The organism is Streptomyces sp. NPDC086077 (assembly GCF_040686175.1).
GTDB lineage: Bacteria > Actinomycetota > Actinomycetes > Streptomycetales > Streptomycetaceae > Streptomyces.
Genome location: NZ_JBFBJT010000018.1, coordinates 1 through 57,344, shown reverse-complemented (window position 1 = coordinate 57,344; position 57,344 = coordinate 1). Strand labels below are relative to the sequence as shown.

General features: G+C 71.3%; 49 protein-coding genes and 1 pseudogene (1 of these 50 running past the window's edge). 23 read left to right on the top strand and 27 right to left on the bottom strand.

What is annotated here, in order from left to right; translation table 11 throughout:
- From AB0O67_RS08255 to AB0O67_RS08245, 3 genes are all read right to left on the bottom strand, one after another.
- Positions 1-252, bottom strand: partial view of an amidase domain-containing protein gene (locus AB0O67_RS08255; RefSeq protein WP_365447458.1) — the start only. 915 nt of this gene lie to the left of the window's left edge; only the first 252 of its 1,167 coding nucleotides appear in the window; its start codon is at positions 250-252; the stop codon falls past the left edge of the window.
- Between the two features lie 162 nt (positions 253-414).
- Positions 415-1,698, bottom strand: a complete 1,284-nt coding sequence (locus AB0O67_RS08250) for a hypothetical protein (protein WP_365447456.1) — start codon at positions 1,696-1,698, stop codon at positions 415-417.
- A gap of 55 nt (positions 1,699-1,753) precedes the next feature.
- Complete coding sequence (locus AB0O67_RS08245) at positions 1,754-4,009, bottom strand: transglycosylase domain-containing protein (RefSeq protein ID WP_365447502.1); 2,256 nt, start codon at positions 4,007-4,009, stop codon at positions 1,754-1,756.
- A 649-nt stretch (positions 4,010-4,658) separates the two neighbouring features.
- Between AB0O67_RS08245 and AB0O67_RS08240 the strand changes: the two genes are divergently transcribed.
- Positions 4,659-7,427, top strand: coding sequence for a PQQ-dependent sugar dehydrogenase (locus AB0O67_RS08240; protein ID WP_365447500.1), 2,769 nt, complete (start codon positions 4,659-4,661; stop codon positions 7,425-7,427).
- 19 nt (positions 7,428-7,446) lie between these two features.
- The gene (locus tag AB0O67_RS08235; RefSeq protein WP_365447454.1) at positions 7,447-9,207 is read left to right on the top strand and encodes a ThuA domain-containing protein; all 1,761 of its coding nucleotides are present in this window, start codon (positions 7,447-7,449) and stop codon (positions 9,205-9,207) included.
- A gap of 144 nt (positions 9,208-9,351) precedes the next feature.
- Here the strand turns inward: AB0O67_RS08235 and AB0O67_RS08230 are convergent, their stop codons facing one another.
- Complete coding sequence (locus AB0O67_RS08230; RefSeq protein ID WP_365447452.1) at positions 9,352-9,903, bottom strand: hypothetical protein; 552 nt, start codon at positions 9,901-9,903, stop codon at positions 9,352-9,354.
- A 162-nt stretch (positions 9,904-10,065) separates the two neighbouring features.
- Between AB0O67_RS08230 and AB0O67_RS08225 the strand changes: the two genes are divergently transcribed.
- Positions 10,066-10,395: a TetR-like C-terminal domain-containing protein gene (locus AB0O67_RS08225; protein ID WP_365447450.1), complete on the top strand. Its 330-nt coding sequence runs from the start codon at positions 10,066-10,068 to the stop codon at positions 10,393-10,395.
- Between the two features lie 41 nt (positions 10,396-10,436).
- Complete coding sequence (locus tag AB0O67_RS08220) at positions 10,437-10,742, top strand: hypothetical protein (protein ID WP_365447448.1); 306 nt, start codon at positions 10,437-10,439, stop codon at positions 10,740-10,742.
- Between the two features lie 77 nt (positions 10,743-10,819).
- Here AB0O67_RS08220 and AB0O67_RS08215 read toward each other — a convergent pair whose 3' ends face one another.
- Positions 10,820-11,878, bottom strand: coding sequence for an AI-2E family transporter (locus AB0O67_RS08215; protein ID WP_365447498.1), 1,059 nt, complete (start codon positions 11,876-11,878; stop codon positions 10,820-10,822).
- A 118-nt stretch (positions 11,879-11,996) separates the two neighbouring features.
- Positions 11,997-13,199 carry an Ig-like domain-containing protein gene (locus AB0O67_RS08210; RefSeq protein WP_365447446.1) on the bottom strand — a complete coding sequence of 401 codons (1,203 nt, stop codon included), beginning with the start codon at positions 13,197-13,199 and terminating at the stop codon, positions 11,997-11,999.
- Positions 13,200-13,416: 217 nt separating this feature from the next.
- Between AB0O67_RS08210 and AB0O67_RS08205 the strand changes: the two genes are divergently transcribed.
- The 6 genes from AB0O67_RS08205 to AB0O67_RS08180 all read left to right on the top strand — a co-directional run bounded on the left by AB0O67_RS08205 (position 13,417) and on the right by AB0O67_RS08180 (position 20,879).
- A complete protein-coding gene (locus AB0O67_RS08205; protein WP_365447444.1) occupies positions 13,417-14,613 on the top strand; it encodes a peptidoglycan bridge formation glycyltransferase FemA/FemB family protein in 1,197 nt (398 codons plus the stop codon).
- On the top strand, positions 14,610-16,403 hold the full coding sequence (gene murJ / locus AB0O67_RS08200) for a murein biosynthesis integral membrane protein MurJ (RefSeq protein WP_365447442.1): 1,794 nt from the start codon (positions 14,610-14,612) through the stop codon (positions 16,401-16,403). Before AB0O67_RS08205 ends, murJ begins: the two co-directional genes overlap by 4 nt.
- Before the next feature lie 22 nt (positions 16,404-16,425).
- Positions 16,426-17,109 (top strand): response regulator transcription factor, encoded by a 684-nt coding sequence (locus AB0O67_RS08195; RefSeq protein ID WP_365447440.1) that lies wholly within the window; start codon positions 16,426-16,428, stop codon positions 17,107-17,109.
- Positions 17,110-17,204: 95 nt separating this feature from the next.
- Entirely contained in the window at positions 17,205-18,656 is a 1,452-nt protein-coding gene (locus tag AB0O67_RS08190) for a HAMP domain-containing sensor histidine kinase (protein ID WP_365447496.1), read from the top strand.
- Positions 18,653-19,321, top strand: coding sequence for a hypothetical protein (locus tag AB0O67_RS08185; protein ID WP_365447438.1), 669 nt, complete (start codon positions 18,653-18,655; stop codon positions 19,319-19,321). Before AB0O67_RS08190 ends, AB0O67_RS08185 begins: the two co-directional genes overlap by 4 nt.
- A 229-nt stretch (positions 19,322-19,550) precedes the next feature.
- Positions 19,551-20,879, top strand: coding sequence for a hypothetical protein (locus tag AB0O67_RS08180; RefSeq protein ID WP_365447494.1), 1,329 nt, complete (start codon positions 19,551-19,553; stop codon positions 20,877-20,879).
- A gap of 59 nt (positions 20,880-20,938) precedes the next feature.
- On the opposite strand, the gene AB0O67_RS08175 is transcribed toward AB0O67_RS08180, so the two are convergent.
- The gene (locus AB0O67_RS08175; RefSeq protein ID WP_365447436.1) at positions 20,939-22,294 is read right to left on the bottom strand and encodes a M28 family metallopeptidase; all 1,356 of its coding nucleotides are present in this window, start codon (positions 22,292-22,294) and stop codon (positions 20,939-20,941) included.
- Between the two features lie 267 nt (positions 22,295-22,561).
- Between AB0O67_RS08175 and AB0O67_RS08170 the strand changes: the two genes are divergently transcribed.
- Together AB0O67_RS08170 and AB0O67_RS08165 are read left to right on the top strand one after the other, a co-directional pair.
- Positions 22,562-23,830 (top strand): GAF domain-containing protein, encoded by a 1,269-nt coding sequence (locus tag AB0O67_RS08170; protein WP_365447434.1) that lies wholly within the window; start codon positions 22,562-22,564, stop codon positions 23,828-23,830.
- A gap of 122 nt (positions 23,831-23,952) precedes the next feature.
- Positions 23,953-25,476 carry an aldehyde dehydrogenase family protein gene (locus AB0O67_RS08165; protein WP_365447432.1) on the top strand — a complete coding sequence of 508 codons (1,524 nt, stop codon included), beginning with the start codon at positions 23,953-23,955 and terminating at the stop codon, positions 25,474-25,476.
- A gap of 256 nt (positions 25,477-25,732) precedes the next feature.
- Here the strand turns inward: AB0O67_RS08165 and AB0O67_RS08160 are convergent, their stop codons facing one another.
- Positions 25,733-26,956, bottom strand: coding sequence for a cytochrome P450 (locus AB0O67_RS08160; RefSeq protein WP_365447430.1), 1,224 nt, complete (start codon positions 26,954-26,956; stop codon positions 25,733-25,735).
- Positions 26,957-27,100: 144 nt separating this feature from the next.
- Here AB0O67_RS08160 and AB0O67_RS08155 point away from each other — a divergent pair, with 144 nt between their 5' ends.
- Entirely contained in the window at positions 27,101-28,378 is a 1,278-nt protein-coding gene (locus tag AB0O67_RS08155) for an FAD-dependent oxidoreductase (RefSeq protein ID WP_365447428.1), read from the top strand.
- A 168-nt stretch (positions 28,379-28,546) separates the two neighbouring features.
- Positions 28,547-29,962 carry an FAD-binding oxidoreductase gene (locus AB0O67_RS08150; protein WP_365447426.1) on the top strand — a complete coding sequence of 472 codons (1,416 nt, stop codon included), beginning with the start codon at positions 28,547-28,549 and terminating at the stop codon, positions 29,960-29,962.
- Between the two features lie 3 nt (positions 29,963-29,965).
- On the opposite strand, the gene AB0O67_RS08145 is transcribed toward AB0O67_RS08150, so the two are convergent.
- The 7 genes from AB0O67_RS08145 to AB0O67_RS08115 all read right to left on the bottom strand — a co-directional run bounded on the left by AB0O67_RS08145 (position 29,966) and on the right by AB0O67_RS08115 (position 39,547).
- Complete coding sequence (locus AB0O67_RS08145; protein ID WP_365447424.1) at positions 29,966-30,841, bottom strand: PhzF family phenazine biosynthesis isomerase; 876 nt, start codon at positions 30,839-30,841, stop codon at positions 29,966-29,968.
- Positions 30,842-30,963: 122 nt separating this feature from the next.
- Complete coding sequence (locus tag AB0O67_RS08140) at positions 30,964-32,250, bottom strand: ThuA domain-containing protein (protein ID WP_365447422.1); 1,287 nt, start codon at positions 32,248-32,250, stop codon at positions 30,964-30,966.
- The gene (locus AB0O67_RS08135; protein ID WP_365447420.1) at positions 32,247-34,517 is read right to left on the bottom strand and encodes an RICIN domain-containing protein; all 2,271 of its coding nucleotides are present in this window, start codon (positions 34,515-34,517) and stop codon (positions 32,247-32,249) included. Before AB0O67_RS08135 ends, AB0O67_RS08140 begins: the two co-directional genes overlap by 4 nt.
- A 132-nt stretch (positions 34,518-34,649) precedes the next feature.
- Positions 34,650-36,035 carry a lectin gene (locus tag AB0O67_RS08130; protein ID WP_365447418.1) on the bottom strand — a complete coding sequence of 462 codons (1,386 nt, stop codon included), beginning with the start codon at positions 36,033-36,035 and terminating at the stop codon, positions 34,650-34,652.
- A gap of 319 nt (positions 36,036-36,354) precedes the next feature.
- On the bottom strand, positions 36,355-37,332 hold the full coding sequence (locus AB0O67_RS08125; RefSeq protein WP_365447416.1) for a right-handed parallel beta-helix repeat-containing protein: 978 nt from the start codon (positions 37,330-37,332) through the stop codon (positions 36,355-36,357).
- Between the two features lie 98 nt (positions 37,333-37,430).
- Positions 37,431-38,660: an alginate lyase family protein gene (locus AB0O67_RS08120; RefSeq protein WP_365447492.1), complete on the bottom strand. Its 1,230-nt coding sequence runs from the start codon at positions 38,658-38,660 to the stop codon at positions 37,431-37,433.
- Positions 38,661-38,971: 311 nt separating this feature from the next.
- Positions 38,972-39,547, bottom strand: coding sequence for a hypothetical protein (locus tag AB0O67_RS08115; RefSeq protein WP_365447414.1), 576 nt, complete (start codon positions 39,545-39,547; stop codon positions 38,972-38,974).
- 379 nt (positions 39,548-39,926) lie between these two features.
- Here AB0O67_RS08115 and AB0O67_RS08110 point away from each other — a divergent pair, with 379 nt between their 5' ends.
- The 4 genes from AB0O67_RS08110 (at position 39,927) to AB0O67_RS08095 (ending at position 42,179) form a co-directional block, all read left to right on the top strand.
- Entirely contained in the window at positions 39,927-40,439 is a 513-nt protein-coding gene (locus AB0O67_RS08110) for an N-acetyltransferase (protein WP_365447412.1), read from the top strand.
- A gap of 285 nt (positions 40,440-40,724) precedes the next feature.
- On the top strand, positions 40,725-41,114 hold the full coding sequence (locus AB0O67_RS08105) for a hypothetical protein (protein WP_365447410.1): 390 nt from the start codon (positions 40,725-40,727) through the stop codon (positions 41,112-41,114).
- A gap of 106 nt (positions 41,115-41,220) precedes the next feature.
- Positions 41,221-41,781 (top strand): hypothetical protein, encoded by a 561-nt coding sequence (locus tag AB0O67_RS08100; RefSeq protein WP_365447408.1) that lies wholly within the window; start codon positions 41,221-41,223, stop codon positions 41,779-41,781.
- 266 nt (positions 41,782-42,047) lie between these two features.
- Positions 42,048-42,179, top strand: coding sequence for a hypothetical protein (locus tag AB0O67_RS08095; protein ID WP_365447407.1), 132 nt, complete (start codon positions 42,048-42,050; stop codon positions 42,177-42,179).
- A 60-nt stretch (positions 42,180-42,239) separates the two neighbouring features.
- Here the strand turns inward: AB0O67_RS08095 and AB0O67_RS08090 are convergent, their stop codons facing one another.
- On the bottom strand, positions 42,240-42,896 hold the full coding sequence (locus tag AB0O67_RS08090; protein ID WP_365447490.1) for a TOPRIM nucleotidyl transferase/hydrolase domain-containing protein: 657 nt from the start codon (positions 42,894-42,896) through the stop codon (positions 42,240-42,242).
- A gap of 146 nt (positions 42,897-43,042) precedes the next feature.
- Between AB0O67_RS08090 and AB0O67_RS08085 the strand changes: the two genes are divergently transcribed.
- Positions 43,043-43,258: a hypothetical protein gene (locus AB0O67_RS08085; protein WP_365447405.1), complete on the top strand. Its 216-nt coding sequence runs from the start codon at positions 43,043-43,045 to the stop codon at positions 43,256-43,258.
- A gap of 45 nt (positions 43,259-43,303) precedes the next feature.
- On the opposite strand, the gene AB0O67_RS08080 is transcribed toward AB0O67_RS08085, so the two are convergent.
- The 3 genes from AB0O67_RS08080 to AB0O67_RS08070 all read right to left on the bottom strand — a co-directional run bounded on the left by AB0O67_RS08080 (position 43,304) and on the right by AB0O67_RS08070 (position 45,445).
- The gene (locus AB0O67_RS08080; protein WP_365447403.1) at positions 43,304-44,455 is read right to left on the bottom strand and encodes a glutathione-independent formaldehyde dehydrogenase; all 1,152 of its coding nucleotides are present in this window, start codon (positions 44,453-44,455) and stop codon (positions 43,304-43,306) included.
- Between the two features lie 210 nt (positions 44,456-44,665).
- A complete protein-coding gene (locus AB0O67_RS08075; protein ID WP_365447401.1) occupies positions 44,666-44,884 on the bottom strand; it encodes a hypothetical protein in 219 nt (72 codons plus the stop codon).
- A gap of 63 nt (positions 44,885-44,947) precedes the next feature.
- Positions 44,948-45,445, bottom strand: coding sequence for a helix-turn-helix domain-containing protein (locus AB0O67_RS08070; protein WP_365447399.1), 498 nt, complete (start codon positions 45,443-45,445; stop codon positions 44,948-44,950).
- A gap of 339 nt (positions 45,446-45,784) precedes the next feature.
- Here AB0O67_RS08070 and AB0O67_RS08065 point away from each other — a divergent pair, with 339 nt between their 5' ends.
- From AB0O67_RS08065 to AB0O67_RS08055, 3 genes are all read left to right on the top strand, one after another.
- The gene (locus AB0O67_RS08065; protein WP_365447397.1) at positions 45,785-48,883 is read left to right on the top strand and encodes a CHAT domain-containing protein; all 3,099 of its coding nucleotides are present in this window, start codon (positions 45,785-45,787) and stop codon (positions 48,881-48,883) included.
- Between the two features lie 72 nt (positions 48,884-48,955).
- On the top strand, positions 48,956-49,324 hold the full coding sequence (locus AB0O67_RS08060) for a hypothetical protein (protein ID WP_365447395.1): 369 nt from the start codon (positions 48,956-48,958) through the stop codon (positions 49,322-49,324).
- Between the two features lie 4 nt (positions 49,325-49,328).
- Positions 49,329-50,234 carry a hypothetical protein gene (locus tag AB0O67_RS08055; RefSeq protein ID WP_365447393.1) on the top strand — a complete coding sequence of 302 codons (906 nt, stop codon included), beginning with the start codon at positions 49,329-49,331 and terminating at the stop codon, positions 50,232-50,234.
- A gap of 276 nt (positions 50,235-50,510) precedes the next feature.
- Here the strand turns inward: AB0O67_RS08055 and AB0O67_RS08050 are convergent.
- From AB0O67_RS08050 to AB0O67_RS08040, 3 genes and pseudogenes are all read right to left on the bottom strand, one after another.
- A pseudogene (locus AB0O67_RS08050) lies at positions 50,511-50,700 on the bottom strand (MFS transporter); the annotation flags it as partial.
- 72 nt (positions 50,701-50,772) lie between these two features.
- Entirely contained in the window at positions 50,773-51,231 is a 459-nt protein-coding gene (locus AB0O67_RS08045; RefSeq protein ID WP_365447391.1) for an SRPBCC family protein, read from the bottom strand.
- A gap of 492 nt (positions 51,232-51,723) precedes the next feature.
- Positions 51,724-52,599, bottom strand: a complete 876-nt coding sequence (locus AB0O67_RS08040; protein ID WP_365447389.1) for an SDR family NAD(P)-dependent oxidoreductase — start codon at positions 52,597-52,599, stop codon at positions 51,724-51,726.
- A 69-nt stretch (positions 52,600-52,668) separates the two neighbouring features.
- On the opposite strand from AB0O67_RS08040, the gene AB0O67_RS08035 reads away from it, so the two are divergent.
- Positions 52,669-53,355, top strand: coding sequence for a TetR family transcriptional regulator (locus tag AB0O67_RS08035; protein ID WP_365447387.1), 687 nt, complete (start codon positions 52,669-52,671; stop codon positions 53,353-53,355).
- Between the two features lie 59 nt (positions 53,356-53,414).
- On the opposite strand, the gene AB0O67_RS08030 is transcribed toward AB0O67_RS08035, so the two are convergent.
- The 5 genes from AB0O67_RS08030 to AB0O67_RS08010 form a co-directional block, all read right to left on the bottom strand.
- Complete coding sequence (locus tag AB0O67_RS08030; protein WP_365447385.1) at positions 53,415-54,404, bottom strand: sugar kinase; 990 nt, start codon at positions 54,402-54,404, stop codon at positions 53,415-53,417.
- The gene (locus AB0O67_RS08025) at positions 54,401-55,285 is read right to left on the bottom strand and encodes an SMP-30/gluconolactonase/LRE family protein (protein ID WP_365447383.1); all 885 of its coding nucleotides are present in this window, start codon (positions 55,283-55,285) and stop codon (positions 54,401-54,403) included. Before AB0O67_RS08025 ends, AB0O67_RS08030 begins: the two co-directional genes overlap by 4 nt.
- A complete protein-coding gene (locus AB0O67_RS08020; RefSeq protein ID WP_365447381.1) occupies positions 55,282-55,914 on the bottom strand; it encodes a bifunctional 4-hydroxy-2-oxoglutarate aldolase/2-dehydro-3-deoxy-phosphogluconate aldolase in 633 nt (210 codons plus the stop codon). Before AB0O67_RS08020 ends, AB0O67_RS08025 begins: the two co-directional genes overlap by 4 nt.
- A 55-nt stretch (positions 55,915-55,969) precedes the next feature.
- Positions 55,970-56,788 carry a hypothetical protein gene (locus tag AB0O67_RS08015; protein ID WP_365447379.1) on the bottom strand — a complete coding sequence of 273 codons (819 nt, stop codon included), beginning with the start codon at positions 56,786-56,788 and terminating at the stop codon, positions 55,970-55,972.
- Positions 56,785-57,344, bottom strand: a 560-nt coding sequence (locus AB0O67_RS08010) for an enolase C-terminal domain-like protein (protein ID WP_365447377.1), incomplete at its 5' end; no start/stop codon positions are given. The genes AB0O67_RS08010 and AB0O67_RS08015, both read right to left, overlap by 4 nt.

The window sequence follows — 57,344 nt, the reverse complement described above, 5'->3', positions numbered from 1 at the left end:
GACCGCGACCTCACCGGAGAAACGGTCGATCAGCGGCTTCTCGCCCTTGCCGGGCTCTTCGACCAGGGCGTTGGTGCGGTCGGTGAAGACCGCGTCGGCCAGACGCTGGAACGTGGCCTTCGTCCTGGCGTCCACCTCGGGCTCGGCCGGGGCGGACGCGCCCGCGCTCCAGTTGGGCAGCAGCGCCGCGCCCGCGGCGACCGAGGCGGCGGCCGCCGTGAGTATCGACGCGCGACGCCGCGTACGGCTCAATTTCCTTGACTTCACTGAAGTTCCCCTCTTCCCCCGGCGAGGTATGCCGAGGTAAGCGGCATCCTTGCATGGCGTGTGTGGCCGGTGTGAAGGGGGTTGCACCCCTGACGGGGCGGGAGTTACCGGACTGTCATCCCCGCCCGCCCCGCCGGGCGGCGGCGGTCACTGCACGACCGTGGACCAGTCCGGGGACTGCGCCGGGTCGAGGCTGCGCAGCCGCTCCAGCGTGGCCGGCTTCTGCGCGTCCATCCAGGCGGCGAGCTCCTGGAAGGAGACGCACTTGACGTCCTTCTTGGTGCAGACGGTCTTGATGACCTCGTCGACGGCGTTCATGTAGATGCGGCCGTTCCACTCCTCGAAGTGGTTGCCGATGAACAGCGGTGCCCGGCTGCCGAAGTAGACGCGGTTGAAGCCGGCCATGTACGCGTCGACGGTCTCCTGCTGCCACTGCGGGTACATGGCCGGGTCGCCGTCGGTCTCACCGTCGGACTGGTTGTAGAGGAAGTTGAAGTCCATGGACAGGCCCTGGTACTTGCCGCCCTCGTACGGGAGCATCTGGAGCGGAAAGTCCCAGATGCCGTTCTTCTTCGTCGGCCAGATCTGGAAGTCGCCCGCGGAGCTGGCGTCGTAGCGCCAGCCGTAGTCCTTGGCCGCCTTCAGCAGGTTCTCCTGGCCCTCCAGACAGGGCGCGCGGCCGCCGGTGACCGCCTTCTTGATGTCGAAGGGCAGCGGGTCGAGGTCCGTGTACCCCGTGTTGGTCTTCCACTTCTCCACGAAGCCGAAGAACTGGTCGATCTCGCTCTTCCACTCCGCGACACTCCAGTCGCCGCCGCCCCGCGCGCCGCAGAAGTGGCCGTTGAAGTGGGTGCCGATCTCGTTGCCGTCCTCCCAGGCGCCGCCGAGCTGCTCCAGCGTGGTGCGTATGTGCTCGTCGGTGGGGAAGCTGATCGCCGCGGTCCCCTTGTCGTGCTGCGGCGGGGAGTAGAGGTCCTTCTTGCTCTTGGGCACCAGGTAGATGCCCGTGAGGAAGAAGGTCATGTGGGCGTTGTACTCCTTGGCCATCTTCCGGTAGTGCGAGAACAGCTCGTCGTCACCCTGGAGGGCGCCGTCCCAGGAGAAGACCACGAACTGGGGCGGCTTCTCGCCGGGCTTGAGCGGTACCGGCTTCAACTGGTCCTTCTGCGGGCCGGTGTAGGACGTGGAGCCGTCGCCGATCACCTTGGTCTTGCCGTCCCACGGCTCCTCGGTCGCCCGTGCGCCCGCGTTCTGCCGGTTCTGGTCGTTGGCCGAGGCGGTCGCGGCGGTGTTGCCGGTGCGGGAGAGCACCAGGTATCCCGCGACCAGGGAGGTCACGACGAGGAACGCCGCCAGGGTGATGAAACCCGGACGGGCGGCGGGACGGCGGGAAGCTCGGGCCTTGCGGCGGCGGCCCGACGGCTGTTTCATCTTGCGGCTCAATCTCTCGGGGACAGGGGCTGGGCGGTGCCGGTCGCTCCGGTGGTCAGTCGAGCGGACTCATGGCACGTGACCAGATGCCGTACGGGACACTCTCGGTTGCGGATTCCGTCCCGTCCAGGCCCTGGAGCGGCAGGGGTTCGAGGCTCTTCTTCAGATCGATGCGGTAGACGACGACCGCCGTGGCCACCTTCTTGGCGCTGCCGACGTACCAGGCGGCGGTGTCGTCCTCGGTCGTGCCCACCTTTCCGGCGACCTCGGCGTCGGCGGGAGCGGCCTCAGGGTGGGCGGTGCGGAAGGCGTCGGTGAGGGCGGACTGGACCTCGCGGGCGGTTTCGGCGCTCATGGCGCGGCGGTCGGGCGCCGCGGTGAGGGCGACCTTGTCGCCGTTGTGGGTGATCCTGCGCACCGAGTAGGGCTCGGTGTGCATGCCGTCGGCGACGAAGGTGGCGTAGCCACTGGCCATGCGGATGGCGCTGGGCGTGGAGCTGCCGGTGGACAGGGCGGGCACCTGGGCGCCGATGCTGGAGGACAGCAGCCCGGCGGCCTCGGCGGTGGAGCGCACCTTCTCCAGACCGGTGTCCATGCCCAGCTGCATGAACGGAGTGTTGACGGACTGCGCGAGCGCCTGGTGCAGGGAGATCTGCCCGTAGGACTTGCCGTCGTCGTTGCGCGCGGCGACCTTGCGGCCGCTGCGGTCCCAGTACGGGCCCTCGGGCGTAGTGACGGGCACGCCGTCGTCGCCGTTGTAGAGGGACTCCCCGGTCACCTTCGTGACCTCGCCGTCGCGGGACTTGCGCACCCCGTGCTCCAGACCGGCGGCGTAGACGAACGGCAGGAACGCCGAACCGGCGGGCACGGTGGTGGCGTTGGACTCGTTGTATCCCTGCGTACGGTGGTCGGGGCCGCCGTAGACGGCGAGGATCCGGCCGTCCGAGGCGATGGAGGCGGCGCCGTAGTGGGCGGTCCCGGCAAGCTTCGGGTGATCCTTCTTGGCCTGCTCGCGGGCCTTGGTGACGGCTTCGGTGAGCTGCGCCTCGCGGTGCTTCTCGAAGGTCGTGTAGATCTGGTAGCCGCCGAGGTCGAAGTCCTTGTCCGAGATGCGCGCGGTCTTCTTGGCGTACTGCGAGGCGAGTTCGACCAGGTAGTCGCTCTGCTCGCCGGTGTCGTACAACGGGTTGCTCTTCAGCGGCTCGGGGAACGTCTTGTACTTGGCGCGCTCCTGCGGCGACAGCTTGCCGATCGCCACCATGCGGTCGAGGATCCACGACCAGCGTTCCACGGCCCGGTCGTGGTTGGCCCGGCTGAGCGTGGGGTCGTACAGGCCGGCGCCCTTGAGCAGGGACGAGAGGAAGGCTGCCTCGCTGGCGTCGAGTTCGCTGACGTCCTTGCCGTAGTAGGCCTGGGAGGCGCGCTGGATGCCGTAGGTGCCGCGGCCGAACCAGCTGGTGTTGAGATAGCTCTCCAGGATCTCGTCCTTGCTCATCCTGTTGTCCAGCTTGAGGGCGATCATCGCCTCGGTGACCTTGCGGGTGAGCGTCTGGTCCTGGTTGAGGTAGACGTTCTTGACGTACTGCTGGGTGATGGTCGAGCCGCCCTGGGTGTCGCCCCGGCCGAGGGTGCGGAACAGGGCGCGGGTGATGCCCTTGAAGGAGATGCCGGGGTCGCTGTAGAAGCTCTCGTTCTCGGCGGCGAGCACCGCCCAGCGGACGTCCTCGGGGACGTCCTTCAGCGGCATCGCCTGCCGCTGCACCCAGCCGGTGCGGGCCATCGGGGTGCCGTCGGCCCAGAAGTACACGTTGTCCTGCTGGGTGGCGTAGGTGTTGAGGTTGTCCGGGATGTCGGTGGCGGCATAGGCGACGACCAGGAACAGCGTGCTCAGCCCTAGGGAGGCGAGGACGCCGCCGACGGACTGGCGCCAGGAGGGGATCCAGCGGCGCCACCCGGTGCGGCCCGGCCGGGGGTACAACGGGCGCAGTCGGCGGGCGTAGGGGCTGAGGCGGGTGGCGAGGGGGCCGAGGCGGGCGGCCAGGAAGCCGAGCGCGACGGCGAAGCGGGGGCCGAGGACCGTGGTGAGGCGGGCTGCGGGGGAGGGGCGGGGGGCTTTGCGGCGGCGACGGGTGGACTTGCCGGACATGCCGGACGCGGCGGAGTCCGTGCCGGGATCATCGGATATCTCGTCGGGTACACCGGAAGTCGCGGATATGTCGGACCCGTCGGGTATTCCGCCTTCGGGTACGCGCAGTTGCATGGTCTCGTCCGCGGCGGGCCGCGGTGGTGGTGGCGGGACCTTCAACTGCATGGTGACGTCAGGCTCCAGAGGCTCCTCGTCGCCGGCCTGATCGCGTCCCCCCTGCCCTCCCTGGGCCACGAATGTGCCTCCCTCCGCACTTCATCTTGCTCGCGCAGGCAGACCGTACGGACGTACGAGGTGGGATGTTGTTGCCGCAGCAGCGGCCGCAAATCCTGACTCCCCCTCCCCGACCTCGCGGGGTATCGCGGCGCTCTCAAATTACCAGCGTCCTTCGCAAAGTCTCCACACGGAACCGGGCGGAACTGGTCACATCTGATGTGACGGAAACCTCAGTCCAGCGAGGCAACCTTCTGGCGGTCGGTCGGTCGAGCGGCCCGGAGGCGCGCGCCAGGGCGGCAGGACTTTCCGGTGGTGAACGGTGGGGGCACTTTGTCCGCGCCCGGGAAGAAGTAACGAGATCTTGGACAAAAGGACTTACGTCCCGGAACGAACGCCGCTAACTTCCTTGTGACACGCCCGTCACACAGCGCGGCCGGTGTGTCATGGCGCGACGGCGCGCGCCCCGTACTCCCACGGCAGGTCCGCTCGGCCCTGTCGCTACCCCCACCTCCGGGAGGCACCTGTGCGCACAAGCCCGTTAAGACGCAGACTCCTTCGCTGGCTCGTACCGACGGTGGCAGGCACCGTCGGTCTCGTTCTGCCCGCCGTCCCCGCGGGCGCCGCCGGGGAGGACGCGGGCCGGCCCGCGAAGGCGGCGGCACCGGAATTCCAGCAGGTCACCCTCGCCAAGGGCGTGGCCGAGATGGGCGAGCCGATGACGCTGGCGGTCCTGCCCGACCGCTCCGTCCTGCACACCTCCCGCGACGGCACCGTCCGCCTCACCGACGCGGTCGGCAACACGAAGGTGGCGGGCAAGCTCGACGTCTACGCCCACGACGAAGAGGGCCTCCAGGGCATAGCGGCGGACCCGGCCTTCGCCACGAACCGATACGTGTACCTGTACTACGCCCCGAAGTTGAGCACACCGGGCGGGGACGCCCCCGCGGAGGGCACCGCGGCCGACTTCGCCCCGTTCGACGGCGTCAACCGGCTCTCCCGCTTCGTCCTGAGGACCGACGGCACGCTGGACGTCGCCAGTGAGAAGAAGATCCTCGACGTCCCCGCCTCCCGCGGCCTGTGCTGCCACGTCGGCGGCGACATCGACTTCGACGGTGCGGGCAACCTGTACCTGTCGACGGGCGACGACACCAACCCGTTCCAGTCCGACGGCTACACCCCGATCGACGAGCGCGCGAACCGCAACCCGGCCTTCGACGCCCAGCGCTCCTCCGGCAACACCGACGACCTGCGCGGCAAGGTGCTGCGCATCAAGGTCAACGCCGACGGCTCCTACACGGTCCCGAGCGGCAACCTCTTCGCGCCCGGCACCGCCAGGACGCGACCCGAGATCTACGCGATGGGCTTCCGCAACCCGTTCCGGATGAGCGTCGACAAGGCCACGGGCATCGTGTACCTGGGTGACTACGGACCCGACGCGGGCTCGGCCAACCCGGCACGGGGCCCCGAGGGGCAGGTCGAGTTCAACCGGATCACCAAGGCCGGCAACTACGGCTGGCCGTACTGCACCGGCAAGAACGACGCCTACGTGGACCACGACTTCGCCGGCGGCACCTCGGGCTCCGCGTTCAACTGCGCGGCACCGAGGAACACCTCGCCCCGCAACACCGGTCTCACCGACCTGCCGCCCGCCCAGCCCGCCTGGATCCCGTACAACGGCGGCTCGGTACCGGAGTTCGGAGGCGGCTCCGAGTCACCCATGGGCGGGCCCGTCTACCGCTACGACGCGTCCTCCACCTCGGAGGTCAAGTTCCCCCAGGAGTTCGACGGCGACTACTTCGCCGGCGAGTTCGGCCGACGCTGGATCAAGCGGATCGAGAGCGGCGGCGACGGCACGGTCCAGTCCATCAACGCCTTCCCCTGGACCGGCACCCAGGTGATGGACATGGCCTTCGGTCCTGACGGCGCGCTGTACGTCCTGGACTACGGCACCGGTTACTTCAACGGCGACGAGAACTCCGCCCTCTACCGGATCGAGCACATCACCGGGGGCCGCGCGCCCCTTGCCCAGGCCAAGGCGAACGTGACCTCGGGCAAGGCGCCGCTGAGCGTGACGTTCTCCTCCGCGGGCACCTCCGACCCGGACGGCGACGCCCTCAGCTACTCCTGGAGGTTCGGCGACGGCGGCACCTCGACGGCGGCCGACCCGGCTCACACGTACAACGCCAACGGGCAGTACACGGCGACCCTCACGGTGACCGACTCCACCGGCAGGTCCGGCACCGCCTCCGTGCCGATCACCGTGGGCAACACCGCGCCCACGGTCCGACTGGACCTGCCGGCCGACGGCAGCATCTACGACTTCGGCGCTGCGATCCCCTTCAGGGTCACGGTCACCGACCCCGAGGACGGCACCGTCGACTGCTCCAAGGTCAAGGTCAGTTTCATCATCGGGCACGACAGCCACGGCCACCCGCAGACCTCGGCGACCGGCTGCTCCGGCACACTGCAGACGTCGGCCGACGGGGAGCACGACCCGGACGCCAACCTCTTCGGAGTGCTCGACGCCGAGTACACCGACAAGGGAGCGGGCGGTCAGCCGGCGCTCACCACGCACGACCAGCACGTCATCCAGCCCTCCCACCGCCAGGCGGAGCACTACGGCGACTCGGCCGGCGTCCAGGTCGTCTCCCACGCCCCCGCGCACGGCGGCAGGACGGTCGGCCACATCGAGAACGGTGACTGGATCTCGTTCAAGCCGTACGCGCTGGGCAACGCGAACCAGTTCACCGCGCGGGTCTCGTCCGCCGGGACCGGAGGGACGATCGAGGTCCGGGCCGGATCGACGACCGGTACCCTGCTCGGCACCGCCACCGTGCCGGTGACCGGCGGCTGGGAGACCTTCCAGGACGTGACCACGCCCCTCGTCGACAGGCCCAGCGGCTCGACCACGTTGTACCTGGTGTTCAAGGGCGGCGCCGGCTCCCTCTTCGACGTCGACGAGTTCTCCCTCACCCCCGCCACGACCACGCGCTCCGGCCCCGTACGCGGGGTCAACAGCAAGTGCCTGGACGTCGACGGGGCGCAGACCGCGGACGGCACCAAGATCCAGGTGTGGACCTGCAACGGCAGCACCGCCCAGACCTGGACCGTCTCGGACGGCACGCTGAGGGCCCTGGGCAAGTGCCTGGACGTCTCCGGGGGCGGCAGCGCCGGCGGCACGAGGATCCAGCTGTGGACGTGCAACGGCACCGCGGCGCAGGTGTGGACCCCGCAGGCGGACGGCACCGTCCGCAATCCGCAGTCCGCCAAGTGCCTCGACGCGTCCGGCGGCACCTGGAACGACGGCACGGCGGTACACCTGTGGACCTGCCACGCCGGGGCCAACCAGAAGTGGACCCTCCCCTGACAGAAAGGCGGTGACACACATGCGCATCACACTGAGAGCGGCCACGGCACTCCTCGGGGCAGCCCTGCTGGCCGGGACACCGCACGCGATGGCCCGGACCGGCTCCGCGGACCAGGCCGACAGCACCGGCATCTCGGTCCCGGCGGCGGCACCCGCGGCGGACCCCGCCTACGAGGTGCTCGTCTTCTCCAAGACGGCCGGCTTCCGGCACTCCTCCATCGACGAGGGCATCGCGACCCTGCAGGACCTGGGTGCCACGAACAACTTCACGGTGGACGCCACCGAGGACGCCGGCGCCTTCACCGGAAGCAACCTCGCCCGGTACGAGGCCGTCGTCTTCCTGTCCACCACGGGGGACGTCCTCAACGCCACCCAGCAGACCGCCTTCGAGCAGTACATCCAGGGCGGCGGCGGATACGTCGGTATCCACGCCGCCGCCGACACCGAGTACGACTGGCCCTTCTACGAGGGCCTGGCCGGTGCTCTGTTCCAGTCGCACCCCGCGGTCCAGTCCGCCACCGTGAAGGTCGAGGACCGGGCGCACGACGCCACGGCGCACCTGGGCGCGACCTGGCAGCGCACGGACGAGTGGTACAACTACCGCTCGAACCCGCGCACCACCGCACACGTCCTGGCTTCCCTGGACGAGTCCAGCTACAGCGGTGGCTCGATGTCGGGCGACCACCCGATCAGCTGGTGCAAGGACTACCAGGGCGGCCGTGCCTTCTACACGGGCGGCGGGCACACCGACGAGTCGTACGGCGAGCCCGCCTTCCGCCGCCATCTCCTCGGCGGCATTCGCTGGGTGGCGGACCGTACACAGGCCGACTGCCGGCCGGAGACGGGCTATCAGACGCTCTTCAGCGGCTCGAACACCAACGGCTGGAAGCAGGCGGGACCGGGTGGCTTCACCCTCGCCGACGGCACGCTGACCTCGCACGGCGGGCTGGGGATGCTGTGGTACTCGGCGCGCGAGCTCCAGGGCGACTACTCCCTGAAGCTCGACTGGAAGGCGGCCGGTGACGACAACTCCGGCGTGTTCGTGGGCTTCCCGGCCTCCGACGACCCCTGGTCCGCGGTGAACAACGGCTACGAGATCCAGATCGACGCCACCGACGCGCCCGACCGCACCACCGGCTCGGTCTACGGCTTCAAGTCGGCGGACCTCGCCGCCCGCGACGCCGCGCTGAATCCCCCGGGTGAGTGGAACACGTACGAGATCCGTGTCACGGGGGAGCGGCTGGAGCTCTTCCTCAACGGCCGCAAGATCAACGACTTCACCAACGCGGACCCGGCGCGGAGCCTCGCCCAGGGGTACATCGGGCTCCAGAACCACGGCGACGGCGACGACGTGGCCTTCCGCAACGTCCGTGTCAAGCAGTCCGGTCCCACTCCTGGGCCGCGTGCGGGTGAGGTGAAGGGAGTCAACGGCAAGTGCCTGGACGTCGACGGGGCGCAGACCGCGGACGGCACGAAGATCCAGGTGTGGACGTGCAACGGCAGCACCGCGCAGCGGTGGACCGTCGCGGACGGCACGCTGAGGGCGCTGGGCAAGTGTCTGGACGTCTCCGGGGGCGGCAGCGCCGACGGCACGAGGATCCAGCTGTGGACGTGCAACGGCACCGGCGCCCAGGGATGGACACCTCAGGCCGACGGCACCGTCCGTAACCCGCAGTCCGGCAAGTGCCTCGACGCGTCCGGCGGCACCTGGAACGACGGGACGCCGGTGCACCTGTGGTCCTGCCACGCCGGGGCCAACCAGAAGTGGACCCTGCCCTGACGGGGGGTTCCCCGGCCCACGGGGAACCCTGACCAGCTCACGGCCGCGTCGGTGAGCCGGCCTCGACGCCGGCGGCGTGACACCGGCGCGGCTGTGGGCGGCGGGGGCCGGCTCGCGGAAATGTCTCCGACCACGACGGTCCGCTCAATGGCCGGCGAGGAGCTTCACGGCGACGACGCCCACACCGATCAAGGTGTCGACGAGGCCCGAGAACAGGGCGTTCAGCCGGCCGTTGCCCATGCGCAGACCGCTTCGCCAGCCCCACAGGAACAGGGTGCCCACCTCCACGCCGGCGCTGATCAGAAGGGCGGTGCCCAACTCCAGGGCGCCGAGCGCCGAGACCCCGATCAGTACCAGTGGCCCCGCGGCGGTCAGCAGCAGCGGACTGGAGACGTACACGGCCGTGCGAAGTTCCTGCGGGGAGGTGCTGCGCCCCGTGAGCGCACGGTGGGACTGCTCGTCGGCGACCAGGGTGGCCAGCCACACGCCGAGCGCCGTCACGGCCACCGTGAGGGCGGATTCGAGGTGCTCGGGGTGCTCTGTCTCGACGAGGGCGACCACGACAGCGGTCAGGGTGAGGGTCGCGTAGATCCGTTCCTTGAGCCGCGCGGCGGCGATGTCGCCCGCTCGGGCCGCGGTGACGGCAATGTCGGGCGTCCTGCCCGCCTCACCCTGCTGACCTGCTGTCACCTGCACCACCCGCGCCTTCCGATGGCACACCGTAGAGGCCGGTGAGGGGTTTCGCCCGCACGCATCGCGGGCGTTCGGCCGCTCAGGCGAACAGCCGGGCAGCCACCGAGCAGGCGCTCGTTCGGGCTGGTACGGATGCGGCGAGGCCGGCCCTACGGGGGGTGCGAGGTGCTCGTAGACCTCGCAGGTCAGTGCGTGGTGGCGGACCAGGCGGTGTTCAGCCGTCGTGAGCAGGCGCGCGCGGATCGGTGCAACCCGTACGCCTACGAGCAGGGCGACCTGGTCCTCAGCCGCGCGAGCCAACGGGGCGAGCCGGTGCCCGCCGTCGACGTCGTCATCGACCACGTGGTGGCGCCGATGATGTACCGCATCCTCTTCCGCCCGGGCATGCTGGACCCCGACCACGCCCGCACGCTGGTGGACACGACCCTCACCGAGCTGACGCCGCAGTCCTCGCAGGCCGTGCGGGCCGCGGCGAAAGGCCGGTTGAGATCGTGAAGCCGGGTGCGTTGACGCCGATGCAAGGGAGAGGGACGGCCATGAGGACACTGGTGCTGGGAAGGACGCCCGCCAGGGTGACGGCGGTGCTGGCCACCCTGCGCGCGGACGGCTTCGACGCGGAGGGGGTGAGCACCGACGAGGAGGCCCGGAAACTGCTGGAGACCCGGGAATTCGGGGTGCTGATCATCGGCGGGGGCGTGGGGCCCGAATCCCGCGCGGCGATCAAGGAGTTCGCCGCGGGGCACCAGGTGCGGCGGGTGATCGACGGCGCGCTGTCGGAGCCGTTCGACGCCTACGTACGGCGGGAGTTCGAGCCGCGGATCCGGGAGGCCGCGGAAGGGTGACAGCAACGGCGGTCCGTCCGGCCGTCGGTCCGTCCGGTCGCTGGGCCGGGCGGACGGTGCGAGGACCGGCGGTACGCCTAGACTTCCGCGCTCGTGGCCTCACGCAGCGTCGTGTACACCGACCAGATCACCGACACGAACGGCACCGCCACCACGGCCCCCACCACGCCCGCCGCGATCGCCCCCGCCACGACCGAGACGGCCACCACCAGCGGGTGCAGCCGGACGGCCCAGCTCATGACGAGGGGGTGCAGCAGATGGCCCTCGATCTGGCCGATGACCACGATGAGTCCGAGGACCACCGCTGCCACCAGCGGGCCCTGGGACGCGAGCGCGACCACCGTGGCGACGGCGAGGGCGATCGGTGAACCGATCAGGGGCACGAAGGCGGCGGTGAATTCGAGCAGGGCCAGGGGAACGGCCAGCGGTACGCCGAGCAGGGCCAGGGCCACACCGACGAGAATCGCGTTCGTCGCCGCCACCAGCACGATCCCCCGTGTGTAACCGGTGAAGCTGCGCCAGGCCGCCCGTCCGCCGAGTGTCACATGGGCCCGTACGGACGTCGGCAGCTGTTCGATCACCCAGGTCCATTGCCGGTGGCCCGACTGCAGGAAGAACACCGAGCAGAACAGCCCGAGGGCCACCGTGGTCAGGATCGACACCAGCCGTCTCGCGTTGCTCAGCGCCGTGCTCACGAGGTCCGAACGGTGGGTCGCGATGAACTCCGCGACCTTGTCCTGGATGTTCAGCGCGGCCACGTCCACGCGGAACGGCGGACGGTTGAGCCAGTCCTCGATCCGTCCGACGCCGTCCCGGAACTCGCGTACCAGGGTCGTGCTCTCTCCGGCCACCGCCTCGCCCACCAGCGCCAGCACTCCCAGCGCCAGGACCGCGCTCCCGACGAGGGACGACGCGACGGCGAGCGGGCGCGGCATCACCCGCTCCAGCAGGTCGACGAGGGGACGCAGCAGCGCGGTGACGACCAGACCGAGGAAGACGGCGACGCCGATCTCGTGGAACTGCCCCAGTACGGCGAAGACCGCGTACACGACGGCGCCGACGGCGAGCAGGCGCCACGCGTATGCGGCGGTCCTGCGCAGGAGCGGGTACACCGAGGGCGAAGTGCCTGGCTGCATGAGCATGCGCTTCCCGCTCCCGCCTCCAGGCACCACGCCCTCGCCCCACGTTCGCCCGACGGGTCCAAGGAGAGGGGTGACGGCGCGAACAACGCCCCACCCCTGCGCCCCCCACTCCTCAGCTCAGCGCGCTCATCCCCTGCCACCGCGCCCACGACACGTTCCACGCACCGAAGCCGTTCCCCGGCGCGACCACACCCTTCGTTTCCTTGCCCGTGATCTCGAACGGGTCGCCCGGCCGTACCTGTCCGTAGAACCAGGCCGCGTCCGCGTCGCTCATCCCTATGCAGCCCGAACTGCGGTTGTCGTTGCCGAAATAGCGGGCGTTCCACGGGGCGGCGTGGGCGTACATGCCCGACCAGGTCAGCCGCATCGAGTAGTCGACCATCTTGTCGTAGGCGTCGGCGAGGCCGACCGTCTCGGAGTTCATGTTGATCGTGCCCTCCTTGGCCATGAGGACGGCGGTTCCGCGCCAGGAGCGCTTGTCGCCGCCGGGCGTGCCACCGGAGACCGGGATGCGCCGCACGGTCCTGCCGTCGCGTACGAGGGTGAGCCGATGGTTGTCGAGGTCGACCTCGACGATCTGCCGGGCGCCGACGGTGAAGGTGGTCGTGTAGTCGCGCACGAACCAGCCGCCGTCCGTGCCCGAGTCCGTGCCGTTCAGTTCGGCGTCCAGAGTCACCTTGGTACCGGGTTTCCAGTACTCCCTCGGCCGCCAGTCCACCCGGTCCCTGCCCGACCAGTCGCGCATCCAGCCCCAGGAGCCCTCGGTGTCGTTCGAGGTGCTGATCCTGAGCTGCTTCTCGACCTCCGCCCGATTCTTGACGGGGTTGTCGAAGACGAGCGAGATGGGCTGGGCGATACCGACGGTGGCGCCGGCGCCCGGCCGCCAGTCGACCTTGTTGACCTTGTCCGCCGGGGCCGTGGTGAACGAGGCCTTGGTCCTGCCCGCGGTACCGCCCGCCGTCCGGGTCGCCGCCGTGACCGCGTACGCCGTGCCGGGCGCCGCCTTGCGGTCCGAGATCCATGACGTGCCGTCGCGGGCGACCTTGCCGGCGAGTCTGCGGCCCTCGCCGTCGGTGACGGTCACCGAGGTGAGACGGGCGTGCCGTGCGGTGACCGTCACGGGCTCGCCCGCCTCCGCCCCTTCTCCCGTGGGGGTGACGGTGACGGTGACCGGACGGTCGTCGGCGATCCTGCTCGCCCCGGTGGCCGAGGCGGTGGGAGAGCCGCTCGACGAGCAGGCGGCGAGCGGCGCCAGCAGCGCGGCCGCGACGGCAGCTTGTACCCGGGCGTGGGCGCGTACCCGTGTGCGGTGCAACGGAACCTCCGTGTCGGAACTGAACGAGCCTGGATCGGCGGACATTCGTGACTGTAGAGCCGGAAAACTCCAGGTCAGCGGCTACAAAGCTGTGTGACGGCGACTGGTGACGAATGGTCATGGTCCGGTCACATTCGCCGCTCGGGGCGGTCATCGGCCGCTGTGAGCATCTTGTGTGTCCCCGCGACAGGCCCGGGGAGAAGGAGAGGCTCAGACTGTGTCAGCGCTGCTTGTGCCGCCCGGCCGCCGTGACCGAGAACGGAACCCGGACCTCGCCCTGGGACCCGTCACCGCCGAGGCCTACCGTGCCTTCCTCGCGTCCCCCGCAGGCGCGGCACTCGGCGCCGGCTTTCTGCAATGCCCGTCCTGGGCCGGCGTCAAGGACGGCTGGCGCGCCCAGCTGATCGGCTGGGGACCGGACCCCGACGCCGGTGAGCTGACCGGTGTCGCGCTCGTGCTGCTGCGGCAGTTCCCCGGCACCCGCAAGTACTTCGCCTACCTTCCCGAAGGCCCCGTCGTCGACTGGCGCGCCCCGGACATCGACGGCTGGCTCACCCCGCTGCTGGAGCATCTGCGCCGGGCGGGCGCCTTCGCCGTACGCATCGGCCCCTCGCCCGCGTACCGGCGCTGGGACGCCGCGCTGCTCAAGTCGCTCACCGGTTCGGGCCGGCGCCTGGCCGACGTCCTCGCCAGCGAGGTCGACCCGCTCGGCACCGCCGTCGCCGAGCGGCTGCGCGCCCGGGGCTGGCGCCGCTGCGGTGGTGACGGGACCGGGGACGACGGTGACGCCCAGCCCCGCCATGTCTTCCGGGTGCCGCTCGCCGGACGCACCACCGAGGACCTGTGGTCCGGGCTCAACCAGGAGTGGCGCCGCAATGTCCGGCGCGCCCGGAAGGAGGGCGTGGAGGTGATGGTGGGCAGCGCGGCCGAGCTTCCCGAGTTCTACCGGCTGCTGCGCGTCACCGAGGAGCGTGACGGTTTCCGGCTCGGCCGCTCGCTCGCGTACTACGAGCGTCAGTACCGGGCGCTCAACGCGGAGCAACCGGGCCGGATGAAGCTGTACCTCGCCCGGCACCGTGGGGAGATACTCGCCGCCCACACGATGATCACGGTGGGCGGCAGAGTCTGGTACCAGACCGGTGCCTCGGCCGACCACCGCCGCGAGGTCCGGCCCTCCAACGCCCTGCAGTGGCGGATGCTGCTGGACGCCCACGCCGTCGGCGCTGACGTCTACGACATGCGCGGGGTACCCTCCACTCTCGACCCTGACGAACGTGCGTACGGACTGCTGCGGTGGAAGCTCGGCACCGGCGGACAGGTCGTCGAGACGTTGGGGGAATGGGAGAGACCCTTGGGCGGCACCGCCAACCAGACGCTTCACCGCGCCTTCCAGGCGTACCTGAACCGCCGATGAAGCGGACGACACGGGCGGGCGAGGGAACGGAAAGCGGCGGTTCCGGTGCGGACGACACCGAGAGAGTCGCGCACACCGGCGCGGACGCCACCGTGCCCCGCGCCCGGCACGGCGGCGAGCAGTCCACCGCAGGTGCAGGCGCACGTGCAGTCGTCGTCGCCGATCCTGACAAGCCCGCCCCTCACACCCCCGGCGACGCGCCCAAGGCGCCCTCCGCGGCCCGCAGCAGCGCCGTCATGGCCGCCGGATCCATCGTGTCCCGGGCCACCGGATTCGCCCGGTCCGCCGTGGTCGCCGCGGCGCTCGGCACCATCGGGCCGACCGCCGACGGTTACGCGGTCGGCAACTCCGTGCCCACCATCGTCTACATGCTGCTCCTCGGCGGCGCCCTGAACGCCGTCTTCGTGCCGGAGCTGGTCAAGGCCGCCAAGGAGCACGCCGACGGCGGCGCCGCGTACACCGACCGGCTCGTCACCGTCTGCGTCGCCGTCCTGCTGGCGATCACCGCCGCCGCGGTGTGGGCGGCCCCCGCGATCGTCGACCTGTACACCGACTACGTCGGCGAACAGGCGGCCATGACGATCGCGTTCGCCCGCTACTGCCTGCCCCAGATCTTCTTCCTCGGACTGTTCACGCTGCTCGGCCAGGTGCTCAACGCACGCGGCCGGTTCGGCGCGATGATGTGGGCGCCGGTCCTCAACAACCTCGTCGTCATGACCGTCTTCGGTCTGTATCTCGCGCTGGCCATGGGCGGCGGGGACAGGCTCACCGCGACCGAGACCGCGGTGCTCGGCTGGGGTACGACCGCGGGTATCGCCGTCCAGGCGCTCGCCCTCGTGCCCGCCCTGCGCGCGGCCCGCTTCCGCTGGCGGCCCCGCTTCGACTGGCGCGGCAGCGGACTGACCCGCCCGCTGCGGGCGGCCGGCTGGCTCGTGCTGCTGGTCCTGGCCAACCAGGCCGCGTACTGGGTCACGACCCGGCTGGCCACGAACGCGGGCGTCGAGGGCGGGCCCGGATTCAGCGCGTACAACAACGCGTACGCCCTGTGGGCCGTACCGCACGGCATCATCACGGTCTCCCTGGTGACGGCGCTGATGCCCCGGATGAGCGCCGCGGCCGCCGACGCGGACACCGCGGCCGTACGACGCGACGTCTCGCACGCCCTGCGCGCTTCCGCGTCCGCCGTCGTACCCGCCGCCTGCATGCTGTTCGCGCTCGCCCAGCCGGTGATGGCCCTCGTCTTCGGGTACGGCAGGACCAGCGCCGGTGACACGGCCGCCATGGCCGGGATCCTCATGGCCTTCGCGCCCGGACTCGTCGCCATGTCGGGCCAGTACGTCCTGTCGCGCACCTTCTACGCGCTCTCCGACACGCGTACGCCCTTCCTGCTCAACCTGGTGATCGTCGCCGTCAACGCGGGCCTGTCCCTGGCCGCCGCCCAACTGCTGCCGGCCCGCTGGGCCGTGACGGGGATGGCGGCGGCGTACTCGCTGGCGCTGTGCGCGGGCTGGGCGGTGACGTCCCGGGTGCTGAGCCGGCGGCTGGCCGTCATCCGGCCGCTGCGGTCGTCCGCCGCCGTCGCGCACGTACGGCTGCTGCTCGCCGCCGTGCCCGCCACCGTGCTGGGCCACCTGGCGGCCTTCGGCGCCGCACGGGCGGGGGCCCTGGCCGCCACGGCCGCCGGCGCGGCAGCCGTGGCGCTCACCTTCGCCCTGCTCGCCCGTCCGCTGCGCCTCACCGAACTCGACGCCCTGCTCTCCGGCCTGCGCCGGCGAGTCACCCGGGCCTGACCACCACCGAGGGAGACTGCTGATGCCCCGCGTGCTCCTCATCGAGGACGACCCTTCCGTACGCGAAGGGGTCGAACTCGGTCTGCGCCGCCGCGGCCACGATGTACGGGCGGCCGCGACCGGCGAGGCCGGCCTCGCCGCGCTGATCGAATTCCGCCCCGACCTGCTGTTGCTGGACCTGATGCTGCCCGGCATGAACGGCGTCCAGGTCTGCCGCCGGGTCCGCGAGAACAGCCAGCTGCCGATCATCATGCTCACCGCGCGCGGCGACGACTTCGACGTGGTCATCGGCCTGGAGGCCGGTGCCGACGACTACATCGTCAAGCCCGCCCGTACCGAGGTGATCGAGGCCCGCATCCGCGCCGTGCTGCGCCGTATCGAGGACGCCGGACCGGGCCGTCCGTCCATCGAGGTCTACGGCGAGCTGGCCATCGACCGGGCCGGACTGACCGTCACCAAGGCCGGCAAGCGGCTGCCGCTCGCGCCCTCCGAGCTGAAACTCCTGCTGCACCTCTCCTCCGCCCCGGAGCAGGTGTTCAGCAGGCAGCAACTGCTGGAGCACGTCTGGGAGCACAGCTACCACGCCGACGCGCGCCTGGTCGACGCCTGCGTCAGACGCCTCCGCAGCAAGATCGAGGACGAGGACGGCGCCCCTCGCTACGTCCAGACCCTGCGGGGCTTCGGCTACCGCTTCGGACCGCTGTGACCACCAAACACGCACCCGGACCGGGCGGTGGCGGGACACCGGCCGGTGCGCAGGCGCCGGAGGCGCGGCGTCCGAGCCGGTCGCCGCTGCGGCGGATGCGGTCCTGGGCGTTCGGGCTGCGCGTGCGGCTGGTGCTGTCCTTCCTGCTGGTCGCCGCCGTCAGCGCCGGGACCACCGCCGCGCTGACCTACCGCGAGGCCCGTAGCGCCCTGCTGCAGACCGCACAGGACACCGCGGTGTCGTCGTTCCGCGACCAGGTCCAGCAGACGGGCTGGGGACTGCCCGTGCAGCGGGAGGGCCTGGAGGAAGTCCTGCGCGACCTCGCCCGCAAGGGCAAACCACGCACCTGGGTGGTCTTCGCCGAGTACGGCTCGCTCCGCGCCTCCTCCGGCGAGAGCCCCGTATCCACCGTCATCACGCCCGAGCTGCGCCGCGCCGCGCGCGCCAACCCCAACGGCAGTTTCGAGCGGGTCGTCAAGGACGGCGTCCCGTACCTTACCATCGCCATGCCCACGGTCTTCAAGGCGAGCCCCGACAGCGTGCTGCCCACCGGGCTCGTCCTCTACGCCGTCATGCGGATGACCGACGAGCAGGTCAACGTCGAGGCGCTGGTCACGGCCGCCCGGGACGGCGCCCTGCCCGGCCTAGCCGTCTCCCTGATACCCGGCCTGATCGCCGCGCGCAGCGTGCTGCGCCCCGTACGCAATCTGCGCCGGGCCGCCCGGAGCATGGGCAGCGGCAGGCTCGACACCCGGATCCCGGTGCGGGGCAGTGACGAACTGGCCGATCTGGCGCACACCTTCAACGAGTCCGCGGGCCAACTCGAACGCTCGGTGCAGGAACTGCGGGAGGCCGAGGCACGCGCCCGCCGCTTCGCCGCCGACGTCTCGCACGAACTGCGCACCCCGCTGGCCGGAATGCTCGCCGTCACCGAGGTCCTCGACGAGGACGCCGACGGGCTGGACGCCGACACCGCCCGCGCGGTCCGGCTGGTCAGCACCGAGACCGGAAAGCTCGCCGTGCTCGTCGAGGACCTGATGGAGATCTCCCGCTTCGACGCCCGCGCGGCCGAGCTGAACGCCGACGAGGTCGACGTCGCGGAGGCCCTCCGCAAGACCCTGCAGAGCCGCCAGTGGACCGACGGCCGGGTCCGCACCGAACTGCCCGACGGCATCCGCGCCCGGCTCGACCCGCGCCGCTTCGACGTCGTCGTCGCCAACCTCGTCGGCAACGCCCTGCGGCACGGCAGCGCGCCCGTCACCGTCCGACTGCGCAGCGAGGCGCGCCCCGAGGGCCCGCCCGTGCTGATCACCGAGGTCGCCGACAGCGGACCGGGGATCCGGCCGGAGGCGCTTCCGCACATCTTCGACCGCTTCTACAAGGCCGACGCCGCCCGTACCCGCTCGGCGGGCAGCGGCCTGGGGCTGGCGATCACACTGGAGAACGTGAGGCTGCACGGCGGAACGATCCGTGCGGGGAACCTGCCCGGGGGCGGTGCCGTCTTCAGTGTGGAGATACCGCTCCACGCGGAGGAGGCCGGCGGATGAGGGGTGCGCGAACGCGCCGACGCGCAGCGGCCCTCGCGGTGCCGACGGCCGCGCTGCTGCTCGGTGGCTGCGGCATCCAGGAGACCGATGTCATCGCGGCGGGCAGTCCCGCCACCGTCCAGGCCTTCCTGAACCGCGACTCCGACATGCTGCTCTTCTTCCGCTCGCCCGACGGGGACCTGCTTCCCGTGCTGCGGACGACCAAGGCGGCCGGGGGGTTCGGCTCGGGATATCAGGACCTCTCCGGCGCGCAGCCTGGGCCCGCGGGGACGGAGGAGGCGGTTCTCGCGCTGCTCGGCGGTCCGGGGGACAACGGCCGTGCCGCCGGACTCGGGACCTCACTTCCCCCTGCCGACCCCGGCGGGACCGTCACGGTCGAGGTCTCCCCGGGCGGCCTCGTCACCGCCGACGTGCCCGTCGCCCTGGGCGGACTGGACAGTACCGCACGACGCCAGTTGATCTGCACGATCGCCTACAGCCAGGACGTCGACGGCCAGGTCACCGTGCGCCTGAGGGGACAGGACGCCGTGTCTGAGTCCGGCACCTGTGGCCTCGCCCCCGGCACCCGGACCCTGCGCGACCACGCGGAGACCCGGGCCCGGACAGCACAGCCCGACGCGACGGGCCAGTCCGGCTCACCAGGTCCGGGCGGGAGAACACTATGAACGCAAAACCCGAGGTTGTGTTCCCGAACCTGGTCGCTTCATAGCATCACGGCTCGCGCTGTGAGGTAGGCGCCGAGCGACTAGGAGCGGCACAGTGGACCATCCAAGAACGGCCTTTCGCATCTTCCGGCAGTCGCGTGGCCCGGGGCGGCCCCGCTTGAGGCTGGTCGTGGGCCTCGCCGCGGCGGTGGCCGGCACCCTCGTGAACGTGCCCGCCGCCCAGGCGGAGGTGGCCCGGCCGGCCTCCGTCGCCTGTCTCTCCGGACTCGAGGACAAGGCCACTTGCCACACCGGGCAGGACGCGAACGGCGCCTACTACGCCATCGCCGTCCCCAAGCACTGGAACCGCTCGCTCGTCGTCCACGCCCACGGCGGACCCGACCTGGGCGACGGCTCCGACCCCGAGCGCAGCCTCGGTGACCTGGGACGCTGGCAGGTCATGGTGGACCAGGGCTATGCCTGGGCCGGTTCGTCGTACCGCCGGGGTGGCTACGGCACCAGGATGGGCGCCACCGACACCGAGAACCTCCGCCGCCTGTTCGTCGAGGAGTTCGGCCGGCCGAAGCGGACGTATGTGCACGGCCAGTCCTGGGGCGGCGACGTGGCCGCCAAGGTGGCGGAGATGTACGGCGGTCGCGGTGGCCCCTACGACGGCGCGCTGCTCACCAACGGAGTCCTCGGCGGCGGCTCGCGCGGCTACGACTACCGGGTGGACCTGCGCGTGGTCTACCAGTACTACTGCGACAACCTGCCCCGCCCGAGCGAGCCGCGGTACCCGCTCTGGCAGGGGCTCCGCCCCGAGTCCACGCTGACGACCGCCGGCCTGCGCGTCCGGCTCCAGGAGTGCACCGGCCATGAGTCCCCGCCGGCGGAACGTACCGCGCTCCAGCAGCGCAACCTGGACGACATCCTCGCCGTGACGCGGATCCCGGAACGCACGCTGGAGTCACATCTGCGCTTCGCCGTCTTCACCTTCCGGGACATCGTGCACAAGCGTCTCGGCGACCGCAATCCGTTCTCCAACTGGGGTGTGCGGTATTCCGGTTCGCACGACGACAAGGCGCTCAACGCCGGAGTCGAGCGGTTCTCCGCCGACCCCACCGCCGTCCGCGACCTGTCCTACGACAGTGACCTCACCGGCCGGGTGGAGATTCCCGTTCTCACCCTCCACGCCATCGACGACCCCACGGCGTTCATCGAGCACGAGGCCGCCTACCGCGACACCCTCGCCGGCGCCCACCGGGACAGGCACCTCGTGCAGACCTTCACGAACGAGCACGAGCACAGCGAGCTGAGCGACTCCGAGTACGCCAACTCCCTGACGGCGCTCGACACCTGGGTGCGCACCGGCAGGAAGCCCACACCGAGGTCGATCGCCGCCTCCTGCGCCGCGTTCGACCGCACCTACGGGACCGGCTGCTTCTACGACCCGGAGTTCCGGCCGTCTCCCTACGCCTCGCGTGTCAGGCCACGACCGGGCGGCTGGAGCTGGCCGGCCATGACCGCCGCCCAGGAGAAGGCGTGGAGCCGCGTCGAGGGCGTGGGCATCGCCCCCTGACGGGGCCCTGGGGCCCCGCGGCCGCGTGCGCCGGCGACCCGGCACACGCGGCCGATCGGTCAGAAGGTCAGCTTCCAGCTGTCGATGTAGCCGGTGTCCTGCGAGGCGACGTCCTGCACCCGCAACCGCCAGGTGCCGTTGGCCGTCTCGCTGGACGCGTTGACGGTGTAGGTGGCGATGACGTTGTCCGCGGAGTCCGAACTGCTGGAGTTCTTCAGCCGGTAGGCCGTGCCGTCCGGCGCCAGCAGGTCGACGACGAGGTCACCGCGCCAGGTGTGCTTGATGTCCACCCCGACCCGCAGCGCCGCCGGCGCGTTTCCCGTGCGGCCCGCGACGGCGACGGCCGAGGTCACCGCGGCCCCGTTGTCCGGGACGGCGACGTCCGCGGTGTTCTCGTACGACTCACCGGGCGGTACCGGCTCCGACGTTCCCAGCGTCCAGATCGCGTGGGCGAGAGCGTCGCTGTTGCGGTCGAGCGCGGTGTCGTCGATGTTCGTGGTCGAGTCGCAGGAGGAGTGGTAGCACCGGTCGAAGGCCTGGCCGGAGGTACCGCCCCACTTGGCCGCCTGCGCCGCCGTCTTCGTACGGCTGGCGCCGGTGAACAGACCGCCGACGGGTATGCCGACGTTCTTGAAGGACGCGTGGTCGGAGCGGCCGTCGCCCTCCGTCTCGATCTCGGTCGCCACGCCGATGCCCGTGTACCAGTCCTTGAAGACCTTCTCGATCGCCGGGTCGTCGTCGTAGACGAAGTAGCCGGGGTTCGGGGAGCCGACCATGTCGAGGTTGATGTAGCCGGAGACCTTGGCGCGGTCGGCGGCCGGCAGGTTGTTGACGTAGTACCTGCTGCCGACCAGCCCCAGCTCCTCGGCGCCCCACCAGGCGAACCGCAGGTGCTTCGTGGGCTGGAGCTGGGCGCGGGAGACCGCGAGGGCCGTCTCCAGTACGGCGGCGGAGCCGGAGCCGTTGTCGTTGATCCCGGCGCCGGAGGAGACCGAGTCGAGGTGCGCGCCGGCCATCAGGACCTGGTTCGGATCCCCGCCGGGCCAGTCGGCGATCAGGTTGTACCCGGTGCTGCCGGACTGGGTGAACTGCTGGACGGCGGTGGTGAATCCGGCCGCGTCGAGCTTGGCCTTCACGTAGTCGATCGAGGCCCGGTAGCCGGGGCGGCCGTGGGCCCGGTTGCCGCCGTTGGCGGTGGCGATCGACTGGAACTGCGTGAGGTGCGCCTTGACATTGGCGAGCGGGAGGTCGGGTGCCGCCGCCATCCCGGCGCCCGTGGTGCCCGCCCCGGTCCGGTCCGGCGTGGCAGAGGAGGCGGCCGGCGACGCGGCGATCAGCCCCGCCACGGCCACGAGTGCCACGGCGGCCAGCCGTGCGGAGATGGTCGTGGGCAGGCTGGATCTCGGATGTGTCATGTGGGGAGCCGCACTTTCTCGTCGATGGGGAGTCGAGCGATGCCTGGATCAGGTGGTGCCAGAGCCGTGCGGGAGCTGTGTGCGCCTGATGCTCAGTCAGATGTTGATGTCCTGTCAAGAGCTGTATCCGGTCACGGCCGTCCGCTCAGCAGACGTCGGGCCGGGGTGGTGGGGGTCGGGTGAGCCGCTCAGCCGGTCGAAACGGTTGTCGCCACGGACCCCCCGAGCGACGATGTCCCCCAGCGCATCGCCCCGCGGGAGGTTACGTTGACCGATCCCTGGGTGGCCCTGGAGCCGGGGGCCGACCCTGCCGAGCGCGTACGGGTGCTGCACCGGGCCCACGAGATCTTCACCGAGGCCGGGACGGTGCCCCGGCCGGTGCGGGGCGTGGTCGCCGACTCGTGGCGGCGGTCGGCGCGGGCAGGCGTCCGCCCCGACGGCACCGCCGACATCGAACTGACCGACAACGACCTCGGCGTCCATCGCGCCGAGCATCCGCTGGCCCCTGTGATGCCGCTGTTCCGGGAGCTGATGGGCACGTTCGCCTGCGACGGCCGGCATCTGCTCGCCGTGTGCGACGCGCACGGCAGGCTGCTCTGGGTCGAGGGCCACGCGTCGACGCTGCGGCAGGCGGGGCGGATGAACTTCGTGCCCGGCGCCCGGTGGGCGGAGAGCGCGGTCGGAACGAACGCGCCTGGCACCGCCGTTGCCGTGAACCGCCCTGTACAGGTCTTCGCCGCCGAGCACTTCGCCCGGCGCGTACAGCCCTGGACCTGCGCGGCCGCCCCCGTACACGATCCCCGCACGGGCCGCGTGCTGGGCGCCGTCGACATCACCGGCGGGGACGGCCTCGCGCACCCGCACAGCCTGGGCTTCGTCCAGGCCGTGGCACGCGCGGCGGAGTCCCAGCTGGCGCTGCTGACGCCCCGCCTCCCCGACGCCCGCGAACTCGAACTGGCCGCGCTGGGCCGCGACCAGGCGCTCCTGACGGCGGACGGCCGCAGGCTCCGGCTCAGCCGCCGGCACAGCGAGATCCTCGTCCTCCTCTCCCGTCACCCCGACGGACTGACCGGCGACGAGTTGCTGTGCGCGCTGTACGAGGACGAGTCGGTGACGCCGGTGACGCTGCGCGCGGAACTGGCCCGGCTGCGTCAGGTGCTCGGCCCCGGACTGCTCGCCTCACGCCCGTACCGGCTCACGGCGCCCGTCGCCTCGGACATGGCCGTCGTGGAACGTCGGCTGGCGGCCGGCGCGATCACCACGGCCCTGACCGCCTACGCGGGCCCGCTGCTCCCCACCTCGCAGGCACCGGAGGTCGCACGGCTCAGGCGCCGCCTCGCCGACGGTCTGCGCGCGGCACTGATCGCCCGCCGGGATCCCGACCTGCTCGCCGACTGGGCGTACGCGCCGTGGGGCGAGGACGACCTGGACGTGTGGCGCTCGCTGGCCACGGCCCGGCCCACGGCCGCGATCCGGGCCCGCCTGACCGCGATGGAGTCGGAACTGGCGGTGCCGCTCGGCCGGGGACGCCCGTAGCGACGGCCCGAGGGCACGGGTGACGGCCCGCCGCCGCAACGTGGATGCAACGTCCGCCTTCCTACCCTCCGTCGCAGAGCTGCCCAACGGCGGGCAGCGCTGCCGAAGGAGGTCAGTTCCGCATGACCCGTTACGTGGCGCCCGGAAGCGAGGGCGCGATCGTCTCCTACCAGCCCCGCTACGACCACTTCATCGGCGGCGAGTACGTGCCCCCGGTCAAGGGGCGGTACTTCGAGAACCCGAGTCCGGTCAACGGCCAGCCCTTCACCGAGGTGGCCCGCGGCACCGCGGAGGACGTCGAGCTGGCGCTCGACGCGGCGCACGCGGCCGCGCCCGGCTGGGGGCGTAAATCGGCGACCGAGCGCTCCGACATCCTGCTGAAGATCGCCGATCGCATGGAGGCGCACCTGGAGCCGCTGGCGGTCGCGGAGAGCTGGGAGAACGGCAAGCCGGTACGGGAGACGCTGGCGGCCGACATCCCGCTGGCCATCGACCACTTCCGCTACTTCGCCGGCGCCGTGCGCGCCCAGGAGGGCTCCCTCAGCGAGGTCGACGACGACACGGTCGCCTACCACTTCCACGAGCCGTTGGGCGTCGTCGCCCAGATCATCCCGTGGAACTTCCCCATCCTGATGGCGACCTGGAAACTCGCGCCGGCCCTGGCCGCGGGCAACGCCGTCGTCCTCAAGCCGGCCGAACAGACCCCGGTCTCCATCCACTACTGGCTGAGCCTCGTCTCCGACCTGCTCCCGCCGGGCGTGCTGAACATCGTCAACGGATTCGGCCCCGAGGCCGGAAAGCCGCTCGCCTCCAGTCCGCGGGTGGCGAAGGTCGCCTTCACCGGCGAGACGTCCACGGGCCGCCTGATCCTGCAGTACGCGGCGGAGAACCTGAAGCCGGTCACGCTGGAGCTGGGTGGCAAGTCGCCGAACATCTTCTTCGACGACGTGTGGGACAAGGACGACGAGCTGCGCGACAAGGCCCTCGAAGGGTTCACGATGTTCGCGTTGAACCAGGGTGAGGTGTGCACCTGCCCGTCCCGCGGCCTGATCCAGCGCGGCAACTACCCCGACTTCCTGGCCGCGGCCGTCGCCCGCACCGAGCTGATCAAGCCCGGGCACCCGCTCGACACCGACACGATGATCGGCGCCCAGGCGTCCAGCGAGCAGCTGAGCAAGATCCTGTCGTACATCGACATCGGCAGGCAGGAGGGCGCCAAGGTCCTCACGGGCGGCGAACGCGCCGACTACGACGGCGACTTGAAGGGCGGCTACTACGTACGGCCCACGATCTTCGAGGGCGACAACCGCATGCGGGTCTTCCAGGAGGAGATCTTCGGCCCGGTCGTCTCCGTGGCGTCCTTCGACGACTTCGACGACGCGATCAAGATCGCCAACGACACCTCGTACGGCCTCGGCGCGGGCGTGTGGACCCGCGACATCAACATGGCCTACCGCGCCGGCCGTGCCATCCAGGCGGGCCGCGTCTGGACGAACTGCTACCACGCCTACCCCGCACACGCGGCCTTCGGCGGCTACAAGCAGTCCGGAATCGGCCGCGAGACACACAAGATGATGCTGGACCACTACCAGCAGACGAAGAACCTGCTGGTGTCCTACTCGCCCCAGAAGCTGGGCTTCTTCTAGCCCTCCGGAAAAGGCGCCCGACTCCGGTCGGGCGCCCGCGGTCACGGATGGTCCGTGGCGTGCCCTATACTTGAGATCGAACTGGTCGCCCGAACTTCGAGCAACCGTTCGCGCGTTGGTGGTCCAAGGAAAGACGCCCCGCTTCCTGCGGGGAGATGCAGGTGCAAGGCCTGCCCGGCGCTCAGAGACAGGAGCCCACCCCGGACGCGGGGTGGGCTCCCCTGTTGTGTCGCCTGTGTCGCCCCCCAACGCGGGCTCAGCTCGCGGTGAACGTGACGGGCAGGCCTACCGGGCCGCGCAGGCCGCCGGGGCGCCAGGTCAGTTCGGTGGGCGGCACCGCCAGGGCCAGGTCCGGGAGGCGGCGCAGGGCCGCGCCGATCGCGATCTCGCCCTCCAGGCGGGCGAGCGGGGCGCCCAGGCAGTAGTGGATGCCGTGCCCGAACGCCAGATGGCCGATGTCGCGCCGGGCGACGTCCAGCCGCTCGGGGTCGGCGTAGCGCGCGGGATCGCGGTCGGCGATCGCGGACGCGATCAGGACGGTCGCGCCGCGCGGGACGCTCACGCCCGCGATCTCGACGTCCTCGCGCGCGAACCGCGCGATGCCCGGGCTGACCGGACCGTCGTAGCGGAGGAACTCCTCGATCGCGCCGGGCAGCAGACCGGGGTCGCCGCGCAGCAGCTCCAGCTGGTCGGGGTGGGCGAGGAGCGCGGCGATGCCGCCGCCGATCAGGTTGACCGTCGTGATGTACCCGGCCACCAGCAGCAGGAACGTCATCGAGATCAGTTCGTCCTCGCTCAGCCGCTGCTGTTCGTCACGGGCGCTGATCAGCGCGCTGAGGAGATCGTCCTCGGGCCGTGCGCGCTTGGTGTCCAGCAGGTGTGTGAGGTACGCGCGCATCTTCCGCCACGCCTCGTTCACGACCACAGGGTCCGGCATCTGCTCCCCGCGCAGCAGCATGTCGTCGGTCCACCGCTGGAAGTCGTACCGGTCGTCCACCGGCACGCCGAGCAGCTCGCTGATCACGGTGACCGGCAGGGGCAGCGCGAACTCCGCGACGAGTTCGGCCCGGCCCGCCGGCACCACCTCGTCGAGCAGCCGGTCCGCGATCTCCTGGATCCGTGGCCGCAGCTCGGCGACCCGGCGCGCCGTGAACGCCTTCGAGACCAGGCGGCGCAGCCGGGTGTGGTCGGGCGGATCGGAGCGCAGCATGCTGCTCATCATCGATTCGCGCTCGAACTCGGGCAGCTGGTCCATCAGACGACGGTCCGACGCGTCACGGATGTCGCTGCTCAGTCTCGGGTCGGACAGGGCCGCGAGCCCGTCCTCGTAGCGGGTGACCAGCCAGGCGTGCACGCCACCCGCGATGACCGCGCGGCGGACCGGGCCGTCCTCGCGCAGCTGTCGGTAGAGCGGAAAGGGGTCGGCCACGAAGGCCGGATCGGAGTAGGGGAGAAGGACCGGCTGCCGACTCTGGCTCATCGTGCCTCCCGGGCATGCAGCCACCACGTGTGGAAACACACATGGCAACCACGCATAGCGACCCTGCGTGACGGTTTTGCTGCTACTTGTGGGTATGTATACCAGTGTGACTCATCAGCGGTGCGGACGAAGGGACGGAGCGCGATGGACACGAGGGACGGCCTGCGGACGGCGGAGCGGACCACGTGCTGCGTGGTGGGCGGCGGGCCCGCCGGAATGGTCCTCGCGCTGCTCCTCGCCCGCGCCGGGGTGGAGGTGACGGTCCTGGAGAAGCACGGCGACTTCCTGCGTGACTTCCGCGGCGACACCGTCCATCCGACCACCCTCGCGCTCCTGGAGGAACTGGGCCTCGGCGAACGGTTCGCCCGCCTGCCCCAGCGCAGGGTCACGACGGTCCAGCTGCCGCTCGGCCCCGACGGGACGCTGGTCACCGTGGGGAACATCGGCGCCCTGCGACGCCGGTACAACTACATCGCGATGGTGCCCCAGTGGGACCTGCTCGACCTCCTCGCCGACGAGGCCGGACGCGAGCCGTCCTTCACCCTGCGCATGAACACCGAGGCGACCTCCTTCCTCGTGGAACGCGGCCGCGTCACCGGCGTCTCCTACCGCACGTCCGACGGCCGCACCGGCGAACTGCGAGCCACCCTCACGGTGGCCTGCGACGGCCGCGGCTCGCTCGCCCGCTCGCTCCCCGAACTGGACCTGCGCACGTTCCGCTGCCCGATGGACGCCTGGTGGTTCCGGCTGCCGCGGCGCGAGGGCGATCCGCACGGACTCGTGGGCGGCGTCGGCGACCGGTTCCTCAGCGCCATGATCGACCGCGGGGACTACTGGCAGTGCGCCGCGCTGATCCCCAAGGGCAGCGACGCACGGCTGCGCGCGGAGGGCCTCGACCGCTTCCGGGACTCCTACGGGACCGCCGTCCCGTGGCTCGCGGACCGCACGCACACCCTCGCCTCGTGGGACGAGGTGAAGCTGCTCGACGTACGGCTCGAACGGCTCGGGCGCTGGCACCGGCCGGGCCTCGTCTGCATCGGGGACGCGGCACACGCCATGTCACCGGTCTTCGGCATCGGCATCAACCTCGCCGTCCAGGACGCGGTGGCCGCAGCCCGCCACCTCGTCGGCCCGCTGAGCGGCGAAACCTCCGGCCTTGCGGCGGCGGTACGCCGAATCCAGCGTCGCCGCCGGCTGACCACGGCCGTCACCCAGCGCATGCAGCGCGTCGCCCACGCCAACGTCATCGAACCGGTCCTGCAGGGCCGCCCGCCCTTCGGCGACCCCCAGCGCGCGCAACACATCGCGGAACTGATCACCACGTCACGCTGGCTGAACCGCGTACCCGCCTACTTCCTGGCCTACGGCGCCCTGCGCGAACGGCCGCCGACGGCCTCCGTGCGCCGACCGGGGACAGACTGAGCCGGCCTCACCACGTCAGCGTCGCCGAACCCCCGACGGGCAGGGCGATGCCCGCCAGGTGCTCGGACATGGCCATACCACCTGCTTTTGCGGCGGTCGTGCGGCTCCGAGCGCTCAGGCCTACCGTGGAAGGACGGACAGCAGCGCGTACCGGGAGAGGTGACGCCGATGCCGGACGAGCGGACTTCGCCCTCGACGAGTGCCGCGGAGCAGGCGATCGCCGACGAGCTTCGCTCCTCGCTCCAGGGTGAGGTGATCGACCTCGGGCATCCCGCCTACGACGAGGCACGCACCGTGTGGAACGGCCTGATCGACCGCCGCCCCGCGGTCGTCGCCCGCTGCTCCGGCACGGCGGACGTCGTCGAGGCGGTGCGGGTCGCGCGGGAGCACCGTCCCGTCGTCAGCATCCGCGGTGGCGGCCACCAGGTGGCGGGCAGCGCACTGTGCGACGACGGGCTCGTGATCGACCTGTCGCGGATGAAGGGCGTGCACGTCGACCCCGCGGCCCGTACGGCGCGCGCCCAGGCCGGCGTGACGTGGGGCGAACTGGACCGCGAGACCCAGCTGCATGCTCTGGCCACGCCGGGCGGGGAGATCTCGGCGACCGGGATCGCGGGTCTCACGCTCGGCGGCGGGTTCGGGTTCGTGATGCGGACGTTCGGCCTGAGCTGCGACAGCGTCCGCTCGCTGGAGATCGTCACCGCGGACGGTGTCGTGCGCACGGTCAACCGGGAGCAGGAGCCCGATCTGTACTGGGCGGCGCGCGGCGGGGGCCGGGGCATCGGCGTCGTCACCTCCTTCGAGTTCGGCCTCCACTCCCTCGGCCCCGATGTGGCCACGGTGGTGATGCTCCACCCGTACGAGCACGCGGAGGCGGTGGTGCGGGCCTGGCGCGACGCGACGAGCTGCGCGCCCGAGACGGTCACGCCGGAACTGCTGCTCTGGAGCGTGCCCGCCGCCCCCGGGATACCGCGGGAACTGCACAGGGCGAAGTGCGTCATCATCGGTGCCGTCTACGGGGGCCCGCCGGACGACGGCGCCCTTGCCGCGCTCGCACCCCAGCGCCAACTGGGCCCGGTGCTCCTGGACCTCAGCGCGACGGTGCCCTACGTCGCGCTGCAGTGCGCGAACACCTGGCGGTTCCCGGACGGCGAGCGCTACTTCATGAAGTCGCACTTCATGGACGAGCTGAACGACGAGGCCATCCGGACACTGCTGGACTGGGACTCCCGGCGGCCGACCCCGGAGAGTCTCGTCGTCGTGCGCACCCTCGGCGGCGCCGTGGCGCGCGTGGGCCCCGACGACAGCGCGTTCGCGCACCGGTCCGCGCGCTTCAACGTGAGCATCGACGCGGGCTGGCAGGACCCGGCGATGGACGAGGCCGCGATCGAGTGGGCGCGTTCGGCGTGGGACGCGATGAAGCCGTTCTCGAGCGGCGGGACATATGTCAACTTCGCCGGGCTCGGCGAGGACGCGAGCCAGTTGCGCGGCGCGGTCTTCGGCTCGCACGAGGAGCGGCTCGCCGGCATCCGCGCCGCGTACGACCCGGAGGGGCTGTTCGCGCCGGCCGCGCGGATGCCGTGAGCCTCAGCCGATGCGCGTTCCCGCGCCGCCGACACGGACCCGCGAGTCACCCGCGCGCAGCGTCACCGTGAGTTCGCCGGGGCGGCCCAGGTCCTCGCCCTGGTGCAGGGTGAGGACGGCGTCCTCGGGCGCCAGGCCGAGTTCACGGACGTACGCGCCGAAGGCGGCGGCCGCGGCGCCGGTCGCCGGGTCCTCGACGACGCCGCCGACGGGGAACGGGTCACGGACATGGAAGACGGTGGCCGACTCCCGCCACACCAACTGAAGCGTGGTCAGGTCCAACCGCCGCATCAGGGCTTCGAGGCGCGCGAAGTCGTACGCGAGATCGGCGAGGCGCGCGCGTGTCGCCGCCGCGAGCACCAGATGGCGGGCACCGGCGAACGCGATCCGCGGCGGGAAGGCCGGATCGAGATCGGCGGCCGGCCAGCCGAGCGCGGCGAGCGCCTCCGCGAGGTCGGCGTCGGCGATCTCCTCGATGTGCGGCTCGACGCTGGTGAGCGTGGCCCTGACCGTGCCGGCCTCCTCGGTCACCTCCACCGGTACGGTCCCGGCGCGCGTGGCGAACACGAGTTCCCCCGGGCCGGTCCGCTCGGCGAGCGCGACGGCGGTCGCGACGGTGGCGTGCCCGCAGAACGGCACCTCGGCCTTGGGACTGAAGTAGCGGATGCCGAACGCCCGCCCCTCCTGGCCGCCGAGGCCTCGCGGCGGCGCGGTCAGGAACGCGGACTCCGAGTATCCGAGGTCCGCGGCGATGGCCAGCATGTCGCTGTCGTCCAGGGCGCCCGCGTCCAGAACGACACCGGCGGGGTTCCCGCCGTCGGGGGCACTGGAGAAGGCGGTGTATCGCAGCACCTCGGGCCGCGGCGTGTTCGTCGTCACGCTCGTGGCAACGCGACACCGGCGCGCGGCTATTCCCTGGCGCCTCGGCCCCCGAACGCAGGGCCCCCTCCCGCCCGGAGGGGGCGAGAGGGGGCCGTGGAAACGCTCGGTGGACCCGCGGGTCAGGGCTGCGCGTCCAGGCGGAAGCTCTGCGCCGCGGAGTTGTCGCAGGGCCGCTGCACCAACTGCACGCCGTTGGCCGAACTGCCCGTGGAGCTGAGGCATTTACCGCTGTGACGGGCGATGAAGTGGTAGCTGCCCGATGCCTCCCGCACCGGTCGCCACTGCTGGTTGCCACCGGCGCTGTACGACCACAGCTGAAGCGGTGCGTTGTCGGCGGTGGAGACGCCGGTGACGTCGATGACCTGCTGCGGGTTGCCGCGGATCGCGATCCGGCTGTAGCCGCTGTCGGTGGCGCGGAACTGGAACTGCTGGGCCGGCGTCCCGTTGCAGGTGTACTGCTGGATGGGTGTGCCGTTGGCGGTGGCCGCCGCCCTGGCGTCGACGCAGGCTCCGTCGGCGCCGCCCGCGACCGAGTACCACGCCGTCTCGGAGATCGGGTCGGTCGGTGGGGTGGGGTCATCTCCCGCTCCGCCGAGCCACTTGAGACCGTCGATGAGGAAGCGGTTCTGGGTGGCACTGGCGAACGTCGAGGAGAGCCGTGTGTTGGTCTCGTAGTTCATGGCGTTGTGCCCGAAGTTCGCGTACAGCATGCGGTACTGGGTGTTGGTCCACAGGATCGGGTAGTAGCCGCTGTACCACGACTGGTTCGGGTCGGTGCCCAGCGGGAAGCTGGACGGGTCGACCGACGCCAGGATCTTGATGTCGGACCTGTTGCGCAGGTCGTTGGACCAGCTGTACCACTCACTGACCGCTGAGGTGAACGTCGTCGGCAGCGCTGCCGTCGAGGGGTGCGTACGGTCCTCGGTGCGCAGGACCGCAGTCGTGGGACCCCAGGTGTTCGACCTGAAGTTCCCGCTGCCGAGGAAGGTGTTGTAGTACCAGGGCCAGGCCCCGGCGTTGGTGGTGAAGGCCGAGACATGGAAGCCCAGCCAGCCGCCGCCGGCCCGCATGTACCGTTCGAAGCCGGCCCGTTGCGCGGCGGTCTGGGGCGCGTCGTCCAGGAACAGGACGACCTGGTACGCGTCCACCCCGCCGTTCGCCAGGAGGTTCCAGTCGGTGGTGGCGGTGTAGGTGAAGTTGTTCTGGGCCGCGGCCTGCGGGAACCACGCGTTGGCTTCTTTGACGAAGTCGATGTGCGCGGCGTCCCAGGTGCCGTTGTAGAAGGCGATCACCTTGAAGGCGGGCGCCTGGGGCGCGGCGGAGGCCGGGTTCCCGACGTGGGCCGGGGCGGTCAGCCCCAGCAGCACGGCCAGCAGTGTCAGCAGCCTGGCTGCGAGCCGCCTCACGGGTGGCTCACCAGGTTCGCGACGTTGCTGGACGAGTTGGACGGCCCGCCCCGGTCGTTGATGACGTGCCGGATGGTGCCGGTGCCACCCAGTGACACGGTCACCATGTTCTGGAAGCGGACGTCGGGGTTGTTGGGCACCTCGAAGGCCCGTTCCGCGGTCACGCTCGGGTTGACGTTGAAGAAGCAGTAGCTGCCGAGTCCGTACGCCTGGTGGCTGGTGACGGAGTCGGCGACCTTGTAGGCGGCGTAGCCCTGCGTGGAACCGTTCATCCAGGCGGCCTGGCTGGGCGGGTCGTAGGGCATCTCGTTCTGGTAGAAGTACGTCCGCCCGCCGTTGCCGTTCCAGATGGTCTGATGCTTCTGGTAGTGCTCGACGAACAGACCGTACATCGTCACGTTGTCGCCGTTGACGATGAGGCCGGTGTCACCGGTGTTGGTGTTCCATCCGATGCCGGTGCCGTGGTCGCCTCGCCAGATCCACATGTGGTCGCCGATGACGTTGTCGCTGTTGACGACGAGGCTGGTGGTCGCCTTGCCCACGGCGGCGCCGCCGACGCGGAAGTACACGTCGTGCAGGGAGGTGGGGTTGGCCGCGTGGCCGGCCGAGGCGCCGGACGGGCCGATCTCCACCAGCGTCTGCGAGTTGGTCGTGCCGGCGTCGAAGAGGACGCCCGCTATCTTCACGCCGTCGACGTCGGCGACCGTCATGGCCGTGATGCCGTTGTCCGGGATGAAGGTGGCGAGACCCAGACCGAGGACCACGGTGTCGGGCCGGGTCACCCGCAGCGTCTGGTTCAGGTGATAGACGCCAGGCGTGACCAGCAGGTTCTTGCCCTCGGCGAGGGCGGCGTTGATCTGCGCGGCGGTGGCGCCGGGCTTGACGACGTGGAACTGGTCCATGCCGAGCGAGGTGCCGGCCGCGTTGCCGTTCGCCCACGAGGTGGCCGACGAGTTGGTCCGCAGGGCGGGGACGAACACCCGGTAGGCGCCCGCGCCGTCGACGTAAAGGAAGGGCTTCTCCCGCACGGTCGGGGTCTGGTTGACCGTGGTGTAGGGCGGGTTGGGGAACGTGTTGCCCGGTACGCCCTGACTGCCGACGAAGACCATGTTCCAGTTGGAGCCGGTCCAGCTGCCGAGCTGGGAGTTGCGGGTCAGCCACTGCTGCTGGGTGCCGGAGCGGACCTGGCCGTCGATCTTCGAGTCGGCCATGAACCCGCCGCTGGACCAGCCGCCGTCACTGAGTTCCAGGTTGCCGCGCACATGCATGCGGCGGTACGCGGAGGCCTGCGACACCGCCCAGCGGTCCGTGCCGCCGGTCGGGTTCACGGAGAGGTTCTCGGCGCCGCGCCAGAAGTTGTGCGTGGCGTTCTGCGGTGGGAACCAGTCCGCCTCCACATGCACGGCACCGTTGATCGTCACCGAGTCGGGGGACTGGCCCAGGCCCAGGACCTGGGTGTAGAAGCCGACGTTGACGTCGTTGCTGTAGGTGCCCGGCTTGAACAGGACCGCGTGGCGCTGCGAGCCGAACTGGTTGGTCTCCTGCTGCCGGAAGATGGAGTCCAGCCGGCTCTGGATCGTCGACGACGGCATCGACGGGTCGAAGACGGCCACGTTGGGACCGAGGTCGACGTCTCCGGGCGCGGTGCTCACGGGAGTGACCTGGAAGCGCTGCGCCGCCGAACCGTTGCAGGCGTACTGCACCAGCTGCACACCGTCGGCCGTCGAGGCGGACGGAACGTCCAGGCACTTGCCGCTGTTCCGGTTGACGAAGTGGTAGGCGCCGCCGCCCTCGTCGACGGCCTGCCACTGCTGGTTGTCGCCGCCGCCGTACGTCCACAGGTGCACGGCCGCGTTGTCGGCGGTGGACACGTTGCTCACGTCCACCACCTGCTGGGCGTCGTTACGGTTGCCGATCCGCACGTAGCCGTCGCTGGTCGGGGTGAAACTCCACTGCTGCGCCGTGGTGCTGTTGCAGGCGTACTGCTGTACGGCCGTGCCGTTGACCGTCCCGGCCGCCCGGGCGTCCAGGCACTTGCCGCTGCCGCTGTTCACCACGGTCGCCCAGCTCGTCGGCAGGGCGGCCACCGCCGCCGAGTCCGACGGCGCGCCGGCCCTCGTGGCGGCGGCCTGGGCCGGCTGGACTGCGGTGAGGACGGAGGCCGCGGTGGCGGCGGCCGCGAGGACGGCGGTCCATGGGCGACGGGCGCGGCTCAGGGGAGAGCCGCTGGAGCGGCCACGGACGGGTGGTCGCGAGGAGCGAAGCATCGTGTCTACTTCCTGTGCCGCCTGGGGCGGCCCGGGTGGGGGACGGGGGACGAAAGCGGGGAGAGCGCGAGTCGGCCGCTGCGCGGTCGAGCCGTCGAGCGGTCGGGTGTTGTGCGGTCAGCGGCCGTGCGGTCAGCCGTTGTACTGGGCGAGGACGCGGGTGAAGTCCCACGGCTGCTGGGAGACGCCCGAGCAGGTGTCGGCGCCACCACCGGTGCAGGGCCGGTCGCGGTTGACCGACCAGAAGGTCAGCCGGGCCAGGTGCCGCTGCTGGGCGTAGGCGAGGATGGTGCGGAAGTCGTTCACCGTCACCGTCTCGCTGTTGTCGGTGATGCCGTTCATCGACGAGATGCCCGTGTGCCGGTAGGCCTGGTCGTCGCTGTAGCCGTAGGCGTTCTTGACCGCCGTCTTGAGGCCCTCGGCCGCGCGGACCGTGAGCTGGCCCATGTTCTGGCCGGCGCCACCGAAGTTGAACGGCATGATCGTCCAGCTGTCGACGGTCAGCCCGGACGCCGCCGCCTTGCTGATCAGGCTGCTGTCGGGCCCGTTCTGCCCGGTGCCGAAGGTGACGTACACCTTGATCCCCGGGTTATTGGCCTTGACCGTCTTGAGGGCGTCGACGGTGCGCTGCTGCACGACCGGGCTGTCGTACGCCGCCGCCTCGATGTCGATGTCGATCGCCTTGAGACCGTAGGCGTTGATGACCTTCTGGTAGGCCGCGGCCAGCTCGCCCGCACTGCCGCAGGAGCTCTCCAGCTTGTTGCCGCTCCATCCGCCGAAGGACGGGATGACGTCGCCACCGGCGCCACGGACGGTGTTGATGGTCTGCTGGTCGACGCCGCCGGTCAGGGGCCGGTTGCCGTCCCACTGCGGGTTGCAGTAGCCGTTGCTGAGGACGAAGGCGAGGGTGAACCACTTCACGCCGGTCGCGTTCATCACGGTCGTGGGGCTCGGCGGGCTGCCCCAGCCGTTGTAGAGGTACGGGGCCACGGCCATCGCGCCGGGTCCGGGCGAGGGATTGCCGCCGCCGGGCGCGGTCCACTTCTGGTTGGCGGCGCCGGTGCAGGTCCAGATCTGCAGCGGGGTGCCGTTGGCTGAGCTGCCGCCGGTCGCGTCCAGGCACTTGTCGGCCTGCGGGTTGACGATGTCGCGGGCAGCGGTGACCGTCCACTGCTGGGCGGCGCTGCCGTTGCAGTCCCACAGCTGGATGCGGGTGCCGTTGGCGGTGCCGGCCGAGGCGACGTCCAGACACTTGCCGAGCGCGCGGATGGTGCCGTCGTCGCCGACGGTCCACTGCTGCGCGGTGGTGCCGTTGCAGTCGTAGAGCTGTACGGCCGTGCCGTTGGTCGTCGCGGCGCCCGCGACGTCCACGCACTTGCCGCCGAGCCCGGTGATCTGTCCGGTGGCCGCCACGGCGGCGCCTGCCGGGGAGGAGTTCAAACCTGCCAGGAGGGCGGCGACAACCGCCGTACCGAGCCCGGCGCGCCGCGCGTGTCCGCGGAGAAGTGTCGTGGTCATGGGTCACTGTCCTGTTCTGCCGTCATCCAGCCGGCACGGACTCCTCTGGCCCCCACTCACGACCGGACGGTCACCGGCCATCGGGACGGCATGAGCCATCGGGTGGCGTGTCCGTGACGGGCGGGCCGTGAAGTGGGGGCTGTGGGACGGCGCGGCGGCTGCGATGGTGGGGGAGGGGGAGCCAGATCGGACTGCTGCTTACTTCACACCGTGATTTAAGAAGTGACCGAAAACTCCTGTCAAGTGCTTGGTACAGTCCAATTCGTAAAGGACACCGATGAGTTGGGCTTGGGGCCGGCAGTCGCGCGCGCCCTCCCGCCTAGGGCGTCACGGTGATGTTGGTGAGACCCCTGCCGCCCGTGACGGTGTTGCTGCTGTACACCGTCGTAGGGCAACTGGAGCTGTTGTTCGTGACGTTGACGGCCAGCCGGGTGGAGCCGCTCGCTCCCGTGAGCGTGGAGCGGTTGTTGCGGAAAACCGTGCCGCAGCCCCAGCCGGACTGCTGGGTGTGGGTCTGGTAGCCGTCGTTCGTGGTGTTCCTGCCGGTGTTGTTCTCGACGAGGACGTTGTTGCCCTTCACGTCCACCCACGAGTCGTCGTAGTTGGCGCCGGTGAGACCGTTGCCGTCGAAGGTGTTGCCCACGATGCGCGCGCCGGTGGTGCCTTCCTTGATGTCGATGTTCTCGCCGCCGACGTCGGGCCCGATCGTGTTGTTGAGGATCTGTATGTTGTCGCTCCTGTCGGACAGGGTGTTCGCCGAGCCGACGTAGACGCCCTCGCCCATCCCCCGGCCGTCGTGCCCGGTGTCGTGGATCCTGGAGTTCCTGATCACGCCGTCGGTGCTGGAGTTGCGGAAGTGGACGCCCTCCATGTCGAGGTCGTGCACGGTGACCCCGTCCACCACGACGCCTCGGGCGGAGTCGATCATGATGCCCTTCTGGCCGCCGCGCACGGTCAGGCCGCTGACGGTCCAGTAGGAGGCGCCGTTGAGGTGCAGGCCGTAACCGCCACTCGCGGTCAGGACGGCCCGGGACGAGCCGGTGAGGGTGATGCGCGAGTTGGAGGTCGCGGCCTTGACCGCCTTGAAGTTGCCGGTGTAGGTGCCGTCGGCGAGCCGGATGGTGTCACCCGGGGCGGCGGCGGTGAGGGCCGACTTGAGCTGCGCCGCGGTGGAGACGTCGATGGTCGCCGCGGGGGCGCTGCCACGGGCTTGGGCCGGGGTCACCGCCAGGCCGCCACCGGTGGTGACGGCTGCGGTGAGCAGCACGGTGAACAGCGCGCGGGAGTGCGTTCGCATGAGGGTGCCTTTCCGGTGGGGGAGTGGTACGCAAAGGCTGAGCCGGCAGGGCGCTGGTCCCCGGGCCGGACTCGTGAGCCGGACGACGGGCCGCTGGGTCAGCCGGCTATCGAGTCCAGTTGTTCGGCGGCCGGCCGCACGGGCCAGAGGTCTCCTTGCGGCGGTGGCTCCAGCAGTGGGACGGCCCGGGCGGCTGCCCGGTCACCGGCGTCCGCGGCCGCGCGGACGACGTCGCTCGCCGCGTAGCGGTGGAACTCCAACTCCGGGTATGGCCAGTCGGCCGCGCCGGTCGCGGCCGGGAGCAGATGGTGCACGGCCTTGGCCAGGCTCTGGCCGTCCGGGCCGTGGTGGGCCCACAGGTCCACGCCGACATGGCGGCCGATCGCGGCGAGACGGGTGTAGGCGACGAGGGTGAAGGTGGAGTAGTGCCAGCTTCTGGTGCGGGCCAGTTCCTGGGGCTGACTGCCGTCGGCGGCGATCTGGGGATCGATCCGCTTGCCGGCCGCTTCCCGCACCGTCCTGCGTGCCAGGTCCGCGTCGCCGGTGGCGTGGGCGAGGGCGGCGACCAGCATGTCGTAGAAGGTGCCGTGGTTGTTGGTGGCCGCGGCCTCCTGCTCGCCGAAGGGGCTGGTGGTCAGCCAGGTCAGGAAGTCGGTGTTCCAGCGCCGCATGCCGGCGCGGTCGCGCTGGGTCCAGCCGGGTGCGCCGGTGTCCAGGATCGCCAGGGCGTCGACGACGCTGGTGTACGACTGCGAGAAGTCGATGATGCCGATCGCCCGGCCGTCGTACTTGCAGGGGATGAACTGGGCATGATCGAGGTGCGGGTTCATCCGGGTGGCCGGGTCCAGGAACCAGGTGCGCAGGACCTGCGCGGCCTTCTCGGCGTACTGGCGGCGGCCGGTGTAGTACCAGGCGAGGGTCAGCTCGTAGGCCGAGTCGAAGACCTTCTCCACGTCCTGGCGGTCGGTGCCCGAGTCGACCTCGGGGTTCCGTTCGCCGTCACGCTGGACGTAGGGGCAGCCCCACGGATTCTCGGCGGACGGCGGTTGTGTGGGCCACCAGTAGGGGGCCTGGCTGAGGTAGTCGTGTACGTCGCCGCTCGGCGCGGGACGTGGTTTGTCCACGACCGTCCAAGGCCCCTGGTTCAGCCATCCGTCGGCGCGGCGTGTCAGTTGTGCCACTGTCCGGCGGATTTCGGGACTGCCGTGTTGCAGCTCGACCTTCGCCTGCCTGAGCCGGGCGCCGTCGAGCACTGTGGTTCTGGGCGTCTTGGGCGCTGCCTGTGCGTTCGCTGCCGGGACGAGCGCGGCGACGAGCGCGGCGATCATGAGCAGGGCGACAGTCGCCGGAGATCTTCTACCCACACCCTCTCCATTCAACTATGTGAACAGAATTCACGTGCAAGGTCGGGTGAGCGTAGGGTCGGGGGGCGACTGAGGCAAGAGGTCGCACAGATCTCGAGATGGATCGCCCGCAGGAGTGGACCTCGACTAGGGCGTTCGTGTATGTGACCCGAAGCGTGTGCCTGCCGCCCCGCAGCCGAGTGCCGCGGGGGCGGGGCGGTGGCGAAGGGGCACTCCTACGGCTGCGCGATCACGTCGGGTGCACCCCGATGTGCCGGCAGCCCTTGGGGGTCATGTCACTCGCCCTGCTGGGCGAGTTCCTCGGCCTGTGCGGCGGGCTCGGCCGCCTCGGGGGTGGTGTAGAAGACGGACGAGCCCTGCTTGCTGCGCTGGGCCTGGTTCCTGGCCACGAGCCCTTCGAGCGTCGTACGCACGACGGTGGTCTTGACGCTGCGCTCGGGGTGCTGCTCTCCCAGCGCGGTGGTGACCTCGGCGGCGGAGCGGGGTTCGCCCTGGGCCTCCAGATGTGCGCGTACGAGTTCGACGAGGGTGGGCGAAGTCGGCGACGTCGCCGGGGCCTTGGCGGGGCTCTTCTTGTCCGACCGCTTCCGGGTGGGCGCAGCGGGCTTCTTCGCCTTCGTCTGCTTGGCCGCGGTCGAAGTGGCCGCCGTCTTCCTGGTCTTGCGAGGTGCGGGCACCGTCGCGGCAGGTTCGGCCGAGGGGGTCGCGGGTGCCGGGACGCCGAGTGCCTGCTGGATGTTCACCAGGACCGTGTGGTCATGGCGCAGGGCGGTCAACTGCGCCTGGAGCGCCTCGATCTCACCGCTGAGGCGTTCCTGCTCCTTGACGTTGCGATCGAGGTCGCCGGCCACCTGCGCACTGTACTGCGAAGTCAACTCGGTGGTTTCGGCAGTGGTTTCGGACAAGGTCCTCACGCCCTTTCTGGGTGTCATGGCCGACGGGTGATAGGCCCGTGGCGTATGCGAAATCTAACGTGTGTGCTTTTCTGCCTGGTGTCGTGAGGGCGGTAGCAGTTACTGCCGCACATGGTTGTAGCAGTGATAGTACGGAAGATGTTTGCCCCGCACCCGAGTGAAGGCAGCGGCACACCATGAGGTGGGCATATTGGCCACCGGGTGCCGGGGGGCGGTGTTAGGGTTGATGTGTTCGTGCTGATCAGGAGCTGACTCGCTGAGAGCGTGAGCTCGCGGTCAACCCCACGAACATCTCCTGAAACGGAACTTCACCGTCATGGGCAACGCCTGGATCACACGCGCCGAAACCGGCGCCGACATCCCCGCCGTCCGGGAAATCAACCTCGCCGCCTTTCCCACCCCTGAGGAGGCGGATCTCGTTGACGCGCTGCGTGCCGACCCGGCCGCATGGATCGAGGGGCTCTCGCTGATCGCCGCGGACGAGGACGGCCGACCGGTGGGTCACGCCCTGCTGACCCGCTGCCACATCGACAGCACGCCGGCGCTGTGCCTGGCCCCGTGCGCCGTACGTCCGAAGTGGCAGCGGACCGGTGCGGGCAGCGCGGCCGTACGCGCGGCCCTGGCCGCCGCGAGGTCACTGGGTGAGCACCATGTGGTCGTCCTGGGGCATCCGGCCTACTACCCGCGGTTCGGATTCACTCGTGCCTCCGGCCACGGCATCGGCCTGACCATCGACGTCCCTGACGAGGCCCTGATGGCACTCAGCCTCGACGCCGACCATCCGCTCCCGAGGGGCACGGTCCACTACGCCGCTCCGTTCGGCATCTGACCCGACGTGTGCGGCGTGGGGGACTCCAAGCCAAGCGGCGCGCTGCCCACCGGGCATATGAATCACAAAGCCATATGGGCGCATTAGTAGATCAATTGATTGACTCCCTATCTCTTTTGATCGAATGCGAATCTCAACCCATTTCCGGCAGTTGACACTTTAAGCTTCCCAGCGTCACGCCAGGGAGCGCGCTGGGGGCGCGCGTCGCAGGGGGAGCTGGTTGTTGTGCGCCGTCGATCGTTCTTTGCGGCCCTGTTGGGCTGCGCCGCTTTTCTTCTCTCACGGATGCCGACCGCGACGCCGGCACACGCCGCGGATCCGACCGCGCCCTACGCCGAACTGGCGCCCGACTCCGGGAAACCGGTGCCCGGCGGACAGCCACTGAGTGTCAACGCGCTGTTCCACAACACACTGGACACCGACGTCACGGACAGCTTCATCGTCGCCGTGGGCGTCCGCCTCGCACCGCCGGCCACGCCGCTGACGGCCGACCAGATCACGGTGGAGTGGTTCGACGCGGCGGCGTCCGTGTGGCGGGCGGTGGAACTGACGCCTGGCGGGGAACAGCTCGCGGAGAGCGGCACGCCCGGACTGGTCGTCGTCGCGGGCGCGGCGGTGCTCGTGTCCGCCGGTGCTGTCGCGCTCGTCGCGATGCGACGGCCGCGCAGGAGCTGAGTCCGGCCGTGCCGGTACTGAGCCCGACGGCCGACGGCCGAAGGCCGTCGGGCGTGCGGCGCGGGACGCCGTCGGTCCATGTCTTCACGCCTTACGGGAGGTACCCATGCAGCAGCGCACAGGCCAGGACGTCCTGCGTGACGTGGTCAGCAGCCTCGCACCGGCCGAGCTGGAGAAACTCGACGCGACGTGCCGGGCCTACGCCGCCAGGCCCTATCCGCCGCAGCCTCTGCACCGGTCGGCGGGGGACCCTCTGCGCATCGGCATCGAGACAGCCGTACTGCTGCCGGTGCTGGTGGCGGTGGTCTCGCAGATACTCGCCGACCTCGCCTCCGGCCACATCCGGGCGGGCGGCACCCGGATCACCCGGTGGTGGCGCCGGCGGCAGAACCGCGAGGCGGCCGAGGGCCGGCGCGCGGCACTGACCTCTCCCGTCCCGGAACTGTCCGACGTGACCAGGCAGGAACTGACGGACTGGGCCCTGGTCCAGAGCCGTGCCGCGGGCTTGTCGCCCGCCGAGGCCGACGAGTGCGCCCGGATCGTCGTCATGGCCGTGGTGGTCCGGTCGACCGCGCCGTCGCCGTCGCCGGGCGGTGCGTCGAGCGGTGCGTCATCGGGGGGTGCCTCGCCGGGCGGTGCGGCGCCGGACATCCCCGACCACCGCTGACCCACGCCCGACGCATCGATCGGGCCCGCTGCCGGATCCGCAGGAGGCACGTGTGAACGGGACATCCGCCGCGGCGAACACCACCGCCGCCCGTTCTCGGTTCGCCGTGGGCAGGCGGCGAACGTGCTGTCCGGTTGCGGTGTGTTCGGCATCGGCTGGAACGACGGCATGACCGGCACGGAGGCGGTGGTGGCGTACGGCTCTCGGCGGGGATCGGCGATGCGTCGTGGCACGCCACGGTCACCGTCACCGCGGAGACGTTCACGGTGCAGGAGACCCTGGTCCTGGTGGTCGTGGACAAGACACTGGTCGTCCTGAGCGAGGCGGGCAGTCCCGCGGCACCGTCCCGTTCCCGGACACTGGGCCTGGCACGCGCCGCGGCGGCACGGGTGCCCTGATCCGGCCCTTCGACGGAGGCTTCGGGCACGGTGGTGGCGGCCGGTGGGGTGGGAGCCGCGTCAGACGTGCGTGAGGAGGCGTTCCAGCGGCCGGGGAACGCGTTCGAGGTCCAGGTGCGCGACCAGTGCCTGCGCGTACAGCGCCTTACGACCGCTGTGCGTGCCCATGAAGCGGCGCAGCTGGTGCTCCACGGGCCGGTCCCGTTGGGCCGGCTGGCCCTGGAAGGTGCGGAAAGGACGCGTCTCGCCCTGGTCCTCGATCACCTGTCGTACGCATGCGGGCCCCAGCGCGCGGATCAGCTCGTCCTCCAGATCGGCGACGCACACGTGGAACCCGAGTGTCTCCAGCTCGGCCCGGGTGAGACCGGACCCGAGCCCGACCCGCTCAAGGTGACGCCGGAAGTGCCGCTCCTCGCCGATGTCGCAGAGACCGGCCAGCGGGAGGCCGAGCCCCGGAGGGCCGCACACGTCGAGGAAACGGCCGACGTTCGTCGCTCCTCCGAGCGGCACCACCGTGACGCCCTCCGCACCGAGGTCGCGGCCGTGGCGCGTGGCCAGCGCCTCGAGCGCGACCTGATCACTGCTCCCCTCGACGAGCACGATCATTCGCACACCGTCGCCGGCCAGCTCCCGTGCCACCTCGGCGGCAGCACCGGCCCCCGCTCCGCCGGCGGCCCACGCGGCCAGCGCGCGGCGGAATCGCCTCAACTCGTCCACGCGACCTCGCATTCCCCCCACCATCCTGGCACGGCCGAGATCCCGTACGCACGGGTGTTTTCCGGGGTCCAGGACCCGCACCGGCGTCCGGGAGGCGGGTCGGCGCCCCGAATGCGCGGGTTGCGCGCAGACCGCATCCTGTTGCCATGGCTCTCGCACCGCCCGTGGTGATCTACCCGCCCGCCGACGACGGAGGCCGGCGGGTGCGCGTCGAGCGCCACTTCGTGGGGATGGCGTACGGGGTGCTGGACATCGTCGAGTTCCTGCGCCTCGCGGGTCTGGACGACGTCGACGACGACTGGGTACGGCAGTCCGAGCTTGTCGAGTGGCGCGGTGGCGGCCCCGACGCATGGGAGGGCTGAGCACAGATGGGCCCGGGCACTGGTGTGTGCCCGGGCCTGGGTGGCTCACGCCGCGAGGGCGTGGCCTGGGTGCAGGACCACCTTGGTGTAGCCCTCGATGCGCTTGTCGAACTTCTCGTACGCCTGCGGAGCGTCCTCCAGCGGCAACTCGTGCGAGACCACGAAGCTGGGCTTGGCGCGCCCGGCGATGATCAGATCACGTAGCTGGCGGTTGTACCGCTTGACGTTGCACTGGCCGGTGCCCATCTTCTGGCCCTTCTCGAACATCCTGCCGATCGAGACCAGGAGCTGGCCGTGCTTCGCGTGCTCGTCGGGCCCACCTGGGTCGGAGGGCACGTACAGACCCGGGATGCCGAGCCTGCCGGTCGCCCGTACCGTCTCGACCAGCGCGTTGAGGACGATGGCCGGTTCCTCGTGGCTGGTGTCGTGCGCCTGGGCCTGGTATCCGACGGCGTCCACGCCTTTGTCGGTTCCCTCTCCGTTCGTCTGTTCCTTGATCTGCTCGGCCGGGTCGCCCTTGGTGAAGTCGATCGGGATGGCCCCGATCTCCTCGGCCTTGGCGAGTCGCTCGGGTACCCGGTCCACCGAGAACACCTTCGAGGCACCGCGCAGCAGTGCCGAGTAGGCGGCCATGAGACCCACCGGTCCGGCGCCGTAGACGGCCACGCTCTCTCCGGGTATGACCTGGGCGAGTTCGCAGCCGTGGTAGCCGGTCGGGAAGATGTCGGCGAGCAGGATGAAGTCCGTCTCGAACTGCTCGCCGGGCGGCAGCTTCAGGCAGTTGAAGTCGGCGAACGGCACCCGCAGATGCTCCGCCTGTCCGCCCTTGTACGGGCCCATGGCCACGTAGCCGTAGGCACCGCCGGCGAAGCCCGGGTTGACCGTCAGGCAGAAGCCTGTTTCGCCGGCCAGGCAGTTCTTGCAGAATCCGCACGCGACGTTGAAGGGCATCACGACACGGTCGCCCACGGCCAGGGAGGACACGCCGTCCCCGACCTCCTCGATGACGCCGAGGTTCTCGTGTCCGAAGACGATGCCCGGCTCGGCCGCGGTGCGGCCCTCGTACATGTGCAGGTCGGAGCCGCAGATCGCGGACGACGTGACACGTACGAGCACGTCGTTCGGGTGCTGGATCCGCGGATCGTCGACGTCCTTCACCGTGACGCTGAAGGGCCTCTCGTAGACAACGGCTTTCACCTGTGTCACCTCCTGTGGAGCGACGGAGGCGGACTCGAGGACGGGCCGCTGCCCGGGCCACACACGAAGGCGCGGCTTTCGGATGCGCCGTGATCGAGGGCTCGCCTCACCGCCGGTACTTCCAGGGAACGCCCCTGGGTGAGGGGTTGCAACCCGCCCGGGCGGTCATCGGCGTGCGGCGTGCGAGGGCGGTGCCGATGTCATGGGCGCTCAGGCCGTCGAGGTTGTCCTCGGGGCGGGAGAAGTGGCCCCGGGCGGCGTCTCCGCCGCGCGGCAGGCGGGGCAGATGATCTGTGCGTCGCGTCCGTAGCGGTGGGTGAGCCCTTGGCAGCGGGGGCAGTATCCGACCTCGTCAGGGGCACAGCCCAGCAGACGCGCGGCGGCCGTCCGGTCCGTCGTGGGGTCGATGCGCTGGGACAACTCGTCCATACGTCCGAATGTACGTCCAGCGGCACCGGCGCGTACTGATGCCCGGCGCCGGGGCCCGCTCCCTCACGCCGTGCGGCGACGAGGTGTGTCGATCGGTACCGCACTCCCGATGGGGTCCGCCGCACGTGCCTGGACCACGAGCAGGTCCTCGGGGGTCAGCTCCCTGCCGTCCTCGGCGACGACGGACAGAATGCGCGGCGGCTGCCCTGTCCGGGCGTCGACGACCTGGGTCATCGGCTCGTCGTCCTCGAAGAGGTACTTCTGCCCCCACTGCCGCAGTGCCGAGAGGACGGTATGGAAGTCCCGGCCCTTCTCGGTGAGGACGTAATGGTGGGAGTTGCCGAGTTCCGACTCGTGGATCTCCAGGATGCCCACGGCCACGAGCTTCTGCAGCCGGGCGGAAAGGATGTTGGAGGCGACGCCGATCCGCTTGCTGAAGTCCGTGAACCGTGTGACGCCGTGCATGGCGTCGCGCAGGATCTGGAGTGTCCAGGTGTCGCCGATCTCGGAGAGGGAGCGGTCGATCGGACAGGCTGAATTGACCAGCTCTCGACGCTTCACCGGTACCTCCCCAGCCAGGTTACTTGCAATTCTAAAGCATGGGCCGGACGCGGGGCCGATCCGCGGGGAGCCCTCGGGCGGTGTTGCTTGCGAAGTGCAAGTGATGGTCGGGGTGGAAAGTGCTGCTTGCCGGCCGGCACCGGTGGCCGTCGTGGCGACACCACCGCCCGCAGGAACACCGGCGTACCCGACGTCATCCTTTCCCGGCCGCGGGAGCTGGACGTCGCCCAGGCCTGCGAGCGATGACGACCGGCCTTTTCCTGCTTTGCCCCGGCACGGCCTCGCCTCCTGGCGTACCGTGGCGCCACCGCAGGGGGCGATCAGGGGAGCGGGGGGTCGATGAGCCCGTTGAGCGCGGAACTTCGCGACGGCATCCGGAGGGCGATGGCCACACCGGACCAGGCGGCGCCGTTCCTCTTCGAAGCACCGGCGAACGTGTTGTCGCGCCGCACACACGGCAACCTGGCCGGACTGCTTCACGATGTCCGCGAGAAGCTGACCCCCCGCCAGGCGGGCGGCACGGGCGGTTCGGCGGACCCCGACGCCGACACCGATGTGCTCGACGTCGTGTACCTCGTCGCGTGCTACCACTTCGCGCGGTACCAGCACGTGCCCGAGGAGGAGAAGGAATGGAACGGGCACGCGTCCGTCTTCCTGTTCGGGATCGTGCACGCGCTGCGCCCCGAGATCGTTCCGCAACCGCTGCGCGGCCACTTCGCCGAACATCCGCCGCGGGTCGTGCCGCCGTACGAGATCGCGCACGCCGTGGGCAACGCGCTGCTCCTGGCGAGTGCGCCGGCCAAGGACCGGGACGGGGTGGTCCTGGCCGCGGCGCTGCTGCTGTGGGCGCACAGCGAGGCGCAGGGACGCGAGTCGGAACCGCACATCACCTTCAACGCCGGTACGGCGCTTGCGGAGATGTCCGAGGTGAAGGCTGCCGACGGCGATGCGCGGCGGACCAGGGAGGCCGGACTGCAGTTGATGCGTGAGGCGATCGCCGCGCTCCCGGCCGGTGATCCGGCGCGTGAGCGGATGCTGGAGTTCCTCATGCGGACGCAGGCCAAGTCCCCGCCCGCCCCCTTGGCCGACGACAGTGTGGCGGCCGAGTGGACCCGCTATATGCGGCACGGGGGGCTGCACCGGCTGGACAAGATCGTCGACCGACTGAGATCGGCCGTCGCGGCGCCCACGACCGGCGAGCCGGAACGCACTCATCGCCGTGTCGAACTCGGCCAGGCACTGAGGATGCGCTTCGAGATGGAGGGCGAACTCGCCGATCTCGACGGTTCGGTCGCCGAGCTGACCCGTGCCCTGGCCGGCTCCCTGGACGACGACCAGCGGGCATCGGCCCACTCCTTCCTGGGCCTGTCCCATCTCGACCGGTACGTCTCGTCGGGAGACATCGCCCACCTGGAGGCGGCCACCGAGGCCGTCCGTCATCCGACCACCCTCCGGACGGCCGCGTCGCCCGCCCATGCCCAGCGCCTCACCAACCTGGCCGCCGTCCTCACCACACGGTTCGACGTCCACGGCGACATCACCGAACTGGACGAGGCGGTGCACCATCTCCGGTACGCCGTCTCGGCCACACCACCCACCCAGCACGACCACCCCGTGATGCTGATCAAGCTGGCGGTCGCGCTCCTCAAGCGCGGCGTGCACGCGGGTCGGGACGCGGACCTCGACGCGGCCGAGTCCCTCCTGAGACGGGTGGCGGGTGAGCCCTCGGACACCGGGCCCAACCAGCAACTGGCCCGTTGGGAACTGGGGAGGCTGCTGCGGACGCGTGGCCTGAGCCGGCTCGCCGTGGCCGATCTGGCCGGGGCCGTCACGCAGTACCGCACCACCGCGCTCGCCCCCACCCAGGACGTACGCACCCGGCTGGCGTGCGCCGCGCAGTGGGGCATGACCTGTATGACGCTCGGGGACGGGGAGCAGGCCCGTGCCGCGTTCGGCGTGGCGCTCACCGACCTGCTTCCCAAACTGACCGGACGCTCGCTGGGCCGGGCCTCGCAGGAGGTACGGCTGCGCGAGGTGTCCTCGCTGGCCACCACCGCCGCGGCCGTGGAGATCGCCGGCGGCCGGCCTCGTGAGGCGCTGATGCGCCTGGAACAGGGCCGCGGCGTCCTGCTGGCGCAGGGACTGCGGTTACGGAGGCGGCACGGTGACCTGATCGCCGCCTCCGCGGAACTCGCCGAACGCTACGAGCGGGTCTGCGCAGAACTGGTCCTGCCGCGGCACACCCCGGAGCAGCGGAAGGCCTCGGCCGCGGAGTTCGACGCGCTCGTCGCGGAGATACGCGCCCTTCCGGGGTTCGCCCACTTCCACCGGTCGCCGGACTGGGCGCGGCTGAGCGAGGCCGCGGCGCACGGGCCTGTCGCCGTCATCAACGTCTCCCCTCTGACCTGCGACGCCCTGTTGCTGCGCCGCGCGGAGGGCCGGACGGTCGTCGAGGTGGTGCCCCTGCCCGGCGTCACGAGCGAGGAGATCGACCGCCGGGCCGGCGCCTTCCACACGGCCGTGACCGGGCTGGTGACGCCGGGCACCACCGGGGGCGACAGGTACAAGCTCGACCGGGAGATGAAGCGGACCCTGCGGTGGCTGGGCGAGCGGATCGTGGGGCCGGTCCTCGGCCGGCTGGGCCTGGACCGCCGGCCGGACCCGGGGGAGGCCGCGCCCCGGCTCTGGTGGTGCCCCACCGGCGTACTGTCCCTGCTGCCGCTGCACGCCGCGCTGCTGGAAGGTGACGGACGGCCCGGTTCCGAGTACGCCCAGGACCGCGTGGTCTCCTCGTACGTCCCCACGCTCGGCTCGCTGCTGCACGCCCGTGACACGCCCCCTCCCGAGGCCGGCGGCAGATCGCTGGTCGCGGTCACCGTGGACGCCGGCGGCCTCCCACCGCGGCTGACGGCCCTCGACGACGAACTGGCCGCGACGAAACGGCTGTCCGCCGTCAGGGCCGAGCTCCGGGGCACCGACGCCACTCCGGAGGCAGTGCTGGCCGCGCTGCGGACGCACACCCACGCCCACCTCGCCTGCCACGGCGTAGGGGATCCGGACGCCCCGTCGCGGAGCAGACTGCGCCTGCACGGTGGAGATCTGACGTTGCGTGAGCTGGCCGCCGAGCGACTGCGCGGCGCCGAGTTCGCGTACCTGTCCGCCTGCCACAGCGCCGCCCCGGGCAAGGAACTGGCCGACGAGGCCATCTCGGTGGCGTCGGCCTTCCAGCTCTGCGGCTACCGGCACGTGATCGGGAGCCTGTGGACCGTGGAGGACGGCATGGGGCCGCTCCTCGCCCAGGAGGTGTACCGGGCACTCGCCGCACCCGGCGGCCCAGGCCCGGCACACGCCCTGCACCGGGCGGTCGGACGGCTGCGCCGACACGACCGGTATCGCGAACCGCTGTTCTGGGCATCGGTCGTGCACACCGGCCCCTAGTGGCCGAAGACCGTCGCCCGCCGACACCGCCCACACACCGTCACACGACCCAGGAAAACCCGGGAGAGGCCGATGAACGACGACCGCGGGATGCGCGCCGACTTCTGCACGGCGCTGCCCTGGCTGCGGGAGGACTTGGCCGCGGAAGGAGCGCTCGCCGGACTCCACGACGCCATCCGCGCCGTCCTGGCGGAGACACCCGTACGGCAGGCGGTCGCGGGGCTGAACATACCGCCGCATGTGTTCGACGACGCGAGACCGGTGCGTGGGGACGAACCGGGGAACATGACCTTCGGCACGAAACCGCGTCCCGCGGGGGAGTCGTACCGCTGCCCCGACGGGTGGTGCAGCCTCGACGTGGTCCGGACGCCGGGCGGCGAACTCCCCGCCGGAGGACGCTGTTGGCTGCGAGACCGGCCGCTGCGCGTCGTGGAGGCGTGAGCCGGTGCCCCCGGTGCTCGACGGCCTCAGCCAGAAGCTGGCCGAGAAGTGGTTGTCAGAACTGGCGGTTCCCGGCCTGCTCTTCGTCGCGGCGGCGGCCACCGGCGTGGTGCTCGGCCACGGTTCCGCGCTCGACCGGTCCGCTCTGTTCGAGCGGTTCGGGCACTGGGCGACGCAGGCGGGGCAGTTGCCCACGCTCGGTCAGATCGGCGTCGTGGCCGCGATCGTCCTCGCCTCGGTGGCGTCGGGGGCCTTCGTGCGGGCGTGCGCCGACGGCGTCGAGCGGATCTGGACGGGGGAGTGGCCGGCGTTCGCACGCCCGCTGGCCGACCGGCTCACCGCCCGGCGCCTCAGGCACTGGGAGGAGATCGAGGCGGAGATCACGCGGTTGCGCGGAGCGAGCCCCGCACACCGGCGCGGCGAGGTACTTCGGCGGGACCTCGAAGAGCGCGCCGCCCGCCGCGACGCCATCGCCCCCGCCCCGCCCGCCAGGCCCACCTTCACCGGCGACCGCATGGCGGCTGCCGAGACCCGGCTGCGCCACCAGTACGGCATCGACCTCGCCGCCTGCTGGACACGCCTGTGGGTGGTCCTGCCGGAAGACGTCAGAACGGAGCTGCGTACCTCGCGGGCGCGCTTCGACGCCGGGGTGACCGGCTCGGTGTGGGCCGGCTGCTACGCCGCACTGGGCTGCCTCTGGTGGCCCGCGGCCGTGGCCGCCGTCGTGACCGGGCTCGTGGCGTGGCGTCGAGGCCGGGGTGCCGTGACGGTCCACGCCGAACTGGTGGAGTCCACCGTCGACGTCTACCTCAAGAGGCTGGTGGAGGAACTCGGCGTCGACGCCTCCGGCGACCCGCCCGATCCCCGGCTGGGCGCCGCGCTGAACCGGGTGGCCCGTAAGGCGGGCTGAGGACGGGCCGACCCATTCGGCGAGTTGACCGGCTGCCGGCTTCCGGGCGCGGTGGGCAGCGGTGTTGTCGCTGGGCAGCGTCCAGGAGGCGACCTGGCTCGGGGCGAGTGCGCGGGTGCGGACGAGGAGCAGGGGACGCCGCCTCACGCCGCCTCACGCCTCTTCGGCACGCACCACCACGCGAGAGCCGCGGCCGCCAGGTAGGCGAAGGCCCCGATGGCCATGCTCGTCCGCAGCCCGTCGTCGTAGCCGGCGCCGGTGGCGAGCAGGCTGCCTCAGCCGGTCGCCCAGCGCCCCACCGGTCATCAGGAACCCGGCGAGGACCAGGGTGTATCCGTCCGTGATCCACTGGATGCCGGTGAGTGAGGCGGACAGTTCCCGGCCCACCACCGGGACGGCCACGTTGATGATCGTGACGTCCAGGATCACCATGAAGTACCCGGCGCACCGCCGTCAGCGGCGCCAGGGACCGCAGCCCGCGGGGCTCCGGGTCCGGCTGGGAAGGGGACGCGGACATCACGGTCTGCTCGGGGCGGCGTCAGGGCCGGACGATCGCCGCTTCCGCCGCCGCCTTGATCCGGGCGCCGAAGCCGGGCGCGTCCTTGCGGGCGGCCGCGAGGGCCAGCCCGACGAGGAGCTTGCCCAGGCCGTGGCCTTCCAGGACGTTGTGGAGACGGACCCGGGTCCTTCCACCGTCCAGCGGCTCCAGGTCGTAGCCACCCTCGCGTGCCGTCACGCTGTTCTTCGACACCTCGGCCCAGCGGATCCGCACCGGGGCTTCGAGGTCGGTGATGCGGAACTCCCTGGCGGTCTTCATCCCGGCATCCTTGACCGTGCTCCGGAAGACCGTGCCCACAGCGGTGGGCGCGTCGGGAACCCGCTCGATCCTGAGCACCCGGGGGCTGAATTGCGGATCGTTGCGTCCGTCGGCGAGGTAGTCGAACACCGCCTGGACAGGCCGATCGATCTCGACCGTGGTTTCGAACCGTCCTGACATGCGCACCTCTGATCGGTTGAGCCGCATCGGTCCCGCGCCCGCTGCGCACGTCCGCCGGACGGCGAGGTCGCCGGGGCTGTCCCGCGCCCGCGCGGCGGTGCGCGAGAGCCACGCCGCGTGTCGTGGCGGCATCGCGACCCTACCGGGAGCCCAGCGCGTCCCGCGAGGCGAACGGTGCGTTCACGTGCACCTGCCCGGCCCGCCCCGACCCGGCGGCGGCGCCCCTCACGCGGGCCGCGCCCCGCATGCCTGGCGCAGGCTCATCGGGATCCGATGGCCGCCCGTCCGGCCGGAGAGGCCACGGTCACGGCGATCGCCGCACGCTGGGGTTTCCATCACCCGGGCCGCTTCGCCTCGCTCGACCGCGACACATACCGTCGCGCGCCTCATCGGAGCCTGGCCGGGGAGTGACCCGGCCCGGTGGGCGACGAGGCGCGCGTAAGGGCCGACCGGAACGACGGCCCGGTGGCGGAGGCGACCTCCTCGTGATCCCTAGTCGGCCGTCTCGTCAGGCGGCAGCTGGGCGGGGTACGGCTCGCCGAAGTCGGCCGAGCGGCTGACCTTCTCCCATTCCGCCGCCTCGGAGAGCTGGCGGCGGGAGTGGTCCATAGCCATCGTCGCCGCGTTCGTGCCCAGCAGCAGATGCGTGGGGACCTGGCCCCGCTGGACGGTTCGAACGATGATCTCAGCGGCGCGCCGAGGGTCCCCGGCCACCCCGTCCGTGCTCTGGCGCACCCGCCGGTTCATCGCCCCGACCGTCTCGTCGTAGGCGTCGGGGATCGGGTGGACCGTCATGGAGGAACCCGCCCAGTCCGTGGCGAAGCCGCTCGGCTCGACGACCATCACGCGCACGCCGAACGGTGCGGTCTCCGTGGCGAGGACCCGGCTGAAGCCGTCTACCGCGAACTTGGCCGCCTGGTAGGAGGCGATGCCGGGCGATCCGCCGACGCGCCCGCCGATCGACGAGATCTGCACGACGGTGCCGGCGCCCTGCCGGCGCAGGGTGGGGAGCGCTGCCTTGGTGACGTGGTAGACGCCCCAGAAGTTCGTCTCGAACTGGGCGCGGAAGTCGTCGTCGTCCGATGTCTCGATGGGCGACACGTTCGCGTACCCGGCGTTGTTCACGAGGACGTCGATGCGTCCGAAGCGTGCGAGCGCCGCGTCGACGGCCTCGCGCGCGGCCTCCGGATGGGTGACGTCCAGCGCGAGTGGACAGATGCGGTCGCCGTACTCCTTGAACGCCTCGGCGAGGGCTTCGGGGCGGCGGGCGGTGGCCACGACGCGATCGCCGGCCTCCAGGGCGGAGGCGACGAGGGCACGGCCGAGGCCGCGGGACGAACCGGTGATGAACCAGACCTTTTGACTCATGCTCTTAGTGCAACACTGTTTTTTAAATTACGCAACATCGTTGCCGTAAGTGTTCCTATGATGTCTCGCATGACTACGCCTGCTTTCCAGCGTGCGCGCAGTGCCGAGGCCAAGCAGGCTCGAGAGGACGCGATCCTGGATGCCGCCCGCTCACTCGGCGGCCGACGCGGCATCCGGGACGTCACCCTCACCGACATCGCCACGGCCGTCGGGATGCACAAGTCGGCCCTGCTGCGCTATTTCGAGACGAGGGAGCAGATCTTCCTCAGGCTCACCGCGGAAGGCTGGCGGGAGTGGTCCGCCGATCTTCGCGGCGATCTCGAACGGCGGGCTCACGCCACCGCCGCGGAGGTCGCCGAGGCCGTCGCCACCACGCTGGCGGCGCGACCGATGTTCTGCGACCTGCTGGCGCAGGCGCCCTTGAACCTGGAACGCAACGTCTCGATCGACTCGGTGCGCGCCTTCAAGCTCGTGACACTCAAGGAGGTCGAGCTGATCGGCGACGAACTGCGGCGGCTGCTCGGGCTGACCGAGTTGCAGAACGTCGACCTGATCGCCACGGCGACCAGCATGGCCGGGGCGCTGTGGCAGATGGCCACCCCCGGCCCACGTCTGCGGGAGCTCTATGCGAGCGACCCCCGGCTGGGGCACGCCGTCGTCGAGGTGGAACCGCGCCTGCGCCGGGTCCTCACGGCCTTCCTCATCGGGATCGACGCGGGATCCGCCGAGGCCACCGGCCGAGGCGCGGGGGGCTGAGCGACCGCCCGATGAGGGCGACGCGCGCCCGCGCGCCCCGCCCCGTCCACGCCCCCGGCTCAGGAGGTCGCCGCCGCCTTCGCCGCCCACTCGTCCGCGGGGAGGCCGAGGAGCCGGCCGATCCGGGCGTCGTCCGGCAACGGGCCGTGGTCGCCGGTCACTCGAAGGGCCGACGCCGCCGTGATGTGTCCGAGGCGCAGCGCCCGCTCCACGTCCCCGTCGCCCAGGAGCCCGGCGAGGAAACCGGCGGCGAACGCGTCACCGGCGCCGACGACCTCCACCACCTCCGTGCGCAGCGCGGGCACGGTGCATACGCCGTCGTCACCGAAGGCGGTGGCCGCACGGCCGCCGTCCTTGACGACCAGCAGCCGGGGGTGCGGCAGCAACTCCCGTACGCCCGCAGGTTCCAGGGCGGCGCCCCACAGCTCCTGCGCCTCGTCGAGCCCGACGAAGACGATGTCGGCGCGGTCGGCCAGGTCGCGGAGTACCCCGGCGGCCGTTCCGGGCGGCCACAGCGCCGGGCGGTGGTTGACGTCGAAGCTGAGGGCGTGGGCCCGCTCGCCCGGCGGCGTGGCGAGCGCCCGTTCCACCAGGTCCCGGCAGGACGAGGACAACGCCGGGGTGATGCCCGTGAGATGCACGAGGGAGGCGGACCTCAGGCAGTCGTCGTCCAGGACGTCGGGGCCCAGGGCCGAGGCCGCCGAGTCGCCCCGGTAGTAGTGGACACGGGTACGGGGTCCGGCGGGGTCCTTCACCAGAAGGCCCGTGGGCCGTCGCGGGTCGAGGCGCACGCCACCGACGTCGACGCCCGCCGCGCCGACCGCGGCGTGCACCCGCCGCCCCAGCGCGTCGTCACCCAGCGCGGAGAGCCACGAGACGGGGACACCCAGATCGGCCAGGTACATCGCGACGTTCGACTCCGCGCCGGCCACCGACACCCGCACGTTCTCGGCGGTCTCCAGCGACTGGGACGGGCCTGGAGCCAGGGCGGCCATGGTCTCCCCGATGCAGACGACCCGTCCCTCGGCCGGCCGCCAGGGGCTCCTCACGACGCCTCCCTCGGGGCCGGCAGCGGAGGCCGGTGGCGGTAGGCGTCCGCGGGCCGGCCCGGCACGTCCACCCGGGCGGTGAACACGGCGCCGTCATGAGGACCGGGCGCGGCGAGCCCCACGTGCGCGGTCGTGATGTGCAGCACGTCCCTCACCAGGCACACACCGGCGGGCTGGCGCGCGGGCAGACGGAGTACGCGGTCGAGGCGGCCGTCCGCGCGGTACCGGCGTACGGTTCCCGTGCCCCACACGGCGACCCACACCGCCCCCTCGGCGTCCACCACCATGCCGTCGGGGCTGCCGTCGTCGACGGTCACGAAGACCTCGGGTGCTCCCAGGCCGCCGGTGGCCGGGTCGACGGCGTGGCGCCTGATGACCCCCCGCGCGCTGTCGGCCAGGTACATGACCTCGCCGTCCGCCGTGAACGCCGGTCCGTTGGGCACCGTGATGCCGTCGAGGACACGGGTCACCGTGCCGTCGTCGTCGACCCGGTACAGGGAACCGCGTCCCTCGTCGGCGTCGTAGGCCATGCTGCCCGCCCAGAAGCGGCCCAGCGGGTCGGCGGTCCCGTCGTTCATGCGCATGGGCCGGGCCGCGTCCGCCTCGGGCTGTGCCAGCCAGTGCGTCGATCCGTCGGGGGCGAGCAGGCACATCCCGGTGCCCGCGGCGGCGATCCAGGTGTCGGCGGTGCCGGCCACGGGTGCCACCGCGCCCAGCGGAACGGGCAGTCGGGCCAGTTGCCGCAGGGGGTCCGTGGGGCTGCCGGCGGCGGTGAGCAGACGGCCCGCGAGGATGTCCACGAGGATGACGCCACGGTCCGTCCAGCGGATGCCCTCACCGAGTTCCAGGCGGTCGGGGCGGAGGGCTTCGACGTCGGTCACGGCGTGGCCTTCTGTGCGACGGTGAGGAAGGCGCGGGCGCGTTCCCGCAGCGCGGTGAGGCTGCCGCCGTCGGCGGCGTCGCCGATCAGGGGCGAGCCGACCCCGACGGCGGTCGCTCCGGCGGCCAGATAGGCCTCGGCGGCCGCCTCGTCGACGCCTCCCACCGGCACGAACAGCTCGTGCGGGAACGGGCCCCGCAGGGCGTGGAGATAGGCGGGGCCGCCGGCCTGGGCGGCCGGGAAGACCTTCAGCGCCGTGGCGCCCAGCGCGCGTGCGGCCAGGATCTCGGTCGGGGTCATCACCCCCGCCAGCACCGGCATGCCGAGCGCGTGCGCCGCACCGACGCCTTCGCCGACCGCGGGCGTGACGGCCCAGCGGGCGCCGGCCCGGTGGGCGGCACGGGCGTCGTCGGCGGTCAGGACGGTGCCGGCACCGAGGGGGCGGTCGGTGCCGAGCGCTTCGCGGGCCCGCTCGATCACGGACAGGGCGTCCTTGCCGCTCAGGGACACCTCGATCAGCTCGACACCCTCCTCGGCCAGGGCCAGGACGGTGCGCAGCGTTGCGTCGGGATCCGAGCCGCGGACGATCGCGACCAGGCGGTGGGCGGCCAGGGCCGCTCGAAGATCCATGGAGGGGGCTCCTTCTCGTTCTCGCAAGGGGGCCACACGGTTTCCCGCGGGCCGGTCAGGGACAGTGGCAGTGCGCGCTCAGCGTCAGCCGCCATCGCACCTCACCGGATTCGGGGACACGGGCGGCGTCACCGGGGCCTGCCTCGGCGAGGTCGAACACCCGGCCGAGCAGGGGCTCGACTCCCGTGCTCCGGTAGGGGTGGGGGGCCGGGAAGCCGCCCAGGTTGCGCCACAGGGCGACGGATGTCGGCTGGCCGTCGGCTTCGAGGGCCAGGGACAGGTGGTCCGGGCCGTCGTGGACACAACACCGGGAAACGTCCACGACGGCTCCGACGGCGGTGCCGTCGTCCGGGCCGAACCTGTCCATACGTAGCCCGCGGGGGGCCGGCCAGTCGCCCTCGACCCACGCGGCGCCCTTCGGCCACGGCCCGTCCAGCAGCGGGGCCGCCTCGGGGAACAGCCGGGTCCGCACCGCGCGGGGGAGGTGCACGCTCGCCCGCTCGGAGAGATCGAGCAGGGCGTGGGCGGCCCACAGGAAGCGGAAGCCGGCGTCGGCCGTCAGCACGTAGTCGGCCTCGGCCCCGTCGGCGGTGGCGCGGATGCGGCGGGTCAGCGTGAAGCGGTCGGCGTGGACCACGTCCCGGTCCGCCTCCCGCGTCCAGGCCCGCGACCAGGCGTCGCCGTGGTCGGGCGTGCCGCGGACGGTGGGGACGCACTCCTCCAGTCCGCCCGCGTCCACGAACGGGTCGCCCGGCGCGACGTCCTCCCGCCCGGGCGTCTCGCGCCGCCACAGCCATTCGCGCCCGCCCGAGCGCAGGGACGTCCAACGGCCGCCGTGCGCAAGGTCGGTGACGACCTCCAGCGGCACGCTCACCACTCCGCGAAGGAGCCGTCGGGGTGCCGCCACACCGGGTTGCGCCAGGCGTGACCGGTGCGGTCCGCGGCGCGTACGGCGTCCTCGTCGACGGTGATGCCGAGCCCCGGGGCGTCGTGGCGGAGGGCGTGGCCGTCGACGAAGCGGAACGGCTCCGTGTCCACCAGGTAGGACAGCAGGTCGGCGTCCTTGTTGTAGTGGATGCCCCGGCTCTGCTCCTGGATCAGGAAGTTCGGGGTGACGAACGCGATCTGGAGGCTGGCCGCCAGGGCTATCGGGCCGAGCGGGCAGTGCGGGGCGAGCTGGGCGCCGTAGGTCTCGGCGAGCGAGGCGATGCGGTGCACCTCGGTTATCCCGCCGGCGTGCGACAGGTCGGGCTGGGCGACGGCGACACCGGCGGCGAGCACGGCGAGGAACTCGGCGCGTCCGTAGAGCCGTTCGCCGGTGGCGAGCGGGATGGGGCTCGCGGCCACCAGGCCGGGCAGCAGATGGCCCTGTTCGGGGAGGACGGGCTCCTCCACGAACAGAGGGTGCAGAGGCGCGAGTTCGGTCAGCA

What these genes read in the sequence shown, in the direction of transcription:
- AB0O67_RS08250 (WP_365447456.1), bottom strand. Translation starts at nt 1,698, where the DNA reads ATGAAACAGCCGTCGGGCCGCCGCCGCAAGGCCCGAGCTTCCCGCCGT.
- AB0O67_RS08245 (WP_365447502.1), bottom strand. Translation starts at nt 4,009, where the DNA reads ATGCAGTTGAAGGTCCCGCCACCACCACCGCGGCCCGCCGCGGACGAG.
- AB0O67_RS08235 (WP_365447454.1), top strand. Translation starts at nt 7,447, where the DNA reads ATGCGCATCACACTGAGAGCGGCCACGGCACTCCTCGGGGCAGCCCTG.
- AB0O67_RS08220 (WP_365447448.1), top strand. Translation starts at nt 10,437, where the DNA reads ATGAGGACACTGGTGCTGGGAAGGACGCCCGCCAGGGTGACGGCGGTG.
- AB0O67_RS08215 (WP_365447498.1), bottom strand. Translation starts at nt 11,878, where the DNA reads ATGCAGCCAGGCACTTCGCCCTCGGTGTACCCGCTCCTGCGCAGGACC.
- murJ (WP_365447442.1), top strand. Translation starts at nt 14,610, where the DNA reads ATGAAGCGGACGACACGGGCGGGCGAGGGAACGGAAAGCGGCGGTTCC.
- AB0O67_RS08195 (WP_365447440.1), top strand. Translation starts at nt 16,426, where the DNA reads ATGCCCCGCGTGCTCCTCATCGAGGACGACCCTTCCGTACGCGAAGGG.
- AB0O67_RS08190 (WP_365447496.1), top strand. Translation starts at nt 17,205, where the DNA reads ATGCGGTCCTGGGCGTTCGGGCTGCGCGTGCGGCTGGTGCTGTCCTTC.
- AB0O67_RS08185 (WP_365447438.1), top strand. Translation starts at nt 18,653, where the DNA reads ATGAGGGGTGCGCGAACGCGCCGACGCGCAGCGGCCCTCGCGGTGCCG.
- AB0O67_RS08175 (WP_365447436.1), bottom strand. Translation starts at nt 22,294, where the DNA reads ATGACACATCCGAGATCCAGCCTGCCCACGACCATCTCCGCACGGCTG.
- AB0O67_RS08165 (WP_365447432.1), top strand. Translation starts at nt 23,953, where the DNA reads ATGACCCGTTACGTGGCGCCCGGAAGCGAGGGCGCGATCGTCTCCTAC.
- AB0O67_RS08160 (WP_365447430.1), bottom strand. Translation starts at nt 26,956, where the DNA reads ATGAGCCAGAGTCGGCAGCCGGTCCTTCTCCCCTACTCCGATCCGGCC.
- AB0O67_RS08155 (WP_365447428.1), top strand. Translation starts at nt 27,101, where the DNA reads ATGGACACGAGGGACGGCCTGCGGACGGCGGAGCGGACCACGTGCTGC.
- AB0O67_RS08150 (WP_365447426.1), top strand. Translation starts at nt 28,547, where the DNA reads ATGCCGGACGAGCGGACTTCGCCCTCGACGAGTGCCGCGGAGCAGGCG.
- AB0O67_RS08135 (WP_365447420.1), bottom strand. Translation starts at nt 34,517, where the DNA reads ATGCTTCGCTCCTCGCGACCACCCGTCCGTGGCCGCTCCAGCGGCTCT.
- AB0O67_RS08130 (WP_365447418.1), bottom strand. Translation starts at nt 36,035, where the DNA reads ATGACCACGACACTTCTCCGCGGACACGCGCGGCGCGCCGGGCTCGGT.
- AB0O67_RS08125 (WP_365447416.1), bottom strand. Translation starts at nt 37,332, where the DNA reads ATGCGAACGCACTCCCGCGCGCTGTTCACCGTGCTGCTCACCGCAGCC.
- AB0O67_RS08120 (WP_365447492.1), bottom strand. Translation starts at nt 38,660, where the DNA reads ATGATCGCCGCGCTCGTCGCCGCGCTCGTCCCGGCAGCGAACGCACAG.
- AB0O67_RS08110 (WP_365447412.1), top strand. Translation starts at nt 39,927, where the DNA reads ATGGGCAACGCCTGGATCACACGCGCCGAAACCGGCGCCGACATCCCC.
- AB0O67_RS08105 (WP_365447410.1), top strand. Translation starts at nt 40,725, where the DNA reads ATGCCGACCGCGACGCCGGCACACGCCGCGGATCCGACCGCGCCCTAC.
- AB0O67_RS08100 (WP_365447408.1), top strand. Translation starts at nt 41,221, where the DNA reads ATGCAGCAGCGCACAGGCCAGGACGTCCTGCGTGACGTGGTCAGCAGC.
- AB0O67_RS08085 (WP_365447405.1), top strand. Translation starts at nt 43,043, where the DNA reads ATGGCTCTCGCACCGCCCGTGGTGATCTACCCGCCCGCCGACGACGGA.
- AB0O67_RS08075 (WP_365447401.1), bottom strand. Translation starts at nt 44,884, where the DNA reads ATGGACGAGTTGTCCCAGCGCATCGACCCCACGACGGACCGGACGGCC.
- AB0O67_RS08065 (WP_365447397.1), top strand. Translation starts at nt 45,785, where the DNA reads ATGAGCCCGTTGAGCGCGGAACTTCGCGACGGCATCCGGAGGGCGATG.
- AB0O67_RS08060 (WP_365447395.1), top strand. Translation starts at nt 48,956, where the DNA reads ATGAACGACGACCGCGGGATGCGCGCCGACTTCTGCACGGCGCTGCCC.
- AB0O67_RS08045 (WP_365447391.1), bottom strand. Translation starts at nt 51,231, where the DNA reads ATGTCAGGACGGTTCGAAACCACGGTCGAGATCGATCGGCCTGTCCAG.
- AB0O67_RS08040 (WP_365447389.1), bottom strand. Translation starts at nt 52,599, where the DNA reads ATGAGTCAAAAGGTCTGGTTCATCACCGGTTCGTCCCGCGGCCTCGGC.
- AB0O67_RS08035 (WP_365447387.1), top strand. Translation starts at nt 52,669, where the DNA reads ATGACTACGCCTGCTTTCCAGCGTGCGCGCAGTGCCGAGGCCAAGCAG.
- AB0O67_RS08020 (WP_365447381.1), bottom strand. Translation starts at nt 55,914, where the DNA reads ATGGATCTTCGAGCGGCCCTGGCCGCCCACCGCCTGGTCGCGATCGTC.